General features: G+C 64.4%; 54 protein-coding genes and 3 tRNA genes (1 of these 57 only partly in view). 21 read left to right on the top strand and 36 right to left on the bottom strand.

Annotated features, from left to right (window positions below; all coding sequences use genetic code 11):
- Both ABQU90_RS05340 and ABQU90_RS05335 read right to left on the bottom strand, forming a co-directional pair.
- Window positions 1-434, bottom strand: the start of a protein-coding gene (locus tag ABQU90_RS05340; protein WP_323523396.1) for a TonB-dependent receptor. It extends 2500 nt beyond the left edge of the window; 434 of the gene's 2934 nt are visible here — the first part of the coding sequence; it begins with the start codon at window positions 432-434; its stop codon lies off the left edge, out of view.
- 259 nt (window positions 435-693) lie between these two features.
- The gene (locus ABQU90_RS05335) at window positions 694-1665 is read right to left on the bottom strand and encodes a LysR family transcriptional regulator (RefSeq protein ID WP_055844203.1); all 972 of its coding nucleotides are present in this window, start codon (window positions 1663-1665) and stop codon (window positions 694-696) included.
- A gap of 414 nt (window positions 1666-2079) precedes the next feature.
- Here ABQU90_RS05335 and ABQU90_RS05330 point away from each other — a divergent pair, with 414 nt between their 5' ends.
- From ABQU90_RS05330 to fdxA, 5 genes are all read left to right on the top strand, one after another.
- Window positions 2080-2712 (top strand): 2-dehydro-3-deoxy-6-phosphogalactonate aldolase, encoded by a 633-nt coding sequence (locus ABQU90_RS05330; RefSeq protein ID WP_055844207.1) that lies wholly within the window; start codon window positions 2080-2082, stop codon window positions 2710-2712.
- Window positions 2709-3857: a galactonate dehydratase gene (gene dgoD, locus ABQU90_RS05325; RefSeq protein WP_055844210.1), complete on the top strand. Its 1149-nt coding sequence runs from the start codon at window positions 2709-2711 to the stop codon at window positions 3855-3857. Before ABQU90_RS05330 ends, dgoD begins: the two co-directional genes overlap by 4 nt.
- On the top strand, window positions 3851-4762 hold the full coding sequence (locus ABQU90_RS05320; RefSeq protein ID WP_323523395.1) for an SMP-30/gluconolactonase/LRE family protein: 912 nt from the start codon (window positions 3851-3853) through the stop codon (window positions 4760-4762). Before dgoD ends, ABQU90_RS05320 begins: the two co-directional genes overlap by 7 nt.
- Entirely contained in the window at window positions 4759-5637 is an 879-nt protein-coding gene (locus tag ABQU90_RS05315) for a 2-dehydro-3-deoxygalactonokinase (RefSeq protein ID WP_323523394.1), read from the top strand. The genes ABQU90_RS05320 and ABQU90_RS05315 overlap by 4 nt, the downstream gene beginning before the upstream one ends.
- A gap of 269 nt (window positions 5638-5906) precedes the next feature.
- On the top strand, window positions 5907-6230 hold the full coding sequence (fdxA, locus tag ABQU90_RS05310; protein ID WP_005994928.1) for a ferredoxin FdxA: 324 nt from the start codon (window positions 5907-5909) through the stop codon (window positions 6228-6230).
- 107 nt (window positions 6231-6337) lie between these two features.
- Here fdxA and ABQU90_RS05305 read toward each other — a convergent pair whose 3' ends face one another.
- Together ABQU90_RS05305 and dapA are read right to left on the bottom strand one after the other, a co-directional pair.
- Window positions 6338-6853, bottom strand: a complete 516-nt coding sequence (locus ABQU90_RS05305; RefSeq protein ID WP_055844218.1) for a hypothetical protein — start codon at window positions 6851-6853, stop codon at window positions 6338-6340.
- Window positions 6854-6869: 16 nt separating this feature from the next.
- Window positions 6870-7778, bottom strand: coding sequence for a 4-hydroxy-tetrahydrodipicolinate synthase (gene dapA / locus ABQU90_RS05300; RefSeq protein WP_115553586.1), 909 nt, complete (start codon window positions 7776-7778; stop codon window positions 6870-6872).
- A gap of 93 nt (window positions 7779-7871) precedes the next feature.
- On the opposite strand from dapA, the gene ABQU90_RS05295 reads away from it, so the two are divergent.
- The 10 genes from ABQU90_RS05295 to ABQU90_RS05250 all read left to right on the top strand — a co-directional run bounded on the left by ABQU90_RS05295 (window position 7872) and on the right by ABQU90_RS05250 (window position 14074).
- Window positions 7872-8498 (top strand): glycine cleavage system transcriptional repressor, encoded by a 627-nt coding sequence (locus tag ABQU90_RS05295; protein WP_115511939.1) that lies wholly within the window; start codon window positions 7872-7874, stop codon window positions 8496-8498.
- Between the two features lie 13 nt (window positions 8499-8511).
- Entirely contained in the window at window positions 8512-8862 is a 351-nt protein-coding gene (locus ABQU90_RS05290) for a ribonuclease E inhibitor RraB (RefSeq protein ID WP_055844224.1), read from the top strand.
- A 39-nt stretch (window positions 8863-8901) separates the two neighbouring features.
- Window positions 8902-9384 (top strand): peroxiredoxin, encoded by a 483-nt coding sequence (locus ABQU90_RS05285; protein ID WP_115511940.1) that lies wholly within the window; start codon window positions 8902-8904, stop codon window positions 9382-9384.
- Between the two features lie 82 nt (window positions 9385-9466).
- Window positions 9467-10864, top strand: coding sequence for a PhoH family protein (locus ABQU90_RS05280; protein WP_055844239.1), 1398 nt, complete (start codon window positions 9467-9469; stop codon window positions 10862-10864).
- The gene (locus ABQU90_RS05275) at window positions 10864-11346 is read left to right on the top strand and encodes a hypothetical protein (protein WP_323523393.1); all 483 of its coding nucleotides are present in this window, start codon (window positions 10864-10866) and stop codon (window positions 11344-11346) included. Before ABQU90_RS05280 ends, ABQU90_RS05275 begins: the two co-directional genes overlap by 1 nt.
- A gap of 6 nt (window positions 11347-11352) precedes the next feature.
- On the top strand, window positions 11353-12021 hold the full coding sequence (locus tag ABQU90_RS05270) for a YoaK family protein (protein WP_104616879.1): 669 nt from the start codon (window positions 11353-11355) through the stop codon (window positions 12019-12021).
- Window positions 12022-12061: 40 nt separating this feature from the next.
- On the top strand, window positions 12062-12871 hold the full coding sequence (thiD, locus tag ABQU90_RS05265) for a bifunctional hydroxymethylpyrimidine kinase/phosphomethylpyrimidine kinase (protein WP_323523392.1): 810 nt from the start codon (window positions 12062-12064) through the stop codon (window positions 12869-12871).
- A gap of 29 nt (window positions 12872-12900) precedes the next feature.
- Window positions 12901-13788: an alpha/beta hydrolase family protein gene (locus ABQU90_RS05260; RefSeq protein WP_349783477.1), complete on the top strand. Its 888-nt coding sequence runs from the start codon at window positions 12901-12903 to the stop codon at window positions 13786-13788.
- A 40-nt stretch (window positions 13789-13828) separates the two neighbouring features.
- Window positions 13829-13905, top strand: a tRNA-Arg gene (locus ABQU90_RS05255).
- A gap of 92 nt (window positions 13906-13997) precedes the next feature.
- Window positions 13998-14074: transfer RNA gene (locus ABQU90_RS05250), tRNA-Arg, on the top strand.
- Window positions 14075-14372: 298 nt separating this feature from the next.
- Here the strand turns inward: ABQU90_RS05250 and ABQU90_RS05245 are convergent.
- Window positions 14373-15365: a DedA family protein/thiosulfate sulfurtransferase GlpE gene (locus tag ABQU90_RS05245; protein WP_115561861.1), complete on the bottom strand. Its 993-nt coding sequence runs from the start codon at window positions 15363-15365 to the stop codon at window positions 14373-14375.
- 44 nt (window positions 15366-15409) lie between these two features.
- A complete protein-coding gene (locus ABQU90_RS05240; RefSeq protein WP_323522172.1) occupies window positions 15410-16354 on the bottom strand; it encodes a LysR substrate-binding domain-containing protein in 945 nt (314 codons plus the stop codon).
- 135 nt (window positions 16355-16489) lie between these two features.
- Between ABQU90_RS05240 and ABQU90_RS05235 the strand changes: the two genes are divergently transcribed.
- Window positions 16490-17191 (top strand): pirin family protein, encoded by a 702-nt coding sequence (locus ABQU90_RS05235; protein WP_323522171.1) that lies wholly within the window; start codon window positions 16490-16492, stop codon window positions 17189-17191.
- A 270-nt stretch (window positions 17192-17461) separates the two neighbouring features.
- Here the strand turns inward: ABQU90_RS05235 and ABQU90_RS05230 are convergent, their stop codons facing one another.
- Window positions 17462-19393, bottom strand: coding sequence for a methyl-accepting chemotaxis protein (locus ABQU90_RS05230; RefSeq protein WP_323522187.1), 1932 nt, complete (start codon window positions 19391-19393; stop codon window positions 17462-17464).
- Window positions 19394-21172: 1779 nt separating this feature from the next.
- Here ABQU90_RS05230 and ABQU90_RS05225 point away from each other — a divergent pair.
- Window positions 21173-21340, top strand: a complete 168-nt coding sequence (locus ABQU90_RS05225) for a hypothetical protein (protein WP_323522170.1) — start codon at window positions 21173-21175, stop codon at window positions 21338-21340.
- A gap of 87 nt (window positions 21341-21427) precedes the next feature.
- Here ABQU90_RS05225 and ABQU90_RS05220 read toward each other — a convergent pair.
- The 15 genes from ABQU90_RS05220 to rlmE all read right to left on the bottom strand — a co-directional run bounded on the left by ABQU90_RS05220 (window position 21428) and on the right by rlmE (window position 39759).
- Window positions 21428-21520, bottom strand: a tRNA-Ser gene (locus ABQU90_RS05220).
- A gap of 77 nt (window positions 21521-21597) precedes the next feature.
- Window positions 21598-21816, bottom strand: a complete 219-nt coding sequence (csrA, locus tag ABQU90_RS05215; RefSeq protein WP_115527611.1) for a carbon storage regulator CsrA — start codon at window positions 21814-21816, stop codon at window positions 21598-21600.
- Window positions 21817-21955: 139 nt separating this feature from the next.
- Entirely contained in the window at window positions 21956-24604 is a 2649-nt protein-coding gene (gene alaS, locus ABQU90_RS05210; RefSeq protein ID WP_115584424.1) for an alanine--tRNA ligase, read from the bottom strand.
- Between the two features lie 101 nt (window positions 24605-24705).
- On the bottom strand, window positions 24706-25194 hold the full coding sequence (gene recX, locus ABQU90_RS05205; RefSeq protein ID WP_323522169.1) for a recombination regulator RecX: 489 nt from the start codon (window positions 25192-25194) through the stop codon (window positions 24706-24708).
- Window positions 25195-25442: 248 nt separating this feature from the next.
- On the bottom strand, window positions 25443-26477 hold the full coding sequence (gene recA, locus ABQU90_RS05200) for a recombinase RecA (RefSeq protein WP_055844262.1): 1035 nt from the start codon (window positions 26475-26477) through the stop codon (window positions 25443-25445).
- A 172-nt stretch (window positions 26478-26649) separates the two neighbouring features.
- Window positions 26650-27291, bottom strand: coding sequence for a transcriptional repressor LexA (gene lexA / locus ABQU90_RS05195; protein ID WP_055844265.1), 642 nt, complete (start codon window positions 27289-27291; stop codon window positions 26650-26652).
- An 80-nt stretch (window positions 27292-27371) separates the two neighbouring features.
- Window positions 27372-29048 carry a 2-polyprenylphenol 6-hydroxylase gene (gene ubiB / locus ABQU90_RS05190; protein WP_055844268.1) on the bottom strand — a complete coding sequence of 559 codons (1677 nt, stop codon included), beginning with the start codon at window positions 29046-29048 and terminating at the stop codon, window positions 27372-27374.
- A gap of 437 nt (window positions 29049-29485) precedes the next feature.
- Entirely contained in the window at window positions 29486-32020 is a 2535-nt protein-coding gene (locus ABQU90_RS05185) for a TonB-dependent receptor (RefSeq protein ID WP_323522168.1), read from the bottom strand.
- A gap of 254 nt (window positions 32021-32274) precedes the next feature.
- Window positions 32275-32769: a CinA family protein gene (locus ABQU90_RS05180; protein ID WP_005992383.1), complete on the bottom strand. Its 495-nt coding sequence runs from the start codon at window positions 32767-32769 to the stop codon at window positions 32275-32277.
- 374 nt (window positions 32770-33143) lie between these two features.
- Window positions 33144-34463, bottom strand: a complete 1320-nt coding sequence (hflX, locus tag ABQU90_RS05175) for a ribosome rescue GTPase HflX (protein WP_115511951.1) — start codon at window positions 34461-34463, stop codon at window positions 33144-33146.
- 11 nt (window positions 34464-34474) lie between these two features.
- Window positions 34475-34753 carry an RNA chaperone Hfq gene (gene hfq / locus ABQU90_RS05170; RefSeq protein ID WP_005915027.1) on the bottom strand — a complete coding sequence of 93 codons (279 nt, stop codon included), beginning with the start codon at window positions 34751-34753 and terminating at the stop codon, window positions 34475-34477.
- Between the two features lie 77 nt (window positions 34754-34830).
- Window positions 34831-35814 (bottom strand): tRNA (adenosine(37)-N6)-dimethylallyltransferase MiaA, encoded by a 984-nt coding sequence (miaA, locus tag ABQU90_RS05165; protein WP_323522167.1) that lies wholly within the window; start codon window positions 35812-35814, stop codon window positions 34831-34833.
- Window positions 35814-36716 (bottom strand): dihydropteroate synthase, encoded by a 903-nt coding sequence (gene folP, locus ABQU90_RS05160; protein WP_323522166.1) that lies wholly within the window; start codon window positions 36714-36716, stop codon window positions 35814-35816. Before folP ends, miaA begins: the two co-directional genes overlap by 1 nt.
- Window positions 36717-37125: 409 nt before the next feature.
- Entirely contained in the window at window positions 37126-39066 is a 1941-nt protein-coding gene (ftsH, locus tag ABQU90_RS05155) for an ATP-dependent zinc metalloprotease FtsH (protein WP_055844285.1), read from the bottom strand.
- Window positions 39067-39126: 60 nt separating this feature from the next.
- On the bottom strand, window positions 39127-39759 hold the full coding sequence (gene rlmE / locus ABQU90_RS05150) for a 23S rRNA (uridine(2552)-2'-O)-methyltransferase RlmE (RefSeq protein WP_055844288.1): 633 nt from the start codon (window positions 39757-39759) through the stop codon (window positions 39127-39129).
- 66 nt (window positions 39760-39825) lie between these two features.
- Here rlmE and yhbY point away from each other — a divergent pair, with 66 nt between their 5' ends.
- Entirely contained in the window at window positions 39826-40131 is a 306-nt protein-coding gene (gene yhbY, locus ABQU90_RS05145; RefSeq protein WP_055844291.1) for a ribosome assembly RNA-binding protein YhbY, read from the top strand.
- A gap of 15 nt (window positions 40132-40146) precedes the next feature.
- Window positions 40147-40521 carry an Mth938-like domain-containing protein gene (locus tag ABQU90_RS05140; RefSeq protein ID WP_115527603.1) on the top strand — a complete coding sequence of 125 codons (375 nt, stop codon included), beginning with the start codon at window positions 40147-40149 and terminating at the stop codon, window positions 40519-40521.
- Window positions 40522-40731: 210 nt separating this feature from the next.
- Here the strand turns inward: ABQU90_RS05140 and ABQU90_RS05135 are convergent, their stop codons facing one another.
- The 4 genes from ABQU90_RS05135 to surE are packed head-to-tail and all read right to left on the bottom strand — an operon-like array spanning window position 40732 to window position 43594.
- Window positions 40732-41508: a peptidoglycan DD-metalloendopeptidase family protein gene (locus tag ABQU90_RS05135; protein WP_323522165.1), complete on the bottom strand. Its 777-nt coding sequence runs from the start codon at window positions 41506-41508 to the stop codon at window positions 40732-40734.
- Complete coding sequence (locus ABQU90_RS05130; RefSeq protein ID WP_323522164.1) at window positions 41505-42119, bottom strand: YqaA family protein; 615 nt, start codon at window positions 42117-42119, stop codon at window positions 41505-41507. The genes ABQU90_RS05135 and ABQU90_RS05130 overlap by 4 nt, the downstream gene beginning before the upstream one ends.
- An 18-nt stretch (window positions 42120-42137) precedes the next feature.
- Window positions 42138-42818, bottom strand: a complete 681-nt coding sequence (locus ABQU90_RS05125; protein WP_055844310.1) for a protein-L-isoaspartate(D-aspartate) O-methyltransferase — start codon at window positions 42816-42818, stop codon at window positions 42138-42140.
- Window positions 42815-43594, bottom strand: coding sequence for a 5'/3'-nucleotidase SurE (gene surE, locus ABQU90_RS05120; protein ID WP_055844314.1), 780 nt, complete (start codon window positions 43592-43594; stop codon window positions 42815-42817). Before surE ends, ABQU90_RS05125 begins: the two co-directional genes overlap by 4 nt.
- A 99-nt stretch (window positions 43595-43693) precedes the next feature.
- Here surE and ABQU90_RS05115 point away from each other — a divergent pair, with 99 nt between their 5' ends.
- A complete protein-coding gene (locus ABQU90_RS05115) occupies window positions 43694-44233 on the top strand; it encodes a Smr/MutS family protein (protein ID WP_323516971.1) in 540 nt (179 codons plus the stop codon).
- Window positions 44234-45047: 814 nt separating this feature from the next.
- On the opposite strand, the gene truD is transcribed toward ABQU90_RS05115, so the two are convergent.
- From truD to ABQU90_RS05070, 9 genes are all read right to left on the bottom strand, one after another.
- Entirely contained in the window at window positions 45048-46151 is a 1104-nt protein-coding gene (gene truD, locus ABQU90_RS05110; protein ID WP_115527599.1) for a tRNA pseudouridine(13) synthase TruD, read from the bottom strand.
- A 236-nt stretch (window positions 46152-46387) separates the two neighbouring features.
- Entirely contained in the window at window positions 46388-46879 is a 492-nt protein-coding gene (ispF, locus tag ABQU90_RS05105; protein ID WP_055844320.1) for a 2-C-methyl-D-erythritol 2,4-cyclodiphosphate synthase, read from the bottom strand.
- Window positions 46880-46895: 16 nt separating this feature from the next.
- On the bottom strand, window positions 46896-47696 hold the full coding sequence (gene ispD / locus ABQU90_RS05100) for a 2-C-methyl-D-erythritol 4-phosphate cytidylyltransferase (protein WP_115584422.1): 801 nt from the start codon (window positions 47694-47696) through the stop codon (window positions 46896-46898).
- Window positions 47693-48058 (bottom strand): cell division protein FtsB, encoded by a 366-nt coding sequence (ftsB, locus tag ABQU90_RS05095; protein WP_115511963.1) that lies wholly within the window; start codon window positions 48056-48058, stop codon window positions 47693-47695. The genes ispD and ftsB overlap by 4 nt, the downstream gene beginning before the upstream one ends.
- A 3-nt stretch (window positions 48059-48061) precedes the next feature.
- Complete coding sequence (eno, locus tag ABQU90_RS05090) at window positions 48062-49354, bottom strand: phosphopyruvate hydratase (protein WP_115511964.1); 1293 nt, start codon at window positions 49352-49354, stop codon at window positions 48062-48064.
- 132 nt (window positions 49355-49486) lie between these two features.
- On the bottom strand, window positions 49487-49846 hold the full coding sequence (locus ABQU90_RS05085) for a hypothetical protein (protein ID WP_323522163.1): 360 nt from the start codon (window positions 49844-49846) through the stop codon (window positions 49487-49489).
- 13 nt (window positions 49847-49859) lie between these two features.
- Window positions 49860-50690, bottom strand: coding sequence for a 3-deoxy-8-phosphooctulonate synthase (gene kdsA, locus ABQU90_RS05080; RefSeq protein ID WP_005992423.1), 831 nt, complete (start codon window positions 50688-50690; stop codon window positions 49860-49862).
- Between the two features lie 199 nt (window positions 50691-50889).
- Window positions 50890-52554: a CTP synthase gene (gene pyrG / locus ABQU90_RS05075; RefSeq protein ID WP_055844331.1), complete on the bottom strand. Its 1665-nt coding sequence runs from the start codon at window positions 52552-52554 to the stop codon at window positions 50890-50892.
- 171 nt (window positions 52555-52725) lie between these two features.
- The gene (locus tag ABQU90_RS05070) at window positions 52726-52968 is read right to left on the bottom strand and encodes a hypothetical protein (protein WP_055844334.1); all 243 of its coding nucleotides are present in this window, start codon (window positions 52966-52968) and stop codon (window positions 52726-52728) included.
- A 164-nt stretch (window positions 52969-53132) separates the two neighbouring features.
- On the opposite strand from ABQU90_RS05070, the gene parE reads away from it, so the two are divergent.
- Window positions 53133-55022: a DNA topoisomerase IV subunit B gene (gene parE, locus ABQU90_RS05065; protein WP_055844337.1), complete on the top strand. Its 1890-nt coding sequence runs from the start codon at window positions 53133-53135 to the stop codon at window positions 55020-55022.
- A 307-nt stretch (window positions 55023-55329) separates the two neighbouring features.
- Here parE and ABQU90_RS05060 read toward each other — a convergent pair whose 3' ends face one another.
- The gene (locus tag ABQU90_RS05060; RefSeq protein WP_323522162.1) at window positions 55330-56124 is read right to left on the bottom strand and encodes a CDP-diacylglycerol diphosphatase; all 795 of its coding nucleotides are present in this window, start codon (window positions 56122-56124) and stop codon (window positions 55330-55332) included.
- Window positions 56125-56234 lie beyond the last annotated feature (110 nt).

Below are 56234 nucleotides of genomic sequence, written 5' to 3'. Positions count from 1 at the left end.
CCGCGCACCTGGGTCAGGCCACGGATCATCACGCCACTGCCTTCGGCCGAAAAATGGTCCGGGTCGCTGCGCGCGGCAAAGTGGTCGATGGTCACGCCACTGACGCGCTGCAGGGTTTCGGTGACGCTGCGGTCGGGCAGCGCGCCGATGTCTTCGGCACTGACCGAATCCACGATCTGGGTGGAGTCGCGCTTGATCACCTGCGACTTGATCAGGCTGGCGCGCACACCGCGCACCTCCACCGTATCCAGGTCCACCGCGCTGGCGCCGGCCTTGTTCGAGGCAGCGCCCGGCGACGATTGCGCCTGTTGCGCATATACCGGTGCGGCAAGCAACACGCCGATGCTGACGGCCATGGCCGAGTGACGCAGATGTTGCAGACGACGGGCGCGCACGCCCGCACCTGCCGAGGCATGGCTTGAAAACTTGAACATCTGAATCCCTCCCAGGACGCAAGACGACTGAAGACTGGTTGTCGCGGCGCAAGACGCCCCGCGTGATCGGGTGGAAAAAGGCACTGATGCCGATCTCCACCGTTGCTTAACTTGGCGGCTTGGCCGCCGATCACCTGCCCGACTTCACGTGCGCTTCAGCGTGCGATCTGGCGCACAGATATAGGCGCACGGTCTAGCGCCAGCCAATGAAAAATTCACGGACTGGTATTACTTCACGGAATAGAAATGGAAGAGCCCGCTAGGTAAGGGATTCCGGCCCGCGCAGACCGGGGTACAAGCGGCGCGCCGTAGTCCGCAGCGCTTGCAGGATGCGCTCGGCACCCGGCGGCAGGATGTAATCGCGCCGACGGATGATGCCGAACGACTCCATCCGCACCCCCAGCTCGATCGGCAGCACCGTCAGCAACTTGGCCTGGATCAGCGGCGCCACCGATTCCACCGGCAATGCAGTCAGCATGTCGGTGCCGCGCAACAGGGTGGAAGTCACCGGCAACGACGAGGTTTCGATGGCGTTGGTCGGCGTCTGCACGCCGTGCTCCATGAACATCGAGTCCAGACGCGCGCGCAGCACGCTGTCGGCCGGCGGCAGGATCCAGCCATACCGCACCAGGTCCGCGTGCTGCAGGCCGACACGGCTGGCCAGCGGATGGCCGGCACGGGCGATCACCGAATGCGGCTCATCGGCCAGCGGCTCGAATTCCAGTTCGCCCACGCCTTCCGGACCGAGGATGCGGCCGATCACGATGTCCAGCTGACCATCCAGCAACTTGGCAACGAGCGGGCGGCTGTAGTCCATCTCCACCCGCACCAGGATGTCCGGAAACTCGCGTTTGACCTCGGCAATGGCCTGCGGCACCAGATTGGTTCCTGGATTGACCACGGTCCCGATCGAGGCCTGGCCCATACGGCCGGCCCGCAACGCAGCGATTTCTTCCTGCGCGCGGCCAATCTCCGACATCGCCGCACGGGCACGCCGGATCAGCACATGGCCGTACCAGGTGGGCTCCACGCCGCGGGCATGCCGCTCGAACAATTTGACCCCCAGCATGTCTTCCATCTCGGCCAGCAGCTTGGACGCGGCCGGCTGGGTCATGCTGGCGGCCTCGGCCGCACGTAATACCGAGCGCTGTTCGTGCAGATGCAGCAATAGCAGCAGTTGACGCGTCTTGAGGCGGGCTGCGTTGAACCAGGGAGTACCGGAATTTGCCATGGGGTGCGGTTGCGGCTGTGTATTCGTCGGAGGAATAGAATATGCCGAAAATTTCATTTGCAGCACATATCTCCCCAGGCGAGGCTAGCGCTCGCCGCAGCAGGAGCCCCTACCTCCCGGGCGCGGCCAGAACAGACGTGACCGCCTTTGATCAGGTGGCAGCACGCACGCCATGACCGCGGAGGTGGACGACGATGACGGCATCTTGCCGGCCACTTGCAGGCCGTAGCGGTAGACATGTCGCGCATCACGCGCGCATCGACCACCCGGGCGCCAGCCCACCCACGCTTCGTTTTCTTCTCCGGATTGCGCATCGGCAGCACCTGCTTGCCGCGCGCAGTCGCGCAAGCTCCCACGACGTTGCCGGCCATCTGGCCGCCAACGGCCGCTTTCCGCTCTATCGCGAGTAACACCATGACCTCAGACACCACCGCCAGCCTGTTCGCCTTGCCACTGATCGCCATCCTGCGTGGCATCACGCCGGAAGAAACGCTGGACCATGTCGGCGCACTGATCGACGCCGGCTTCGATGCGATCGAGATCCCGCTCAATTCGCCGCGTTGGCAGCAGAGCATCGCCCTCGCCCAGCAGACCTATGGCGAGCGCGCCTGGATCGGTGCCGGCACCGTGCTGCGTAATGAAGACGTCGACACCCTGGCCGACATCGGTGCGCGCTTCATCGTCACCCCCAACACGCGCCCCAGCCTGATCCGCCATGCGGTGTCGCGCGGGCTGACCGTGGTGGCCGGCTTCGCCACCGCCAGCGAGGCGTTCGACGCCATCGACGCCGGCGCAACGATCCTGAAACTGTTCCCGGCCGCGACCTATGGCGCTGCGCATGTGCGCGCGCTGCGCTCGGTGCTGCCCACCCACATCCCGGTCTACGTGGTCGGCGGCGTCAGCCCGCAGACCCTGGCCGGGTTCATCGCCCAGGGCGCCGCCGGCGCCGGCATCGGTGGCGAGCTGTACAAACCCGCGCAATCACTCGAAACGACCCAGACGCATGCACGCAACTTCGTGCAGGCCTACCAGGAACTGCAAGGATGAAGATCACCCGCCTCACCACCTACCACGCCGCACCGCGCTGGTTGTTCCTCAAGGTCGAGACCGACGAGGGCATCACCGGCTGGGGCGAGCCGGTCATCGAAGGCCGCGCGCGTAGCGTGGAAGCGGCCGTGCACGAACTGGCCGGCTATGTCGTCGGCAAGGACCCGGCGCGCATCAACGACTTGTGGCAGACCATGTACCGCGCCGGGTTCTACCGCGGCGGCGCCATCCTGATGAGCGCCATCGCCGGTATCGACCAGGCGCTGTGGGACATCAAGGGCAAGGCGCTGGGCGTGCCGGTGTACGAGCTGCTGGGCGGGCTGGTGCGCGATCGCATGAAGACCTACCGCTGGGTCGGCGGCGACCGCCCCGGCGCCATCATCCAGCAGATTACCGACTACCGCGCGCTGGGCTTTGACACCTTCAAGTTCAACGGCACCGAAGAAATGAAGCTGATCGACAGCGCGCGCGCCGTCGATGCCGCCGTGGTCAAGGTCGCCGAAATCCGCGAAGCCTTCGGCAACACCATCGACTTCGGCATCGACTTCCACGGCCGCGTCGGCGCACCGATGGCCAAGGCGTTGCTGCGCGAACTCGAACCGTTCAAGCCGCTGTTCGTCGAAGAACCGGTGCTGGCCGAACAGGCCGAGTACTACCCGCGCCTAGCCGCCAGCACCTCGATTCCGCTGGCTGCCGGCGAGCGCATGTTTTCGCGCTTCGAATTCAAGAACGTGCTGTGCGCCGGTGGCATCGGCATGGTGCAGCCGGACCTGTCGCATGCCGGCGGCATCACCGAGTGCGTCAAGATCGCCGCGATGGCCGAAGCTTACGACGTCGGCTTCGCCCCGCACTGCCCGCTCGGCCCGATTGCGCTGGCGGCGTGTCTGCATGTGGACTTCGTGTCGCACAACGCGGTGCTGCAGGAACAGAGCATCGGCATCCATTACAACGAAGGCGCCGACCTGCTCGATTACGTCATCAATAAAGACGATTTTCAGTGCGTGGATGGCAGTATCGCCGCACTGCCCAAGCCCGGGCTCGGTGTGGAGATCGACGAAGAGATGCTCAAGCGCGCAAACGAAAATCCGCCTGACTGGCGCAACCCGGTGTGGCGCCACGCCGACGGCAGCATCGCCGAATGGTGAGCATGCCCGAGCACACCGCCGTACTGGCGGTCGACAGCCGCTGCACGCATGGCGAAGGCGTGCTGTGGTGCGAACAGCGCGAGGCGTTGTACTGGGTCGACATCAGCGAAAAACGCCTGTGGCGGCATCATCCTGCCAGCGCGCAGACGCGCTACTGGACGCTGCCCGATCGCCCCGGCTGCCTCGGCCTGATGGACGATGGCCGCCTGCTGATCGCACTGGCCAAGGCCATCGGCATCGCCGACCCGGACAGCACCGAAGATGACGTGTTGCCCTTCGAAAAACTGGCCGATATCGAGGCAGACAACCCGCTGACGCGCAGCAACGATGGCCGCGCCGATCGGCACGGCAATCTGGTGTTCGGCACCATGGACGAACACGACAACAAGGCCGCGCGCGGCGCGATGTATCAGTTCTCGCTGGCACATGGCTTGCGCGCGTTGCCACTGCCGGGCGTGTCGATCCCCAACTCGATCTGCTTCAGCCTCGACGGCCGCACGTTGTATTACTGCGACTCGGTGCGCCCGCAGATCCTGTGCTGCGACTACGACCCGGAGACCGCACAGACCAGCAACACGCGCGTGTTCACCACCCTGGACCGCGACGACGCCGAGCCGGACGGCTCGATCATCGACAGCGAAGGCCATCTGTGGAATGCGCAATGGCGCGCCTCGCGCGTGGTGCGCTATCGCCCCGACGGCAGTGTCGAGCGCATCGTGCACCTGCCGGTCAAACACCCCACCTGCAGCGCCTTCGGTGGCGCGGCGCTGGATCGCCTGCACATGATCTCCTCGCGCCTGGACCATAGCGCCGAAGAACTCGCACGCATGCCCGAAGCCGGCGGCCTGTTCGTCTGCGACGTCGCCATCGCCGGCCTGCCCGAAAGCCGGGTGGCCAGCGCATGATCGCGGTCGATTGGGGTACCAGCAGCCTGCGCGCCTACCTGCTCGACGCCACCGGCGCCGTGCTCGATCAACGCCGCGGCAGCGACGGCATCCTCGCCTGCCAGGGCCGCTTCGGCGAGGTCCTGAACGCATTGATCGATGGCTGGGACGGCCCGGTCGTGCTGTCGGGCATGATCGGCAGCCGCAACGGCTGGGTCGAACAGGCCTACCTGCCCTGCCCGGCCGACACCGCCGCATTGACCGCTGCCATGCGCCGCTACGACGATCTGCTGCCCGGCCGCACGCTGTGGTTCGTCCCCGGAGTCAGCACCGGCGCGCAGCACGGCGTGCCGGATGTCATGCGCGGCGAAGAAACCCAACTGGTCGGCCTGTTCGCCGCACTTGGCGACGGCGACCACATCGCCTGCCTGCCCGGCACGCATAGCAAATGGGCGACGATCGCCAACGGCCAGCTGACCGACTTCGCCACCGTGATGACCGGCGAGCTGTACGCGGTGCTGCGCCAGCACAGCATCCTGGGCAAGCTGATGCCCAACGACCATGCCGATCTCGATGAGGCCGCATTCCTGTCAGGCGTGGATCGCAGCGCCGAACCCGGCGGTCTCAGCCACCACCTGTTCGGCACCCGCACGCTGGGCCTGTTCGACCGCCTCAGTGCACAGGCCCTGCCCTCGTACCTCTCGGGCCTGCTGATCGGCCACGAGCTCCGCGAGCATCGCGGCAGCCACGCCACTGTGCACCTGGTCGGCAGCCCCGCCCTGGCGCAGCGCTACGCCCTGGCGTTGACGCACCTGGGCGTCGCCACCCAACAACACCCGGAAGACCTGGCCGCCACCGGCCTGTTCGCGCTGGCCCGGCAACACGGCCTGACCTGAGTTCCCTGAAGGGGAGACAGGATGCAAAGCCCCTCTCTCCCCGTGGGGCGAGAAGGCACGGCTTGCGCGCAAGCGCGGGCCGGGACGCGGAGCGGAGGTTGGGGTGAGGGTACGGCGGAAGACAGCCAACCCACCCAGCGAGATCCAGGCATCACGACACCCCGCAGACCACGACCAATCCATCATCTGCGCGGCAAACAATCCCCGTCCCACCTCACACCCACCACCCGACTGCTTTAGAATTGCCAGGCTAAACGCCGGATTCCGCCATGCCTTTTGTTGTCACCGAAAACTGCATCAAGTGCAAATACACCGACTGCGTCGAGGTCTGCCCGGTGGATTGCTTCCACGTCGGCCCGAATTTCCTGGTCATCGACCCGGACGAGTGCATCGACTGCACCCTGTGCGAGCCCGAGTGCCCGGCTAACGCAATCTATCCGGAAGATGACGTGCCCGCGGGCCAGGAAGGCTTCGTCGCGCTCAACGCCGAACTGGCCAAGGCCTGGCCAGTGTTGACGGTGCGCCAGGAGCCCCTGCCCGATGCGGCAGACTGGGACGGCAAGCCGAACAAGCTACCGCTGCTGCAGCGCTAAGGCACTGTCCCGGCGCGCGACAGCATCGCTGCCCGCTAGCCACACCGCAACAACGCAAAACGGGCGCCCTGGGCGCCCGTTTTGCTGTCCGGCAATGGCCAAACCACTCAGCCGCCGAGCTTGCCCTTCAGCGCGCTGATCACCGCCACCGGTGCGGCAGCCGTGGCCGGCATGCCGCGCGGATCCACTGCCGACACGTAGCTGCCCGCCTCGACCTTGACCACGCGCACCAGGAAGCTGGAACCCTCGTAGCTCACGTCGTAGGAGCCCAGCATCTGCGCCTTGCTGGCGACGGTCAGGCCGGGAATCTCGGCCAGCGCCGTGCCGACCTTGGCAAACACTTCATCGCGCTCGCCCGGCACGGTGAAACCGCTGTTGGCGCTCGCCGACGGCGGCGTGTTGGTCTGCTGGGTGGTCGATGCCAGGGTCGGCACCTTCATCGCACCGGAGGTGTCGGGCAGGTTCAGATCCGGCGGCACTTCCAGCGGACGGGCTTCCGGGGCCAACGCATAGTCGCCGCGCGCGCCCTTGTGAAACCAGCTGCAACCACTCGTGGCGGCGACGGTGGCGGTCGCCAGCAACGCGAGCGACAGCACGCGGACGGGGGAAACGGAATGACGCATCGATAAATCTCCTGGGTCAGGCCGCGAGCATTTCGCGGCTGGAAAGTGCTTCCAACGCAACGGCGTCGGCGGCAAGGCGGTCGGCGGCAGGCTGATGCGCCGCAGAAAGTGGCAGCAGCGGCAAGCGCAGGCCGTGCCCGATCCCGGCGCGCTGCAGCAGCGCCTTGACCGGGATGGGATTGGATTCGATCCCGCAGAAGCTATGGTATTCGCTCAGGCGCGCATCCCATGCGAGGGCGGCATCGCGCTGGCCATCGCGGGCCAGATCGCACAAGCGACGGTACGCCGACGGCAACGCGTTGGACGCCACCGAGATCAGCCCCTGGGCGCCGGACAGCATCGATTGCGCGGCACTGCCGTCATCGCCACTGAGCACCACGAAGGAGTCGCTGCGCAACGCCACCAGCGCGGCGACGCGCTCGGGCTCGCTACGCGCTTCCTTGATGCCGACGATGTTGGGGTGATCGACCAACTCGGCCACCGTCTCCGGCAGCAGATCGCAGCCGGTGCGGCCGGGCACGTTGTACAACACCACCGGCAACCCGCCGCTGTCGGCCACGGCCACAAAATGCGCTTTCAACCCTGCCTGGGTCGGGCGCACGTACGGCGGCGTCACCACCAGCGCGTACTGCGCGCCCAGCGCGGCGGCGCGGCGCGTCTGCGCAATGGTTTTTGCGGTGCCGGACAGCCCGGTACCGGCCAGCACCGGCACCCGGCCAGCGACCTGGGCCACCGCGGCGCGCAGCAATGTGTCGTATTCGTCGTCGCTCAGCGCGGCGGCTTCGCCGGTGGAGCCGGCAACCACGATTCCCTGGACGCCACCGTGCAGCTGCTGCTCCAGCAGCCGCCGCCAGGCATCCAGGTCGAGTGCGCCGTCCGGCCCGAAGGGGGTCGCCAGCGCGGTGATGATGCCGGAAAGGGACAAGATTCTGCTGCTCTTACGTGACAAGGGGAGGCCCGCGCGCACGCGGGTTGCGACCGCCTGCATGTTACTTGCGGCGCGAAACCACGGGCAAGTATGCTGGTCACCGCCAGGGCGCCTGTCCGGGCGGCCATTCAGCCTGATGCAATGCCGGAAGCCCCTTTGACTGACTCTACACCCCGGCCCTCGCCGACCGAAAATCACCTCCTGATCAACGCCTACACGACGCATCCGGAGTCCCCCCTGTTGCCTGTCACCCGCCGCATCGCCGACAGCGGCTGCAATCTCGTGGACGCTCGCCTGGCCACGGTGGGGCGCGATGTCTCGGTCACCGCACTGGCCACCGGCTCCTGGGATTCGGTCGCCAAGCTCGAAGCGATGCTGACACGGCTCGAACGCGAGGAAGGCCTCAAGCTGGTCTGGTACCGCACCGGCCCCAAGCAGACCCAGTCCAACCTGTTGCCGTACATCGTCGAAGTGATCGCCGCCGACAAGCCGGGCATCCTGTTCCAGCTGGCCGATTTCTTCGACCGCCAGGGCATCACCATCGAAAACCTGCAGAGCACCCGCTACCGCGCCATGCAGACCGGTGCGGAGATGTTCTCGGCGCAGGTGACCATCGGGGTACCGGCCAACATGCACATCGCCGCGTTGCGCGATGATTTCCTGGAATTCTGTGATCACCTCAATCTCGACGCGATCATGGACCCGATGAAGTTCTAAGGCAGACGCACCGATGGCCATCGCCAAATCCGCGCTGAAACAGATGTTCGATCACATCCGCTCCGAGACCGACTGGAATCTCGACGGCCCGTTGCGCTGGGAATACTTTTTCGCCGACCCGGCGCAGCAGCCGCTGCAACAACTTTCCGAGCAGCTGACCCAGGACGGCTATCGCGTCATCGACATCTTTCTCGGCGAACGCGACGAAGACGACGGCGACGATGAGGAGTCATATTTCCTGCATGTGGACAAGCGCGAACACCACACCATTGAATCGCTGAATCAGCGCAATGCAGAGTTCGATGCACTCGCCAAACGTTTCCATGTAGCTGCTTATGATGGGATGGACGTCGGGCCGGCCTGATCGGCCGCCGACCGCCTCTCCCCTTCAGGCTGAGCAACGATGACCGACGCTGTACTGGAACTGCCCGCTACCACCCTCGACCTGCCGCTGGCGCTGTCCGGCGGCACCCAGACCACCCTGCGCGGCTATGCCGGCACGTGGGTGGTGCTGTACTTCTACCCGAAGGACAGCACGCCCGGCTGCACCACCGAAGGCCTGGACTTCAATGCCTTGCTGCCGGACTTCAAGAAAGCCGGCGCTGCCATCCTGGGCGTCTCGCGCGACTCGGTGAAGTCGCACGACAACTTCTGCGCCAAGCAAGGCTTCAACTTTCCCTTGATCAGCGATGGCGACGAAGCCTTGTGCCGCGCTTTCGACGTGATCAAGGAAAAGAACATGTACGGCAAGCAGGTGCTCGGCATCGAGCGCAGCACCTTCCTGCTGTCGCCCGAGGGGCGCATCGTGCAGGCCTGGCGCAAGGTCAAGGTCGCCGGCCATGCCGAGGCCGTGCTGGCTGCCGTGAAGGCGCACGCCAAACAGTGACGCCCCTCGTTTCCCCTGTCCTCCATCACCCTGCACACGCAGGCGTGATGGCTCGCCCCTGCTCCATCACTTGGAAGACCCAATGACCCGAGGCAAGCGCATCTACGTGCTGGACACCAACGTGCTGATGCACGATCCCACCTCGCTGTTCAAGTTCGAAGAACACGATGTGTTCCTTCCGATGCAGGTGATCGAAGAACTCGACAACGCCAAGAAGGGCACCTCCGAAGTCAGCCGCAACGCGCGCCAGGTCAGCCGCTTCCTGGACGAACTGCTGGAAAACACCAACGCCGAGCAGATTCAGGCCGGCATCCTGCTCAGTCACCCGCAGGGCATCCAGCTCAAGGGCCAGGCCGCGATCGGCCGGCTGTATTTCCAGATTCACCCGATCGACCCGGGCCGCACCTTCGGCGCGATGCTGCCGGACAACAAGATCCTGGCCTCGGTGCTGGCGCTGCGCGAAGAAAACCCGGATGTGCCGGTCATCCTGGTGTCCAAGGACATCAACCTGCGCATCAAGGCCTACATCAGCGGCCTGGTGGCAGAGGACTACCAGAACGACCGCGCGCTGGACGATTTCAGCCTGCTGTTCACCGGCGCCATCGAGTTGCCGGAAGACTTCTGGCAAAAGCACAACGAGGACCTGCGCAGCTGGAACGAGCGCGGCCGCACCCATTACGAGATCGTGCTGGCCGACGACGAAGATTGGTACCCCAACCAGTACCTGTATCTGCCGGGCGAAGACGACGTCGAACTGCGTGTGGCCAAGGTCGGTGGCGGCAAAGCCACGCTGTGCCTGGTGGATGATTTCCGCCACACCCAGCATGCGGTCTGGGGCATCGCCGCGCGCAACCGCGAGCAGAACTTCGCGCTCAACGCACTGATGGACCCGGAGATCGATTTCGTCACGTTGCTCGGCACCGCCGGTACCGGCAAGACCTTGCTCGCGCTGGCCGCGGGCCTGGCGCAGACGATGGATCAGCAGCGCTACCGCGAGATCATCATGACCCGCGCCACCGTCAGCGTGGGCGAAGACATCGGCTTTCTGCCCGGCACCGAAGAAGAAAAGATGACGCCGTGGATGGGCGCGCTCACCGACAACCTGGAAGTGCTCACCCACAACCAGGACGGCGGCTCATGGGGCCGCGCGGCCACCAACGACTTGCTCGCCAGCCGCATCAAGATCCGCTCGATGAACTTCATGCGCGGCCGCACCTTCCTGTCGCGGTATCTGATTCTGGACGAAGCGCAGAACCTCACGCCGAAGCAGATGAAGACGCTGATCACCCGCGCCGGCCCCGGCACCAAGATCGTCTGTCTGGGCAACGTCGAGCAGATCGATACGCCCTACCTCACCGAGACCACGTCCGGCCTGACCTACGCGGTGGATCGCTTCAAGGCCTGGCCGCACAGCGCGCATATCACGCTGCGCCGTGGCGAACGTTCGCGTCTGGCCGACTTCGCCTCGGAGGTGCTGTGATGCGAATGCTTCGCAGCGCTACTGCCCTTGCAGTGCTCGCGCTGGCCGGCTGTGCGACCACGCAGGCGCCCTCTACCGTACCGACCAACCTCAAAAGCGGGCAGTCGTGGATCATCACCCGCCAGAGCGTCGCCGAGCAGGTGCTGGACACCTGCTCGCGCGACAGTCCGGCGCGTCATCCAGGCCAGATCACCGGCTATTGGGAACCGAGCCATCAACAGATCGAGCAGCTCGAATCCCGGCAGGATGCGTTGACGCCAAGCATCGCCGAGCCGCGCGAGTTCGACCGGCAATATGTGGGCGTGGTGATCGAGGGCCAGCAACTGATCTACATCAACGCCTTCAAGCTGCCCAACGACCCGCCAGTGAAACCGGCCAGGGAAGCGATCAAGGTCTGCGACGGCGGTAGCGCCTTCTGGGGGGCGCTGTACGACCCGCAGACCGGCGGGTTTTCGCAGATCGCGGTCAACGGCACGCCCTGACGCGAGATGGGAATCCTGCTGCCGCGCTGGGTCTGGGTTGGCGCGGTGGCATTGTCGAGCGTGGCCGGCATGGTCAACGTGGTCGGCTACCTGGGCTCGGAGCACCAGGTGGTCAGCCACCTCACCGGCACGACCAGCCTGCTCGGCGTTGCTCTGGTGCAAAACACCGCGCCGGAAATCGGCTTTCTCTGGGGCATCCTCATTGCCTTCTGCGCAGGCGCCATGCTCAGCGGACTGATCATCCAGGACGATGTCTTGCGGCTTGGACAGCGCTACGGCGCGGCGCTGCTGATCGAGGCACTGCTGTTGCTGGCTGCGATTCCGCTGTTCAAACTGCATCATGTCGGCGGCGTGCTGTTCGCCGCTGGCGCCTGCGGCCTGCAGAATGCGATGGCGACCACCCTCAGTGGCGCAGCGGTCCGCACCACGCATTTGAGCGGCATGTTCACCGACCTGGGCATCGGCCTGGGGCACCTGCTGCGCGGGCGCCCGCTGCAAGTGCGTCGACTCACGTTGAGCGGGCTGATCATCAGTGGCTTTCTTGGCGGCAGCGTCCTGGGCACGTTGTTGTTCCAGCGCTGGCAGTACGACGCGCTCTACCTGCCAGCCAGCCTCACCGGATTGACCGGTGTCGGCTACGTCGCCTACCTGCAATGGCGTCGCTGGCGCACCTGATGATCCGCACATCCTCCAGGTAGCAGTGCAGAATCGGCGTATGACCACGCCCAGCACCCTGTCCGCATTGACCATCGCCGGCTCCGACTCCGGCGGTGGTGCCGGCATCCAGGCCGATCTCAAAACCTTCGCCGCGCATCGCGTGCACGGCTTGTCGGCGATTGCCGCATTGACCGCGCAGCACACGCGCGCCGTCACCGCTGTGCACATCCCGCCGGTTGAATTTCTGCGCGCACAAGTGGATGCCTGCTTCGCCGATTTCCAGATCCAGGCCGTCAAACTCGGCATGTTGGCCAATGCCGACGTCATCCACTGCGTGGCGGACCTGCTCGAAGCCCATCGCCCACCCTTCATCGTGCTGGACCCGGTCATGGTCGCCACCAGCGGCGCGCGCCTGCTCGAGGACGCGGCATTGGATGCGCTGCGCACCCGCCTGCTGCCGCTGGCAACCTTGATCACACCCAATACGCCGGAAGCCGAGCTGCTGACCGGCCGCCGCATCGACACGGCCGACGCCGCCGAACATGCGACCGCCGCGCTGCTGGAGCTGGGCGCGAACGCGGTGTTGCTCAAGGGCGGCCATCTGCATGAGGGCGCGCGCGTGATCGATCGCTTCGATGACGGCGTCACCCAGGACGTGTTCATGCATCCGCGTATCGATGTCGATGCGCACGGCACCGGCTGCAGTCTGTCGGCAGCGATTACCGCGCAATTGTGCCAGGGCCTGTCGCTGCTCAATGCCTGCGAAGCAGCGATTGATTACGTGGCGCGCGCCATCCGCCTGGGGCAGCGCCCAGGGCACAGCGAGGTACTGGTGCTCGACCACTTCGGCGCCGCCCCAGCGGTATGAGCGTGCATAGCGAATGCGTGCACAGCGACATGCTGCCCGCCAGCGCAGCCGATGGACATCGCTGGCAGGTGATTCGCAGTGCACCAGCGCAACCGATCGCCAGCTTGCTGTGGCTGCCGGCGTTGGGCGTGGCAGCGCGGCATTACCAGGCGTTTGCCGATGCATTGGCCGCTACCGGGATCGCGGTCTACCTGCACGAATGGCGCGGCAATGGCAGCAGCACGCTGCGCCCATCGCGCCAACACGACTGGGGCTATCGCGCATTGCTTGCCGACGACCTCCCTGCGAGCCAGGCGCTGATGGATCGGCACGACCCGCATCATCCGCGCATTGTCGGCGGGCACAGCCTGGGCGGGCAGCTGGCCTGCTGTCATGCCGCGTTGCAGGCGTCGCGAGTTCCTTCGCAACGCGACTCACCGCTGGCGCAGCTGTGGCTGGTTGCCGCCGGCTCGCCATACTGGCGCAACTTTCCGCGCCCGATGCGCTACGGACTGCCGCTGGCGTATCGCGCCCTGCCCTGGCTTGCACGCGTACAAGGCGTGCTGCACGGGCGATCGCTTGGCTTCGGCGGCACCGAGGCACGCAGCCTGATCGCCGACTGGGCGCAGGTCGGCCGCAGCAATCGCTATCGCGCTGCAGGCAGCACCTGGGATCTGGAGCGCGCACTGGGTGCGTTGACGGTACCGATCAAGGCGCTGACCTTCGACCACGATCACTTCGGCCCGGCTGCGGCGTTGCATGCACTGCTGCAGAAGATGCCGCAGGCGCATGCCGAGGTGCAGCAGTTGGACGATGCGCAACTGGGCGTGCGCAGCGATCACTTTGCATGGATGAAGGCACCCGCCGCCGTCGCGGCTGCGCTGCAACGCACGCGTGCCGATGCGGCCGGCGACAATCGAATTTCACAAAGGGATTGACGAGTACGTCGGGCATCCGCATAATTCCGCTCCTGACGAGGCGCCCGTAGCTCAGTTGGATAGAGTACCTGGCTACGAACCAGGCGGTCGGGAGTTCGAATCTCTCCGGGCGCACCATCTTCAGGAACAAAAAAGACAGCACTGAACCGCTGTTTTTTTAGTTAAAACGTCCGACTGCACTGCATCGGATGGCAAGTCAAACAAGATATGCGCCCGTAGCTCAGTTGGATAGAGTACCTGGCTACGAACCAGGCGGTCGGGAGTTCGAATCTCTCCGGGCGCACCAATCTTGAAGAAAACGACCAGCTTGCTGGTCTTTTTTTTGCCTGTCGTTTTTGTCCTGCATCGCCCGCGAATGCGGCTTGTGCAGCATATCGATACGAATGCGCTGCGATGCGCGTTAAAGCGCCCATCAAGACGTAGCGCGCGTTGCCGGATGGGTATGGAAGGCGCGCTCAGAACCACACTGCAAGCGACGCGGCAGCGAGCACCGGCCGCGCCCGCGCGCCAGGCAGGCAGGAAGGCAGGCAGGCAACTGCACAGTCGTTTGGTGAGCTGTTCTTATCGAACAGGACGCAGAACGCTCACGCGGTAGCGCCCACAGCATCCGACTGGCCGACCACCACCACCGGCAATAACGAGGTCACCGGATGCCCGGCATCGCGCCACGCATCCAGCCCGCCCAGCAACGGACGCACATCGCGATAGCCACGCTCGCGCATCCGACCTGCCAGCCACGCCGCAGACACTTCATCGGGACACGCGCAATAAATCACCACGCTGCGATCGCGCGGCACGCTGGCCAGAATCTGTGCAAGCTGGCGTTCGTCGGCAAACACCGCACCAGGAATCGTGTACGGCTGCAGGTCACGATATCCCGGCGCACGGATATCCAGCACCGTCGGCCGCAGGCTCTCGTCACCGTCCAGCAGCGGCACCAACTCGTCCACTGCAATACGCGCCTGTTCCAGCGAGCGCAGCAGCGTGTGGCGCCGCCACCAGCGCCACCCGACGTAGCAGGCCAGCAGCGCGGCCAACACCACCACCGCACCGGAACCGAGCTCGGACAAGAACACGAGCACGTCCTGCACCTGATGGGCGAACACCGCCCCAAGCCCCAATCCGACCAGCGCCCACAGCGAGGCGCCGAACGCGTCGTAACGCAGGAACGCGCCCGGCCGCACCCGCATCGCACCAGCCATCGGAACCGACACCATCGACAGGCCCGGCACGAACTTGGCCACTGCCAGCACGCGCACGCCCCAGCGCGAGAAAAAGCGCTCGGTCTGCTTCATGCAGGTATCGCGCGACAGCGACAGCCGGCACAGCGACTGCAAGGTGCGATTGCCAAAACGACGGCCTGCCAGATACCACACCAGGTCGCCAAGCAGACTCGCCAGCACCGACACGCCCCACGCGGCAAGACCCGCCAGCCACGCCTCGCTACCACCGCGCAGCGCGTAACCGGCGCCGACCAGCACCAGCGTCGGTAGCGCTGGCACCGGCAGCCCGAGCGACAACGCCAGCACGTTGGCAAACACCAGCGCCAATCCGTACTGTTCGATCAAGCCTTGCATGCGACGACCCTGCGCGACGGCGAACGGTCATTATCCGCTCTTGATCACGTTTGCGACTGCCCGGCGGCAGCGAAACGATACGTTTCGGCAAGCGCTTGCAACCATCGCTCGAACAGACCGTCGGCCCGCAACGCGCGCCGCCACCAGCCAAGCGCCTCGCCCTCTTCGCCCGGCCGCCACGCCAGGAAGAAGGTCTCGTCTGCCTTGTGCGTTTCCACCGGCACCTGGCGCAAACGGCCCTCCAGCAGCACGCCCTGCGCATACGGCTCAGGCAGAAACCCGTAGCCTGCCCCGGCCAATTGCAGCAGCAACTTGGTGTGCATGTCCGGCACGGTCAGCACATCGCGGCCGGACAACAGACCGACCGTGCGCGGCAGCAGACGCCGCGCCGAATCCGCCACGGCAATCGCGCGATGGTCGGCCAGCTCGGTCGCACCGAGCAGCTGAGCGCCGGCCAACGGATGCGTCGCGGCCACTGCGAACACAAAGCGCACGGTGCCGATCTGTTCGGCGACATAACCACCGCCACTTGGCCCCTCGCCCGCCGCCACAATCAAATCCACGCGCCGGTCCAGTAGCGCCTCCCAGCTGCCGGACAGCGACTCGCTGAGCACCCGCAGCCGGGTGCTGTCGGCCACGGCGTAGAAGTCCAGGATCTGCGCCTGCAGCAGCGCAGCCGGCAACATCGCATCCAGCCCGATCGCAAAGTCCGACTCCCAGCCCGAGGCGACGCGCCGCACGCGCACCTCCAACTCCTGCGCGGCACGCAGCAGGTTGCGTCCTTCGCGCAGCAGTTCGCGTCCGGCCTGGGTCGGCGTTGCCTTCGGCCCCACCCGCTCGAACAGCTGCACGCCTAGATCGTCTTCCAACTTGGAAACCGTGTACGAGATCGTCGAGGGCACCTTGAACAACACCTTGGCCGCTGCGGTGAACGAGCCACGACGGTCGATCGCATCCAGGATCTGTAGCGCTTCCAGGCTGATTTTCATTGTTCGAATTTTTCGATGGTAGCAGCCAAATCTACTCGCTTTTTCTCTGGCCGACAGAGGCGGAGACTACGCATCAAGCCGCAGGGACACCGATTCACCCCCGGCGCCAATTCGAATCTTTCAAGGAGAAGCAACATGTTGAATGTCCGCAAGAGCGAAACCCGTGGCCGTGCCGAGCATGGCTGGCTGTCTTCGCGCCACACCTTCTCCTTCGCCAGCTACCACGACCCGCGCCACATGGGCATCGGCCCGCTGCGGGTGATCAACGAAGACAAGGTGACCCCGGGCGAAGGCTTCGGCACCCACGCCCACCGCGACATGGAAATCATTTCCTACGTCCTGGACGGCGCGCTGGAGCACAAGGACAGCATGGGCACCGGTTCGGTGCTGCACTACGGCGATGTGCAGCGCATGAGCGCCGGCAGCGGCGTGACCCATAGCGAGTTCAATCATTCGTCCAGCGAGCCGGTGCACTTCCTGCAGATCTGGGTGATGCCCGAGCGCAACGGTATCGAGCCCAGCTACGAAGAAAAGCATTTCGATGCCGACAGCAAGCGCAACCAGCTGCGTCTGATCGCCTCGCCGGCTGGTGATGACGGCTCGCTGCGCCTGCACCAGGACGCACGGCTGTATGCATCGATCCTCGATGGCGACGTACGCCTGCAGCAGCCGCTGGCTGAAGGCCGCATCGGCTATGTGCAAGTGGCCCGCGGCAGCCTGAGCGTCAATGGACAGGCGTTGTCGGCTGGCGATGCGGTGCAGGTCATCGGCGAGCCGGAGATCGTGCTGGCCGATGCACGCGACGCCGAAGTACTGGTGTTTGATATGCCGAAGTAAGCCGGTTGGGAACCTTGCAGTGCATGCGACCTGCATATGCTGCAAGCGGCGCTACCCCCAACGCACAAGGCCCGCGCTAGCGGGCCTTGTGCTGCGCGCGAAAACCTGGGCGCGACGCTGTGCGTGTCATTCGTGCGCTTGCCTTACCTTGCCGCGACAACGCTTGGCTTACACGCACCGTGACACGACATGACATGACGTCCGTCTTCAGCGCCAAAGACGAAGGCTCCGACATCCGGCCACCGCGGTCGCAGTCTCAGCGATTGGCCGTTATGCGGCCTGCGATTTGAACGGCGTGTCGGACTGCGCAGCTCCGTCGGCATCGCCGTTGACCAGTGCGAACAATGCGTCCGCATCGGCTTCCAGCACGCGTGCCGACCGCGCCAGGTCATCGACCATTTGCGCCTGGTCGCGCGCCTGCACGCCGATGGAGTGCAGCGCCGTGTTCGCAGTCGAAATATCCAGCGCCTGCTCGTGACTGGCGGCGGCGATCTGCTCCACCGTCGCGGTGACACGCAGTACCGAGGCCACTACGTCCTGCATCACGACGCCGGCCTGTTCGGCCAGGCGCGAGCCATCGCCGACCTGGTTGGTCGCATTGTCGATCAGCGAACGAATCTCCCTGGCCGACACGCCGCAGCGCTGCGCCAGGCTGCGCACCTCGGTGGCGACCACCGCAAACCCGCGTCCCTGCTCGCCGGCGCGCGCCGCTTCCACCGCCGCGTTGAGCGCCAGAATATTGGTCTGAAATGCGATGCCGTCGATCACTTCGATGATTTGACCGATGCGGTCGGTTGCCGATCGAATGCCGGCGGTGGTCTTGACCACGTCGGCGATGACGCCCGCACCGCGCCGCGCCACCGTAGCCGAGTCCTCGGCCATGCGCCGGGCCGAGCCGGCGTTTTCGGAATTGGTGCGCACGGTGGCGGCCAGTTGATCGATCGTGCTCGAGGTCTGCGCCACGGCGCTGGACTGCGTGGACACCCGGCTGACCAGCTCCTGGTTGCTAGCAGAAATATGATGCGACTCGCGCTGCACGTTCTGCGCGATGCTCATGGTCTGCCGCATCAGGTCGCGCATGCGCTCGGCAGAGCGCACTTGGTCGGTCACGTCGGTGGCGTACTTGACCACCTTGTACGGGCGCCCGGAGACATCCAGGATCGGGTTGTAGGATGCCTGGATCCACACCGCGCTGCCATCCTTGCGCAACCGCCGATACCGCCCCGCGTCGAACTGGCCGCGTGCCAGCTTTGCCCAGAAATGCCGGTATTCGTCGGAGGCGCGGTAGGCCACATCGACGAACACCCCGTGATGCTGGCCAATGGCCTCGTTCGACGAGTAACCAAGAATCGCCAGGAAATTATCGTTGGCACTCAGCACTCGGCCGTGCAGATCGAACTCGATCACGCCCATCACCTTGTCGATGGCCTGTATGCGCCCATCCGCATCGGCCGAATCGATGACCTGACGGGTGACGTCGGTGGCGTACTTGACCACCTTGTAAGGGCGACCAAGTTCGTCGAGAACCGGGTTGTAGGACGCCTGGATCCACACCTCTCTGCCATCCTTGCCGATGCGCTTGTAGCGACCGGCATCGAATGCACCGCGCCCAAGCGAATCCCAGAACGCGCGATAGGACGCCGATTGACGCGTCTGCGCCTCCACGAACATGCCGTGGTGCTTGCCGCGGATCTCATCGAGCCGATAGCCCATGACCTGCAGGAAGTTCTGGTTGGCATCGAGCACCGTGCCATCCAGCGCAAATTCGATCACCGCCATCACCTTGTCGATCGCATCGATGCGCCCTTCGAAATCGGCGGTCTGACGGACCTGCTCGGTGATGTCGGTGGCGTACTTCACCACGCGGTAGGCCTTGCCCGCACGATCCAGCAGCGGGTTGTAGGAGGCATTGATCCAGACCTCGCGGCCCTGCTTGTCCAGCCGGCAAAAGCGCCCGGCATTGAAGTCGCCACGCCGTAACGCATCCCAGAACTGGCGATAGCTCTCGCTGTCGCGATCACTCGTCGTCACGAACATGCGGTGATGCTGGCCAACCACCTCGTCACGCCGGTATCCCATGAGCGTGAGGAAGTTCTGATTGGCATCCAGAATGCGGCCGTCCAGATCGAATTCGATCACCGCCATCACCCGATCCACTGCATTGGCCTTGTGCTGCAGCCCACGGCTCCAGGAAGAGAACAGGCGTCCAAGCAACGGTAGGCGCATCACGTCGAAATCCGAGATATGGGTCACGTCTTTAGCGACACGCACGCGCCGTACTTGACCCCCTTCGCTTGCCACAGAGTCGAGTGGTTCAGATGTCAGACGGTCTCTCTCTGATCGTCCTCTTCATGCCCCGGCATTCCCGAAGTCGAGGCCTCGTTTCCGGGCGTGCAAGGAAGACCAGACCCTTCTTCTCCGATTTGCAAAACTAAGTGCGCTGGCCGCCAAGGCGCGCGCAGCGCCAGCGTAGTGTCGAGGCCTTGTTTCCTGGCGTGCAAGGAAGACCAGACTTTCTTCTCCGATCTGCAACACAGTGGCTGATGCAGTACGTTGGCCGCCAAGGCGCGCGCAGCGCCAGCGTATCGGCGATCGCTCGCGATGGACCCTCCTCCGTCTTGCATCGTTGGAAAAAAGCACCCGTAAACGCCACTCACACCGACGGATGCGACCGGCTCTCCGGACCGCTGGCTTCTGTATTTTCGAGCGACCGACGACTTACCCGTTGCATAGCGACTCCGTCGACAGCGCCACACGCCCCACTGCATCTCTCGCCTCGCGGGGATCACTGCCGACATCACTGGCGGCGTCACCGACGCGGCAGCATGCGCTGGATCATCGGCAGAACGAGGCTCAGATAAAGATCGGCCACGTCCTCTCGCAGCATCGTCGTGCATCGGCGAGGAACGCGAACTGGAACACGTGTGCGGCAAAAAAGTTGCCGCTTTGATCAAGGAACCGGCAGCTAGCAGGAACAAGGGGGCGCCGGGCAAAACACGCCAGCAAGAAGGCAAACCCCGCAGCTTAAGAAAGGCCTGAACTACGCGCGGCAGGACAAGTGATCCGGGATATCGCTCAAACGCGGTGGTCTTCCATGCTGAATATCAGGCAGTTGCGCGTAGTGAAGATGCCCGGAGCGTTGATCGAAAACATACGGACGAATTGTTCAGAGTTTCCTTAGGCCTTAGGCCTTAGGTCTGCAGTTAGCGCAGTAGGTGGTCTGCGAAGTTGAACGCAGGAGATTGACCCTACAGTTTGCTGTTTGCTGTTTGCATGGCGGGAAATAGCGGCAAGCGGCAAGCGGCAAGCGGCAAGCGGCAAGCGAAGATGGTTTCGCAGTCCGCTAACTGCCCCCTCCAAGCGCGCCTATTTTTCGAACATCAAAAAGCATGAGGGCACGCAACAGGAGAAAAAGCCAAGAACAATGCGCCTACCGGGCCAGGTGGCAGGAGACCCGTTACATATCGCTTCAACAGCGACACTCGGTGACGAAATGGTCGACGACGCGACCGATACGGATGGCGGTTGGCGGTTGGCGGTTGGCGGTTGGCGGTTGGCGGATGGCGGATGGCGGACGACGGACGACGGACGGCGCCGATCAGACCCGGCAACTGCATGACGGTTGCGATTTATGGTGGTTGCGGCCTCACGCAGGGCGTAATGCCAGCACACCAGACCGATCATCCCGCGGCAATCCAACATCGCTTGAGCCACCAACCCGCGACGCACACTCACGAACGCGCGTCTGGCGCGGTAGCTGTCAGTTATCGGAAGCGATGGCGACAAGCCTTGACCAAGAAGCCAGCGCTGCCACGTGCAGTAGCAACGCCACCGCGCATGCTTCGCAAAATGTCTGAGCCTCCCGCAACACAGCTGCCGATCGCCTGTCCCACGCATCATCGACTCACACTCTCGCCTGTTGCAGGCATCGCGGATTCACGCCCTCGATGCGACACAGCTCGCACCACAGCGCCCTCAACAATGAGCGACGCAAAGATCCCCGGCGGCGGCCACGAAGAACGCAGCGATCGAAGAACAACAGCACAGGAAAGCATGAGCGCCGAGCAGTCACCCGAGCAAGAGCGAGCGCACGGCTCGCAATCCATCAAAGGCAGCGGAAGTGGCGATGGCGATGGCGATGGAATTTGACGTTACAGCTGGCGACCACCGCTGACCACACCCATCAACCCAAATAAAAACGCCCGCAAATCAAGGATTTGCGGGCGTCTAGAACACTGGCGGAGCGAGAGGGATTCGAACCCTCGATAGAGCTTTTGACCCTATACTCCCTTAGCAGGGGAGCCCCTTCAGCCGCTCGGGCATCGCTCCAGTTTTTGCGTCCTGCCGCGATGTCCGTGGCAGGCCGCGAAGAATACCGGGTAACAGGGGTTAACGTAAACCCTTTATTACGGGCAATTCGAAGAATCGTCGCCGTGATGTGCGCCAGAGGCCACCGGCTCGTCCCCACGTTGGATGCGCTGATAAATCTCTTCGCGATGCACAGCCACATCTTTCGGTGCGGTAATGCCAATACGCACCTGATTACCCTTGACGCCGAGCACGGTAACAGTGACCGAGTCGCCGATCATCAAGGTTTCGCCTACCCGGCGAGTGAGGATCAACATTTTGCAAATCTCCTGGAACCGGTGGATTTCCCACCAGCATCGACGGCCTCGTGAGTGAGACGCGCCCTAGGTAAAGGGAATAGACCAGAAATGGTAGCGGGACATCCTGCTAGCCAGCAAGGCATAGCAGGACAAGTGTTCAGCCCAAGTGTTGCTTGACCCAGGAGGGCACACCGTCGAGTGCGGTCGCAAGGGCGGGCCCGTCCTCGCCACCACCCTGGGCGAGATCCGGACGGCCACCGCCCTTGCCTCCGATCTGACTGGCGATATGGCCGAGGAGTTCCCCCGCCTTCACCTTGCCAGTTGGGCTGCCATTCACGCCGGCGACAAGCGCAACCTTGCCCGCCGATGCACCGGCCAGCACGATCACCGAATCGCCGAGTTGCTGCTTCAAGCGGTCCATCGCCTCGCGTAGCGCCTTTGCATCGAATCCTTCCAGACGTACGGCAACCACTTTGACCCCGTCCACGTCGACAGCACTGGCGCCAAGATCTGCGGTCGCGCCGGAGGCCAGCTTGGCCTTCAGCGATTCCAGCTCGCGCTCCAGGCGCTTCTGACGCTCGGTCAGTGCGCGCACCTTGTCGACCACCTCGGTGGTGTTGCCGCCGAGCAGGCTTGCCGCCTCGAACAGCCGGCGTTCTTCATCGGCAACGTAATCCAGCGCGCCCTGCCCGGTCACCGCCTCGATACGACGCACGCCCGACGACACGCCGCCTTCGGAGGTGATCTTGAACAGACCGATGTCGCCGGTGCGGCTGACATGGGTACCGCCACACAGCTCGGTGGAATAACCGCCCATCTTCAGCACGCGCACGTGCTCGCCATACTTCTCGCCGAACAAGGCCATCGCGCCGAAATCCAGCGCTTCCTGCATGGCCATGTTGTGCACTTCGACACTGTGGTTGGTGCGTACCTCGGCATTGACCTTGCGCTCGACCACTGCCAGTTCTTCCGCAGTGATGGGCTGGAAATGCGAGAAGTCGAAACGCAAGCGGTCGGGCGCCACAAGCGAGCCCTTCTGCTGCACATGCGTGCCCAGCACTTCGCGCAATGCGGCATGCAGCAAGTGCGTGGCCGAGTGGTTGAGGATGGTCTTGCCGCGGCGCTGCACGTCGATGCCGCCTGCCAGCACGTCACCCAGCGCCAGCGCGCCTTCGGTGATGCGTCCGACATGCCCATGAAACTGGCCGGCGAACTTCTGCGTGTCTGCGACCTCGATGGAAACATCGGTCGTGCTCAACTGCCCACTATCGCCGACCTGGCCGCCGGATTCGGCGTAGAACGGCGTGCGATCGGTGAACACGATGACCTCATCGCCGGCTTCGGCACGCTCCACGGGGCGGCCCTGCTTGAGCAGCGCGACAACCTTCAGCGCGTCGGCGTCATACGCCTCGTAGCCCAGAAATACGGTCGGCGACATGGTCGCAACCAGATCGGCCGGCAATGCGACGCCGCCGCCGAACTTGCCTGCCGCACGCGCGGTCTCGCGCTGACGCTCCATGGCGAAATCAAAGCCCTCCATGTCCACGCGCATACCGCGCTCGCGTGCAATGTCGGCGGTCAGATCGACTGGGAAGCCATAGGTGTCGTACAGACGGAATGCATCCGCGCCGGGAATCACGTCCTGCGAGCGCGATGCAACGTCGTCGAAGATCTTCATGCCGGCGTCCAGCGTCTCGGCGAAACGCTCCTCTTCCGCCAGCAGGGCGCGCGCCACTGTTTCCTGCGCCACCACCAGTTCCGGATAGGCCTCGCCCATCAGCTCGACCAGGGTGGGCACCATCTTGCTGAAGAACGGCTGGCGCACGCCCAGCATCCAGCCATGCCGCAGCGCACGCCGAATGATTCGGCGCAGCACATAGCCACGGCCTTCATTGGAAGGCAGCACGCCATCGACGATCAGGAACGAACAGGCGCGGATGTGATCGGCGATCACCCGCAGCGACTTGTTTTCCAGATCGGCGATGCCGGTCAGCGCACTGGCCTTGCCGATCAAGGCCTGGAACAGATCGATCTCGTAGTTGGTGTGGACGTGCTGCAGGATCGCCGCCAGACGCTCCAACCCCATGCCGGTATCCACGCACGGCGCCGGCAGCGGCACCAGGGTGCCGTCGGGCTGACGGTCGAACTGCATGAAGACCAGATTCCAGATCTCGATGAAGCGATCGCCATCTTCGTCCGGCGAACCGGGCGGACCGCCAGCGATGTGATCGCCATGGTCGAAGAAGATTTCGGTACACGGGCCGCACGGGCCGGTGTCGGCCATCTGCCAGAAATTATCGGACGCGTATGGCGCACCCTTGTTGTCGCCGATACGCACGATGCGGCTTTCGGGAATACCGATCATGTCGCGCCACAAGGCGACGGCTTCTTCGTCAGTGTGGTAAACGGTCACCAGCAGACGGTCGGCCGGCAGCTTCCAGACCTGGGTCAGCAGCTCCCATGCCCAGGCGATGGCGTCTTTCTTGAAGTAGTCGCCGAACGACCAGTTGCCCAGCATTTCGAAGAAAGTGTGGTGGCGTGCGGTGTAGCCCACCGAGTCCAGGTCGTTATGCTTGCCGCCGGCACGCAGGCAGCGCTGCACGTCCGCAGCACGCACGTAACTACGCTTTTCCGCGCCAAGGAAGACGTCCTTGAACTGGACCATGCCGGAATTGGTGAACAGCAAGGTTGGGTCGTTGCCCGGCACCAGCGGCGCGGACGGCACGATGGTGTGACCCTTCCCCTCGAAAAACGCGAGGAAGTCACTACGAATCTGGGAGGTGCTGAATTTGGCAGGTGCGTTCATGAGCTGGCATTGGGCGGGCGGCAGTCCCGATCACCCGATGAGATGTGGGCGCAGATGAGGGGAACAACCTGAAACCACGAAGGGTAGCAGGCCTGACGCCCTCAGTCCTCAAGGTCGAAGCGCGTGGCGCTACGAATACTGTTGCCGTCGAAACCGCGCCGGGCCAGCAGATCGGCGGCCTTGCGTCGCTGCGGCAGGTCCACCGGGCCTTGCTCGCCGAACCGGCGCCGGATCAGATCGCGTGCGTTCTCGGTCCAGTCACCTTCAAACGTCGCCATGGCGGCACTGATTGCCTCGCTATCCAGGCCATGGGTTCCGAGTTCGGCACGAATATGCAGGGGGCCGTAGCCGGAGCCGGCACGATTGCGCACCACCGCGGTAGCAAATCGAGTGTCGTCCTGCCAGCCCTCGCCAGCCAGCCGCTCCACCGCCGCCTGTGCGGCATCTGGCTCGATACCGCGCGCCAGCAGCTTGCGGTTTAATTCTTTGCGCGAGTGCTCGCGCCGCACCAGCAGACCAAGTGCGCGCTGGACCGGCGTCTGCTCTTTGAACCGCCGCCCCCGCTTTGGTGCGGGCTCTTGCTCGTCCATCGTGACGTGTCCCCGATCGCTGAATCAATGCGCCTTCCATGGCGCCTGCCCTCCTGGCCTTCGATAGATCTACCGCGAGAAGCAACGGCACTGACTCCGCCGTCCTCGCGATAGAAAAACTCCGCCTTACCGGTCGCTCAGCAGTGAGCTGTTGCCAGGCGCTTGAGTCCGTCATGTCCTGCGGGAACATGACGGGCTGTGCGCCATGCCGTCCCACTCGGACCGCAATCGCTTGCTGCCGGTAGCGCTTATTCCTTCTCGGCGTCGTCGCCCGCTTCGCGCGGCGCTTCTGCGGGCTGGAACTTCTCACGCAGCTCGGCTTCGAGCTTGGCCGCCACCTGTGGGTTGTCGCGCAGGTAGCCGCGTGCATTGTCCTTACCCTGACCGATGCGCTCGTCGCCATAGCTGTACCAGGCGCCTGCCTTGTCCACCAGTTTGGCTTCCACGCCCATGTCGATCAGTTCGCCCTCGCGGCTGATGCCTTCGCCGTAAAGGATTTCGGTCACGACCTGCTTGAACGGAGGCGCCAACTTGTTCTTGACCACCTTGATCTTGGTCTGGTTGCCGATGATCTCGTCACCTTTCTTGATCGCGCCGATACGACGGATGTCCAGACGCACCGAGGCGTAGAACTTCAACGCGTTACCGCCGGTGGTCACTTCCGGGCTCTGACCCGGCATCATGACGCCGATCTTGTGGCGCAACTGGTTGATGAAGACCACCAGGGTGTTGGAACGCTTGATGTTGCCCGTCAGCTTGCGCAGCGCTTGGCTCATCAGACGTGCCTGCAGACCTGGCAGCTGGTCGCCCATCTCGCCTTCGATTTCCGCCTTCGGCGTCAGTGCAGCCACCGAGTCGATCACCACGATGTCGACCGAGCTCGAGCGCACCAGCATGTCGGCGATTTCCAACGCCTGTTCGCCGGTGTCCGGCTGCGACAGCAGCAGATCGTCGACATTGACGCCCAGCTTGCCCGCGTAGATCGGGTCGAGCGCATGCTCGGCGTCGATGAACGCAGCGGTGCCACCCAATTTCTGGCACTGCGCAATGGCCTGCAGGGTCAAGGTGGTCTTGCCCGAGGATTCCGGTCCGTAGATTTCCACGACGCGGCCCTTCGGCAGGCCGCCGATCCCCAGTGCGATGTCCAACATCAGCGAACCGGTCGGAATGATTTCGACCGCCTCGATCACGCGATCGCCCATGCGCATCACGGAGCCTTTGCCGAATTGCTTTTCGATCTGGCTCAGTGCGGCGGAAAGGGCGCGCTTCTTGTTCTCATCCATCTGGGTGATCCTTGTCAGTGATTTCGGTGTGGAGCAAATGTAACGACGGTGTATCGCATAGGCTGAGACTGGCTGCGACACACTCAGATTAAGGTTGCGAACATTGCGCTGGCAGCGGCGAATCCTGCAATGCCGGCTGGGGAAAACGCCAGCACAGACATCAGTGCGGCCCTCAGCGATTGGGTCTCAGCAGCCCGCAGTACAGGCCTTCGATGGCGAAATCCTGATCTGGCAACACTTCGATCGGGGCGTAGTCCGGGTTGCGCGGCAGCAGCCGGATCCGGTCCTTGCCGATCTTGAGCAACTTGACGGTGATTTCTTCATCGATCCGGGCCACGACGATCTGCCCCGAGCGCGCGTCGCGGGTGCGGTGGACACCGATCAGGTCGCCGTTGAAGATCCCTTCGTCGCGCATCGAATCGCCCTGCACCTTGAGCAGATAGTCCGGCGACGGCGAGAAGAACACCCGATCGAGCACGACGAAGTCGTCGGACCCGATATCGGCGCCGATCGGCAGGCCCGCTGCGACGCGCCCTAGCACCGGCAGGCGCAGCACGTCGTCGCGCAGTGGCTCGGCGACCGGCGGCGTCCGCGAGTGCGCGCCCTGCCCGGCCAGCCGGATGCCGCGTGCCTGACCAGGCACGCGACGGATCGCGCCAGCCTGCTCCAATGCCTCCAGGTGGTACTGCGCGGCGCGCACGCCCTTGAAGCCGAAGGCACGGGCGATCTCGGTCTGCGAAGGCGGGACGCCGTCGGCGTCGATGCGCTCGGCGATCAAGGCCAGGATTGCTTGCTGGGTATCGGTCAGGTCCATGGTTAGTAGTATTACTACTAACAAGACCATGCGCAAGAGCTAGTTTCCCCTGTCGAGAAGGCCGGCAGCCCTGCCGATCGCTAGCGCCGGCTGCGCCAGATCGAAAACAGGATCCAGATGCCGCACAAGCCGGCACCGATAAATCCGCCAACGCCCAGCGCCAGCAGCCAGCGACTGGCGCTCCCGCCGACGCTGTTCATGACGATCGACGAACCGATCACCAGGGCAGCGGTCACGATGCCCATGGTGAGCCGATTGGCGGCGCGGTCGACCTGCTCGCCAAACTCGCGCAGGGCGCGCGTTTCCACGTGCAGCTGCAACTTGCCGCGCCGTGCGGCCTGGATCAGACGCTTGAGATCGCGTGGCAGATCGCCGATCAGATCGATCGCGCCGGTCACGGTGCGTCGACTGCGGCGCAACATGGCGCTGGGTGCGTACCGCTGCAACACCACGCGCTCCAGATACGGCCGCGCTTCGGTGGCCATGTCGAAATCCGGATCCAGCTGGCGCCCCATCCCTTCGAGAGTGAGAAAGGCCTTGATCATCAGCGCCAGATCCGACGGCAGCGTCAGTCCGTGATCGCGCAGGATGGCGGTGACGTCGCCGAGCATCGCGCCGATGCGTAGCTCTTTCAACGGCACGCCACGGTATTCGTCGACGAATGCACCGATGTCCTGTTGCAGCCGCGCCTCGTCGATATCCAGGCTGGTGCCGGCCCACTCCAGCAGCACATCGATGACCGCCTCGGCGTCGTAGCTGACCATGCCGTGCAGCAGCTGCGCGACCTGGAAACGGCGCTGTTCGGACACACGCCCCACCATGCCGAAATCGATGACGGCGATACGACCGTCGCGCAGATAGAAAATATTTCCCGGATGCGGGTCGGCGTGGAAGCAGCCGTCCTGCAGCACCATCTTGAGCACGATGCCGGCACCCGTGCGCGCAAGCGCCTTGCGATCCAGCCCCGCCGCATCGACCGACACCATGTCGCGCCCGGGGATGCCATCGATGAACTCCTGCACATTGAGCGACTCGCAGGTCCACTGCCAATACACCGCGGGCACCACCACCTGCGGGTCGTGCGCGAAGTTGGCGGCGATGCGCTCGGCATTGCGACACTCGGCGGCGAAGTCCAGCTCGCGCCGCAGCGAGACAGTGAATTGCTGCACCACTTCAGCCGGGCGATAGCGCTTGAGATCGGGTGCGCGCGTTTCGACGATGTCGGCCAGCCGCGCAAGCAGACGTAGATCCGCATCGATGGTGTCGCCGATGCCGGGACGACGGATCTTCAAGACCACCGGCGTGCCGTCGGCCAGCCAGGCGCGATGCGTTTGCGCCAGCGATGCAGCGGCCAGCGGTTGTTCGTCCAATCGCGCGAACACGCTTTCCGGCTCTGCGCCCAATGCGGCGACCAATTGCGGCCGGATCTGTTCGAACGGCAATGCAGGAACCGCATTTTGCAGTTCGCTCAGTTCTTCGATCCATTCCGGCGACAGCAAGTCGACACGCGTCGCCAGCACTTGCCCCAGCTTGACGAAGGTTGGCCCGAGTTCCTCCAGCGCACGACGCACACGCATGGCGGCGGACATCCGCAAGCGGCCCTCGGCGTTGTTCCAGTGCAGCAACCTGCCGGCACGTTCGAGCACATCAGCCAGCCCGATGCGGCGCACCACATCGCCAAAGCCGTATCGAATCAGGACCGAGGCGATTTCCTGCAGACGCCCCAGGTCACGCACGGTGCCAAGCGCTTCCCACATCAGTGCACCGCCTGCGCAGGTTCGAAACGGGTGGCTGGCTCGCTACACGCCTGCGCGCAGGCCCCAACGTGAGCGATCTCTCGGTGCGATAGCGATGCCTCGCGAAGCGACCGATCCACGACCACAGGCCTACCAGCATCACGTGCCGGCAAGACAGCCGCGTGACTTCCCGCCTCACGTCGCGCAAGCCGGCGCACCTGCGCAGCAATAACCGGCGACGCACCAGGCGGACTGCGCCGGATGAAGATGGATGGCAACGTATCGAACACAGCAGCGGAAAACCCGAACATCGGCACAGAGGTTGGCGAAGAGACTCTAGTTTGTAGCCGATCTCTCCGCCGCTGTCGCGCTTCTGTCCGCTGCGGGCTTAGCGCACAGTGTGCCGCGCGTGCTAGTTGACGCGTCGATCGCGCAACACGCAGTGCGGCCCAGCGGCTTCAATACCGAAGGCGCAAGGTCAACCCATAGGTCCGCGGCGCGCCGAGAAATGCATTCCAGGAACCGGCCTGCAGCGGCGCGTCGATGACAACCTGACGATAGGTTTCGTTGCCCAGATTCTCCGCCCAGGCTTCCACCATCCAGCGCTTGTCGTCTGCGCCGATACCGGCCCTGGCATTGACGATGGTGTAGGCCGGCTGCACCTTTTGCGGATCCAGGTCGGTGCCGGCGTTGAAGTCGGATGAGTATTTGGCGCCCAGATTGAAACGCGCCGTCAGCTGATTGCCCAGCGGGCGTTCGTAGGTAGCCGACAGATTGCCCGACCAACGCGGTGCGAAACTCATGCGGCTACCCGGCAACAGCGCAAGATCGGCGTCGGGCAAACGGTCATCACCATACGTGGTATCCGTGTAGCTGAGCCCACCTTGCAGCATCAAGCCACGCACGCCGGTTTGCCAGAGCAATTCGGTGTCGATTCCCTGCGAAATCACGGTAGGCACGGAGCGAACCACGAAACTGGTGCCGAGAAAATTGTTGAGCTGGAAATCGCTGACGTTCTGGTAGAACAGCGCCGCATTCAACAGCAGATTGCCGTCCATCCAGGTGGTCTTGGCACCCAATTCAAAACTGTTGACGAACTCGCCGGGAAACGCAGTGTCGTCTACCGGCACGATTCCTTGCGCGCCGCTGGACAGGCCATCGGCCGACTGCACCCGGTCCAGATTGAAGCCGCCCGCCTTGTAGCCACGGGCGGCCGAGGCATATGTCATCACCTCGTCGCTCCAGCGATAAGCCAATTTGACGGTCCCGGACCATTCGCGCTCGGTCAGTTCCTGGTGGGTCCTGCGGCCGTTGTGTGCCACGTTACTCCACGGCAGGCAGGTGAATCCGATCACCTGCGGCGCGATCAGCGGTACCGCCGTGGCAGGCACGCCACGCGCACCCAGGGCGGCGCCGATACGGCGCAATGCCGCAGGATTCAACTGCCCGTTGGCAGCGAAATAACTGGCGCACGCCGGGCTGCCGTCCGGATTGTCGTAGGTCGAGGCCAGCACCTTGTTTTCGTGCGTGTAGCGCAAACCCATCACCACATCCAATGCATCGGTCGCATGCCAGGTGTTGTTGGTGAACAGCGCCACGCTCTTGCCATCCTGACGATAACGATCCTGGCTACCAAGTCCGCGGAACAGCGAACCGGCCGGCACGCCGGTGGCATCGGCGAGAAAACGCGGTGCATCTGCACGCGTGGCCAAGGCCGGGTTGATCCGTGACAGAAGCGCTGTCGAAAGATAGGGTTCGTACGCGCTTCCGAAGCGATACGACTCGTTGCGTCGCAGCCTTTCGTCGGCATAGAAGAAGCCAATCATCCAGTCCACGCGTTCGGTGGAGCCGGCCAGGCGCAACTCCTGACTGAAGGTTCTGAAGCCGGTAAACGTCTCGTCCTTGCGCGGCTCGCGGTACAGCACATCGGCGGCGCTGTAGTCGAAGTCCATGCCGTTGACCGCCGTCCAGTCGCGCAGTGCGGTGATGGATGTCAGCGTCGCCTCGTTTAGCCAGGGCGTAGTCCAGTCGACCTGCGCGGATACGCCGCGATCGCGAATGTTCTGAACGGTGCCGCGATTGCTGTAGGCCAGCCGGCGCGACGGGTCGGCAATGGGAATACCCGCCTGACCTCCCGGAGCGACTGCATCCATGACCGCCGCCAGCGGCCCCCGTTCGGTGGTGACGGTGGCGCAGCAATTCTCCGCGCGGTTGGTGGCATCGGCAGAGAAGTTGATCGCCAGATCGTGAGACGGCTCCCAGAGCAGCTGGACGCGTCCGGTCTCAAGATTCTGATCGCCGTCGCGTGTATCGGTACGCGGGCCGTTACCGGTGACCACGTCTTCAAACCCATCGCGGCGACGCTTTGCCGCGTAGACGCGTAGCGCGGCGGTTTCACCCACCGCGTCATTGAACGCAGCAGCCAGCCCGAATGCGCCAAAATTACCGGCGGTGATTTCTGCGTCGGCACTGCGCGTGAAGCTGGGCCGCCGGGTCACCACGTTGACGACGCCAGCGGAGGTGTTCTTGCCAAATACCGTGCCCTGCGGGCCCTTGAGCACTTCGATGCGCTCCAGTTCGCCCAGATCGGAGAACGCCACACCATTGCGCGCACGCGCCACACCGTCGATGACCACGCCGACCGAGGCTTCCAGGCCCGCGTTGTCGCCCACGGTGCCGATGCCGCGAATGCGGATGCTGGTCTGTGCCGCACTCTGCGTACTGGTGACGATCAAGCCGGGCACCAGCACCTGCAAATCCTTGATGTCGTTCACGCCCGTGTCCAGCAGGAGTTGCTCGGGCAGCACCGACACGATCACAGGCACATCCTGCAGTTCTTCTTCGCGTTTTTGCGCGGTGACTTTCATCGCGGCCAGCGTTGCCGGCTCGGTGTGCTCGGCAGTTGCCTGCGTTTGCGCATGCAACAGCGGGGTCTGAATTGCGGCGATAACGGCAAGCGCAAGTGCAGTGCAATAGCAGCGTTCGATGCTCATCAACTTCCCCGGATGAAGAGACGCGTACATGCGCAAGCGCAGCAGATGGTACGAGCCGTGTGAGAAAGACGTTAACGCCAACGTGCAGTGAGCACGGACATCAATCCGAACACGGCGCTCCCTTAGCGAACTCTAGCGCTACACCGTGGAACTTGAGCGATCCCGGCGTGGGCACGCACATTGACCGCTGCCGGATGGATGTCATGGATGTCAGAGGTGAAACATCGGTGAGTGCAGCAGCTGCCGCACGTCCGCTATAGCAGCGCGCTCAAGCCACGCAGTGCCGCGACTACGGTTTGCCGACGGACTGCATCGCGGTCGCCGTCGAACTGGAACAACTGCGCCGTGGCGTAGCCGCCGCGTCGTTTCCATCCGATCCACACCGTGCCCACCGGTTTGTCTTCGCTGCCACCGCCCGGGCCGGCGATGCCGGTCACGGCGACGGCAATGCTGCCACCGGAGGTCACCAATGCACCGGATACCATTTCGATCACGGTTTCTCGGCTGACCGCGCCATGCACCTCCAGCGTCTGCGGCCTGACCCGCAGCAGCGCCTGTTTGGCCTCGTAGCTGTAAGCGACCATGCCGCAATCGAACCAGTCCGAAGAACCGGCAATGTCGGTCATTGCCTTGGCAATCCAGCCGCCGGTACAGCTCTCGGCGGTCACCAGCCGCTCGCGCGCCGCGCGTAATTGGGCGCTCAGCGACTCGGCGAGCTGCAGAAGATCGTGATCAGTGGGAGACGTCATTGCGGGGGTCAGGATTGAACAACGGTCACTTTTATCCGAATTTGCCCGCGCTGTCTTGCGCCAGCTGCCTGGTCAGCGATCGGTGTTTGGACCGCCCGCCTGTTTCGGCAAGTGCCCACGCAGTGCGGGACGCCGCTGATGGAGCTGCAGCCTGACATCGCACGTAGGTGACTGTTTCCCGCTGATCTGCGCAGCAACAGATGGTCAATCCAGGGAGCGCACACGACACTGAAGTCACGGCGGACCTGACGGTCCGCACCGACATGCATCGGGACGCGGCAGCCCGTGCGTGGTGACGCCTGCGATGGGTGAACGGGGCCTGCAATCTGCAGCTGGCGCGCAGCTGACTGCGGCCAGCCCCGTCGAATGCCGCGTCAGGTTTCCCAGTCTTCCCGACGGTCCGGCAGCATTGCGCGCAACGGCGCGCCGTCATCTCCGGCGGCAAGCCGTTCGGCTTCGACCATCGGCAGATCGACTTCCAGCAACCAACCGTCCTCGTCGGACTGCTCGTTGCGCACCACTTCCAGCTGATGCAGCTTGGAGCGCAGGCGGCCGGCCGACGACGGCAAGCGCAGCTGTCCGGTCAGATGACGCAGATCCAGGCGTTGACCGAGTGCGTGCTGCAGTTCCTGCAAGCCACGCCCGTCGCGCGCCGACACCCACACGCGTTCGCGCCGCGCCTGATCCGGAATGCCGTCCTGCGCATCGTGACGAACTTCGGCACCGTCAATCTTGTCGATCTTGTTGAACACCAGCAGCTGCGGCAGATCGCCAGCGCCCACCGCCTGCAACACTTCATCGACTTGCAGGATGCGTTCTTCGCGCAGCGGGTCGGCGGCATCGACGATGTGCAACAACAAATCGGCGTCGCGCGCTTCGGACAACGTCGAACGGAAGGCAGCAACCAATTGGTGCGGCAAATCGCGGACGAAGCCCACCGTATCGGCAAGAATCGCACTGCCGCCTGGCAATGCGATGCGGCGCACGGTGGGGTCCAGCGTGGCGAACAATTGATCCGCCACATAGGCTTGCGCACCGGTCAATGCATTGAACAGCGTCGACTTGCCCGCGTTGGTGTAGCCGACCAATGCAATGCGCGGCAATTCGCTGCGCATCCGCGCACGGCGCATCTGAGTGCGCTGCACCTCGACTTTTTCCAAGCGCTGCTGCAACTGCTCCACACGCTTCTGCAGCAGGCGGCGGTCGGTTTCCAGCTGGGTTTCGCCGGGGCCGCGCAGACCAATCGCACCGCCGCGCTGACGCTCCAGGTGGGTCCAGCCGCGTACCAGCCGTGTGGCCATATGCCGCAGCTGGGCAAGTTCCACCTGCAGCTTGCCTTCGTGGCTACGCGCGCGTTGCGCAAAGATGTCCAGGATCAGGCCGGTACGGTCGATCACGCGCCGCTCCAGGTAGCGCTCCAGATTGCGCTCCTGACCCGGCGACAAAGTGTGGTTGACCAAGACCAGATCTGCGCCAGTCGCCTCAGCGGCGGCCTTGATCTCTTCCAGCTTACCGCTGCCGATCAAGGTCGACGGGCTGGGTTTGTCGATGCGCGCGGTGAGCGTTGCCGCCACCGTGGCGCCCGCCGACCTTGCAAGGTCGGCGAACTCCTCCAGCACATCGTCTTCGGCAGGCCCACCTGCATGGGTCTGAATCAACAGCGCGTGCTCACCCTTGCGGGAACGATCAAACACGCGTTACTCCATTACTGCTCGACGTCGTCATCTTCCGCTTGATTACCTTCATTGGATTGCACATACCCACCACCCGGCCCCACGCGCACGTTGCGCGCCGGCACGACCGTGGAGATGGCGTGCTTGTAAACCATCTGACTCACGGTGTTGCGCAGCAGGACCACAAATTGGTCGAACGACTCGATGGTGCCCTGCAGCTTGATGCCGTTGACCAGATACACAGAGACCGGCACCCGCTCGCGCCGTAGCGCATTCAGGAATGGGTCCTGCAACGATTGCCCCTTAGCCATCGAAAAATCCTCTTCATTATTGTTCTTATTGTCCCGGTCGACACCTGCTATCCCCAGCCGGCCCCGGAAACGGGATGTTACACGCCTGAAGCCTGCTGCACAGTGGAACGATGAGCGAGGAAGCCGACAAGTGCGTCGTCCAATTGATGCCGATCACGCTCTGGGTCAAACCAACGTGTGTCGAGCTCGCCACGCAGCCAGGTGAGCTGCCGTTTGGCCAGTTGCCGGGTCGCCTGGATCGCCTTGTCGCGGAACTCGGCCAAGCTGCCGGCGCCGTCCAGATAGTCCCAGGCCTGGCGATACCCGACCGCGCGCACTGCCGGCAAATCCAGCGGCGCAGCCACGGCGCGCATCTGCGGCAACTCCCGCAATCGCTCCACTTCGGCCAGGAAATCCTGCGCCAGCATCGCGTCCAGGCGCTGCGCGATGCGTGTGTGCAGCACCGCTCTATCTTGCGGCGCCAGCACGATTTTCAAGACCCGCAGCGGCAGGCGCGGCCCTGACGGGAGCGCCTGCCAATAGCTGATCGGCCGCCCGCTGAGGCGGTACACCTCCAGCGCACGCTGGATGCGCTGCGGGTCGGTGGCATGGATGCGCGCCGCAGCGATCGGGTCGACCTGCGCCAGTTGCGCATGCAATGCGGCCCAGCCTATCTGTTCGGCCTCGGCGGCGATTGCGGCGCGCACGGTCGGATCGGCTTCGGGCAATTGCGACAGCCCTTCGAGCACGGCACGGAAATACAGCCCGGTGCCGCCGGCAAGGATCGGCAACTTGCCGCGCGCAACGATGTTGTCGATCGCCTTGCGTGCATCGGCGGCGAACTCAGCGGCCGAATAAATCTGCCAGGGGTCGCGCAGGTCGAGCAGATGGTGCGGTACTGCGGCGCGCATCGCGGCATCGGGCTTGGCCGCACCGATCTCCAGGCCGCGGTAGACCAGAGCCGAATCGACGCTGACGATCTCCCCGTTCCAGCGTTCCGCCGCCTCCAGGGCCAGCGCAGTCTTGCCGCTGGCGGTGGGGCCCATCAAGGCGATCGCCAGCGGGCGTCGGTCGGCCGGCATCAGTCCTCGTCCGGCCAGCGAATGGTCGGCGCCGCCGGCGCACTGACCCGCGGGGTAGGAATCGCCGCCACCGCGTTCCAGACCTTCAAGGCATCCACGGTCGCCGCCACATCGTGCACGCGCAGCAACAAGGCACCGTGTTGCGCGGCGATCAGATGCGCCGCGACCGAGCCATACACCCGCTCGGCGGCAACTTCGCGCCCGGTCAATTCGCCGATGCTGCGTTTACGCGACAGCCCCGCCAGCACCGGTAAGCCGAACTCCTGCAGGCGCTGCAACTGCGCAAGCACGGTCAGGTTATGCGCCGTAGTCTTGTCGAAGCCGAAGCCCGGGTCGAGGATCAACCGGCGCTTGTCGATGCCGGCCATCTCGGCGGCAAAAATGCGCTCGGCCAGGAAACGATGCACCTCCGCCACCACGTCGTCGTACTGCGGCGCGTCCTGCATCGCATGCGGTGAGCTGCGTGCGTGCATCAGCACCACCGGCACGCCCAGTTCCGATGCTGCGTCCAGCGCGCCCGGCGAACGCAACGCGTAGACATCGTTGATCATGCCGGCACCGGCAGCGACCGCTGCGCGCATCACCTCCGGTTTGAAGGTGTCCACGCTGATCGGCACGCTGGTCTGCTGCACCAATGCCTCGATCACCGGGATCACACGCTGCAATTCGTCTTCCAGCGATACCGCCGTGGCACCGGGACGGGTGGATTCGCCGCCGATGTCTAGCACTGCAGCGCCCTGCTCCACCAGCCGCAGCCCGTGCGCGATCGCTGCCTCGCAGGTCGCGTGCTGGCCGCCATCGGAAAACGAGTCCGGCGTGACGTTGACGATCCCCATCACCTGCGGCGCATCCAGTCGCAAGCTGCGACCAGCGCAATCCAGCTTGAGGGCGGTATCGAACATCAGTGGTTTCTCCTGAAGCGAGTGAGAGAGGGTGATCTGAGCCGGTGCGGCGTGAGCGGACAGCGCCTGCCGATTTGGCTATCGGCAGACAATCGCTACCGACTGCAGCGAGGACGCGCACCCGGGGAACGGCTGAGGCTAACGGATTCGGCTTGATGCAGGGTCGTCTGCTTGTTGCAGGGAGCGTTTGCCATTGTCGCGCAGCCCGCCCCGCGTCGCACCCTGTGCGTGGAGAACTCAGGGCTGCGCCCACACTGGAATGCAGCTTCGGTTGCATCGGAGACTGGAACGCAATGCGCTTCATCGCTCGCCGTCTGCCGATCGCTCACCGTCTCCAAACAGCACAACGCAGCGGGGCCAGGAATCGCTTCCTGGCCCCGCTGGATATCTGCAACTGCAAGCGCCTGACTTAGATCTGCTCGGCCGGTCCTGCAATTGGCGGCAACGGACGCGGGCTGCCCTTATCGTTGTTGTTGCCACCGTCCTTGTCGGACTTGGCCCAACCGGCCGGCGGCGGCGGCTCGCGGCCTTCCATGATGGCGTCGATCTGCGGCACGTCGATGGTTTCGTACTGCAGCAGCAATTGCGACATCGCGTGCAGCTTGTCCAGGTTCTCGGTGAGGATGGCTTTGGTCTTGCCGTAGGCCTTGTCCAGGATCGAACGCACGACTTCGTCGATCTTGCGCGCGGTTTCGTCCGAGACATTCTTGTGCTGAGTCACGGAGCGACCCAGGAACACCTCATCCTCTTCCTCGCCATAAGCGACCGGGCCAAGCTCGTCGGACAAGCCCCACTTGGTGACCATGTTGCGCGCCATCTTGGTCGCACGCTCGATATCGTTGGACGCACCGGTGGTGACCTTGTCGCCACCGAAGATCAGCTCTTCGGCAACACGGCCGCCATACAGCGAACACAGCTGCGATTCGATCGCGACACGGTTCATCGAATAACGGTCGCCTTCCGGCAGATACATGGTCACACCAAGTGCGCGGCCGCGCGGAATGATGGTGACCTTGTAGACCGGGTCGTGCTCCGGCACCAGCCGCCCGACGATGGCATGGCCCGCTTCGTGGTACGCGGTCAGCGTCTTCTCGTCTTCGCTCATGGCCATCGAACGGCGTTCGGCGCCCATCAGGATCTTGTCGCGGGCACGGTCGAAGTGGTCCATGCGGACCTCCTTCTCGCTGCCGCGCGCCGCAAACAATGCGGCCTCATTACAGAGATTGGCCAAGTCGGCACCGGAGAAGCCCGGGGTACCGCGTGCGATGACCATCGGCACCACGTCATCGGCCAGCGGCAGCTTGCGCATATGCACGCGCAGGATTTGCTCGCGACCCTTGACGTCCGGCAGCCCCACCACGACCTGGCGGTCGAAACGGCCCGGACGCAGCAGTGCCGGATCCAGCACGTCGGGACGGTTGGTAGCCGCGATCACGATCACGCCTTCGCCGCCTTCAAAGCCGTCCATTTCGACCAGCAACTGGTTCAAGGTCTGCTCGCGCTCGTCATGCCCGCCGCCGAGACCGGCGCCGCGATGACGACCCACTGCATCGATTTCGTCGATGAAGATGATGCACGGCGCGTGCTTCTTGGCCTGCTCGAACATGTCGCGCACGCGGCTCGCACCGACGCCAACGAACATTTCGACGAAATCCGAACCGGAAATACTGAAGAACGGCACCTTGGCTTCGCCTGCAATCGCCTTGGCGAGCAGGGTCTTACCGGTACCCGGCGGGCCGACCATCAACACGCCGCGCGGAATCTTGCCGCCCAGCTTGGTGAACTTGGTCGGGTCGCGCAGGAAGTCGACCAGCTCGCCGACTTCTTCCTTGGCCTCGTCGCAACCGGCAACGTCGGCAAAGGTGATCTTGACCTGGTCCTCGCCCTGCAGCTTGGCCCGCGACTTACCGAAGCTCATCGCACCCTTGGCACCGCCACCACCGCCCTGCATCTGGCGCATGATGAACAGCCAGAAGCCGATGATCAGGATGACCGGCAGGAAGTTGAGCACCAGCGACCAGAAACCCGGTCCGGTGGACGGCTTCTGGCGGGTCATTTCGATGTTCTTGCTATACAGCACGTCGACCAGCTTGTCGTCGCGCGGACCGTAGACGGTGGCTTCGCTGCCGTCGGTACGCTTGAAGCGGATCGCGTTGACCGCGAGGTTGGTCTCATCGGTGTAGTCCACCGATTTGACGCGCCCGGAGTCCACTTCTTTCAGAAACTGGGTATAGGTGATCGAGTCGGGGCCGACGCCGCCCGCCATCCGCGGCGAGAAGCTCTGGAAGACGACCATCAGCACAACCGCGACGACCACCCACAGCAGCAGATTCTTGGTCAAGTCGTTCATCCTCATTGGCTCCGGTGCCCTCTACTCTTCTATTCTTGAAATTCAGCGATCATTGGCAGCTTACTTGATCTGGGCACGCTTGCCCTGACCGAGCGCATAAACTTCCGGGGATCGCTTGCGCGAGGCCGCCGGTTTGCGAATCGTCACCTTGTCATAGCGGCGGCGAAGCTCGCGAATGTAGTCGTCGGACCCAACACCCTGGAACAGCTTGATCAAAAACGCCCCACCCGGCTTGAGGTGGGTGTCGGCAAATTCCATCGCCAGTTCCGCCAGGTGCATCATCCGCGGTTGGTCGACCGCATCCATGCCACTCTTATTGGGGGCCATATCGGACAGAACAAGGTCCACCGGCACATCGCCCAACATCGCTTCAAATTCCGATAGGACGGCTTGTTCCCTGAAGTCGCCATGAAGGAACTCCACCCCGGCCAGCGGGGGCATCTCCAGGATATCCAGCGCCAGCACCCGGCCGGTGTCGCCGAGCGACCTGCGCACCTGCTGGCACCAGCCACCGGGCGCGGCGCCCAGATCGACCACCACCATGTCCGGCTTGAGCAGGCGATCGCGCTGGAGCAATTCCTCCAGCTTGTAGGCGGCACGCGAGCGCATGCCTTCGGCCTGAGCCTTCTTCACGTAAGGGTCGGCGAAGTGTTCCTTGAGCCAGCGCTGGCTGCTTTTACTACGGGAAGGCATTGGCAACGGGGGTCCGAACGGGCCGCCATGATACCCTGAACACCCTTTGCTGCCTTTCGATCCTGCATGTCCATTGTTCTCACCTCCGCCCAGAACCGTTTCCTGCGCGGCCAGGCCCACGATCTCAAGGCGCTGCTGCAAACCGGCGGCAAAGGGGTCACGCCAGCATTTCTGGCCGAACTCGAGGAAGTGCTCGAGCGCCACGAACTGATCAAGGTGAAGGTGGCCTCCGAGGATCGTGAGACCCGTGACGCGCTGATCGCCGAACTGGTGGGGCAAACCGGTAGCGCCCTGGTGCAGCGGATCGGCCACGTCGCCATCCTGTACCGCCCCAGCAAGGAAAAGCGTCAGATCGTGCTGCCGCGCGGCTGATCAACCGAGTCTGTTATGCCTTTAAGCCAAGAACACCCCGATTACGCCTACGCGCTGCGCGCGGCCGACGGCCGCCATGCCAAGGTCAACGAGCAGATCCTGCAGCAGAGTTTCATCCTGATGCCGGATGAGTTGGTGGAACGCTGGCCAGTGCAGGATCTGGAACACCTGCAGGCAAGCCACATGGATGCGGTGCTGGCGCTGACGCCGGCGGTCATCCTGCTGGGCACCGGCGAGCGCCAGCGCTTTCCGAACGCACAGGTGCTTGCCGCCTGCCTGACCCGCGGCATCGGGCTGGAAGCGATGACCAATGCCGCTGCGGCGCGCACCTACAACGTGCTGGCCAGCGAAGGCCGCCGGGTGGCGCTGGCGATGGTCTTGCCTGGCTGATTGGTTGGGTCGGGAATCGGGAATCGGGAATCGGGAATCGGGAATCGGGAATCGGGAATCGGGAATCGGGAAAGCGTGTTTTCGCAGGCTTCACTGTCAAGCGAAAATTCCCCCAACTCCACAATCAGCCGGCCTTAGCGCGGCGATCCAGCCCATCCCGCAGCGCCAACAGCCCCAGGCTGTTACGAATCCCCAATCCCAACTCCCCAATCACTTCCGGGGCAAATACAGCAACGGATCGACCGGCTTGCCGTTGTAGCGAATCTCGAAGTGCAGCATGTCGCGGGCGGCGCCGCTGCGGCCCATCTCGGCGATCTGCTGTCCGGCCTTGACGCTCTGGCCTTCGTTGAGCAGACGCTTGCGGTTGTGGCCGTATGCCGACAACCACTGGTCGTTGTGCTTGATGATGATCAGCTCGCCATAGCCGACCAAGCCGGCGCCCGAATACACCACCACGCCATCGGCGGCTGCGCGCACGGCCTGGCCGCTGGCGCCGGCGATGTCCACGCCCTGCTTGGTGGTTTCGCCGGTCACGAAGGTACCGACCACCACGCCGTCGGCGGGCCAACGCCAGGAAAAGCCGCTACTGACAGGCGCGGCGACCGGCGTGGCCGGACGCGGCGGCACCACCGTGCCAGCCACCGGCGCGCTTGCTCCCGGCTTGCTGGTACCGGGCGGATACAGCTTCAAGGTCTGGCCGGGATAGATGGTGTTGGGCGAGGACAGGCCGTTCCACGCGGCCAGATCCGGCGCGGTGATATTGGTGCGGCGAGAAATCGCATACAGGGTGTCGCCGCGCTGCACGGTCACCGTCGCACCGGGGCGCGGCACCGACGGCCGTGGCGCTGCAGACGGTCGCGAGGATGACGAACCGCCACCGGCGCTAGGGGAACGCACCACTGTCGCGCTGCTGCAGGCGGTCAGCCCGATTGCCACTACGAGCACGACTGCTGTCTTGCGTACCGAATTCATCTGCGTCTTGCTCATCCGTTCGTTGTCTTCCACACCAGCCAAGCTGCGCCTGCTGCAAGCACCGCCATCGCGATCCAGCCCAGCGGCTCGATCCAGCGATGCAGCGCCGCTTCGGCCCGTGCGCCGCCGAGGCGGATCGCGCCGGCGACCAGATAGACGCGTTTGCCGCGCCCGACCAGCATGCTGGCGATAAAGGGCAGGATCGGCACGCCGACCACGCCCGAGGCCCAGGTAAAGATCTTCAGCGGGATCGGCGTGAAACCGACCAGCACCAGTGCCCAGAACGCCTTCCACGGCGACTCCGCCACCAGCGCGCGCAAGGTTTCGATCTGGGCCTGGATCTTCACGCTCCAGCCCAGCCATTCGATCAGCGGCTGCAGCGCGGCGAAGGCGAAATGCCCCAGCAGATAGCCGACCATTGCGCCGCACACCGAGCCCACCAGGCTCAAGGTGGCGAACCATAACGAGCGCTTGGGCTCGGCAAGCGACATCGGCGCCAGCATCACTTCCGGCGGCACCGGAAAGATGAAGCCCTCCACGAAGCTGAGGCCGGTCAGCAGCGCTGGCGCGCGGCGGTGGCGCGACCAACGGATGGCCACGTCGTACAACGGCCCGAAAATCTTCATCGAGTCACTCTCATCAGATCAATCCAGCATGCCCGACAACAGCGGGACGAACGTGACCGGCGCCAGAACCTGTTGCTCGATCTCGCCGTCGGCAGCGCGGGTGAGCTGCACCAGCGACTGCGAGGACGCGCCGCCAACCGGGGCCACCAGGCGCCCACCGACCGCGAGCTGATCGACCAGCGCATCTACCAAAGCCGGCGCTGCAGCAGTGACCACGATGGCATCGTACGGGCCGTGCTCGGGCCAGCCGATGCGGCCGTCGTCGTGCTTGCTGCGCACGTTCATGCCGAGATGGCGAAAGCGTTTGCGCGCCTGCCGCAGCAGGTCGCCGATGCGCTCGACGGTATAGACCTCCAGACCCAGCGCGGCGAGGATCGCGCCCTGATAGCCGGAGCCGGTGCCGACTTCCAGCACCTTGGTCGGCGCCACCTGCAGCACGGCCTCGGTCATGCGCGCGACCACCCAGGGCTGCGAGATGGTCTGGCCGTGGCCAATCGGCAGCGCGGTGTCTTCGTAGGCACGCGAGGCCAGCGCTTCGTCGATGAACAGATGCCGCGGGACAGTGCGCATGGCGTTGAGCGTGGCTTCGTCCTGGATGCCGGCCTCGCGCAGGCGCTCGACCAGACGGTCGCGCACCCGCTGCGAGGTCATGCCGATGCCGACCGATTCCGGTTGCAGCATGCGCAGCCTCGGCGTCATGCCGGGCCGTCCAGCGCAGCGGTCAGCCCGCCGACCCAGCCGGCCACCGTCTCCAGCGCCTGGTAGCGGGTGAGATCGACATGGATCGGCGTGATCGAGATATGCCCGGTGCGCACGGCATGGAAATCGGTGCCGGCGCCGGCGTCCTGTTCCGGACCGGCCGGGCCGATCCAATACACGGTGCGGCCGCGCGGGTCTTGCTGCGGCACGCAGGGCTCGGAGCGATGCCGGTTGCCGAGCCGGGTGACTTCGAAACCGAGCACATCCGACCAGGCCAGATCCGGCACATTGACGTTGAGGATGGTATCGGCCGGCAATGGGTCGGCCTTCAGCCGCGCGACGATTTCCACTGCGGCGCGCGCGGCGGTGTCGTAGTGATGGGCTTCGTGGTTATGCGTCACCAGCGACACCGCCACCGCGGGCAGGCCCAGGAAGCGGCCCTCCATCGCAGCAGAGACGGTGCCGGAATAGATCACGTCGTCGCCGAGATTGGCCGAGTTGTTGATGCCGGAGACCACGATGTCCGGGTCGTAATCCAGCATGCCGGTGAGCGCCAGATGCACGCAGTCGGTGGGCGTGCCGGCCACCGCGCAGGTTTGCGCGTCGATGCGGCGGGTGCGGATCGGCACATCCAGCGTCAGCGAATTGCTGGCGCCGGAGCGGTCGCGATCGGGCGCGACTACCATCACTTCATGACCGGCATGCCGCAGCGCCTCGGCCAGGATCTGGATGCCGGGGGCGTCGACACCGTCGTCGTTGCTAACCAGTACGCGCATGAGACTCCTCGGAAAACCCGGCCATGATACCGGATGCGTCCATGCGCTTGCCGCTTGATCTTCGCGTGTGTCTGAGGTTGGACCGGTTACGCTGTACCGATGTCACATCCTGAAGACGAAGACGACAGCGCGCTGTTCCGCGCGGCGATCGGCGCGGTGAAGCCGATCCGCGAAGTGGCGCCGCCGGCCAATGCCAAACCGCGCCCAAAACCCCGCGCGCGCATGGCCGAGCGCGACGAGGCGCAAGCGCACACCGAATTCGCCCGATTGCTACGCGACAGCGCACCGCTGGAAGCCGGCGACACGGCTAGTTATCGTCGCGAGAATCTTCCCACTCGTTTGTTTCAACGCCTCAAGCGCGGGCAATTTTCGGTGCAGGACGAGCTGGATCTGCATGGCGCCACCGCAGCCCAGGCCGAGGTGTTGCTGCGGCAGTTCCTGCTGGATGCGCATGCGCACGAACATGGCTGCGTGCGCATCATCCATGGCAAGGGCCTGCAATCGGACAATGGCGCGCCAGTGCTGAAGAACCTGATGGACCGCCTGCTGCGCCAGCGCAACGATGTGCTGGCATTTCATTCGGCGCCGCCGACGCAAGGCGGCACCGGTGCGTTATTGGTGTTGTTGGCGCGGCGATAGTGGGCTGATGCGTGGGTAGGTGCGGGTGTGTTTGCTGCCTGACAGGCAGACGCCGTGTTGGGATGAGTTGCGGTCTATGCGCATGCAGCCTGACGCTTGCGTTGCGCCACCCATAGTCAGTCCCGAGCATTAGTCTTCACTTCCGAGCATTCGCTGCGCCGGAGAGGCTGCTTCGCTTGCAACCGTGCTTCCGTGCGGCTGACAAGCGATCGGTGGTGCGGGTCGCGGCCGGGGCCGCTCCTACGAGAACGGAGCTCGTTGTTGTGCGTGCGGCAGCAGACGGCTTGCTTGATCCGCTCAGCCGCCTTCATTCCCGAGTATTCGCTGCGCCGGATAACTGCTTCGCTTGCAACCGTGCTTGCGTGCGGCTGACAAGCGATCGGTCGTGCGGGTCGCGGCCGGGGCCGCTCCTACGAGAACGGGACTCGCTGTTGTGCGTGTGTCAGCGGACGGCTTGCTTGATCCGCTCAGTCGCCTTCATTCCCGAGTATTCGCTGGGCCGGATAGCTGCTTCGCCTGTAGCCGCGCTTGCGTGCGGCTGACAAGCGATCGGTCGTGCGGGTCGCGGCCGGGGCCGCTCCTACGAGAACGGGACTCGTTTTTGTGCGTGTGTCAGCAGACGGCGTGCTTGATCCGCTCAGTCGCCTTCATTCCCGAGTATTCGCTGCGCCGGATAGCTGCTTCGCTTGCAACCGCGCTTGCGTGCGGCTGACAAGCGATCGGTGGTGCAGGTCGCGGCCGGGGCCGCTCCTACGAGACGGATGGCTGCGTGGGGCCTGGCATCTGCGGCATAGGGTGCTTTGATTGAGCACGCTCAGTCGTCGGAACGACTGGTTGCCGCTGCACGACCCGCATCGCTGACTTCCCCCAACTCCCACAGCACTGCAGTGGCGTAGCAGCCCGGTGGCAGCGCGAATTCCACCTGCAAGGTCTGCTCGTCCAGCCAGCGATACTGCAGCTCTTGCGGACGCAGGCGCAGCGCGCGGCGCTCCTGTTTCAATTCGGCAGCTTCCAGTCCCTGGCGCAATGCCTCCGATTGCGAATCCGCTAACGCGCCCTGCTCCACCGCAGCGGCCTGAGCGGTGGGACGCAGTTCGCCCACGCCCCACAGCGGACCGCTCGGATGGATGTCGAAGCGTGCCAGCCGCTCGGCCAACACCTCGCTCCACGGCTCGGGGCCGAATACGCTACGCGAGCCATCCAGCATCCACGCTTCGCCATCCAGCGCCGCATCCCAGCTGCCCTGCTCCACACGTGCGCTCAGCACGCGATTGAACAGCGACGAGCGCGCCGCAGATAGCAGGATCGAGCGTTGATCGTTACGCAGACGGCGCTTGGGGGCCGGCACCAGCGTGCCGTCGGCCTCTTGCAGGTAACCGAACATCGCCAGCGCAGACGCCACATTGCCGCCATCGCGACCGAAGCGCTGTTCGCCAAACCAGTTGGGGATGCCGCGCGCGGCGATTGCCTGCAAGCGTTGCTCGATGGCGTCGCGCTCGCCCTGCACCTGACGCAACGTCAGCACGAAGCGATTGCCCAGCAGCGCGCCGCGCTGCAGCTTGCGGTTATGCCAGGCGCTGTGGACCACCTGCATCTGCGCATCGTCGAGCGTTGCAAGGTCCGGCGCGATGCGCTTGGGCAGGTGCACACTGAAACGTTGCGTGGTCACTGCATGGCGATCCTTCAGCCCTGCATAGCTGACGCCCATCTCCGCGATGCCCGCCCATTTCGCAAGGTGTTTAGCGATGTAAGCCGTGTTCTGCCCACGCTTGCGAATGGTGAGCAACAGATGCTCGCCTTCGCCCGAGGGCTCGAACGACGGCAGCTCATCGACCTGGAAATCTTCCGGCGTGCTGCGCATTGCCGCGCTGAGGACCGCTGCGCCATGCGCGCGCGGAAGGGAGGAGGTCTCGCTCATGCTGTGGTTCGCCTTCGCGCCGACGGATCGTGCGCTGTTTGCCGAGCTCTCGGCGCGGAATGTCGTGGTGCATGCCAAAAACCCGGCATGCAGGAGTGCGTTGTAGAGCAGCTAACAAAACCACGGCGCTCATCGCCAGCCGGATGCGGCCGGTACTCGGTGCGGCATGTACGACTCATACACTGCAGTTCCGAGCGCGGCCGTCCACACCCGCTCGCTATGTGTGTTAGCCGCGCTTAGAGCGCGATCTTGCCCAGCAGCACCGCAGCCTGCGCGGCGATACCTTCGCCACGACCGGTGAAGCCGAGCTTCTCGCTGGTTGTCGCCTTGACGCTGACCGCATCGAGCTCGATGCCCAGCAGCCCGGCAATGCGTTCGCGCATGGCCAGCGCATGCGGGCCAACCTTGGGCCGCTCGCAGATGACGGTGATATCGGCATTGCCGACGCGCCAGCCACGCTCGCGCAGCAATTGATCGCAGTGCTGCAGAAACTGCGCGCTGTCGGCATCCTTCCAGCGCTCATCCGAGGGCGGGAAATGCTGGCCGATATCGCCCAGCGCCAACGCGCCCAGCATCGCATCGCAGAGTGCGTGCAACACCACATCGCCATCGCTGTGCGCGAGCACGCCGTGGCTATGCGCGACACGCACGCCGCCAAGCATCACATGGTCGCCATCGCCAAACGCATGTACGTCGTAGCCCTGGCCGATTCGGAAATTGAAGGACATGGAAAACCCGTGGTGATTAAGAGGCGTCGCTGCCGTCGCTGGCAACGATGCCCAGCCCGGCATCGCTGCGCGCGGGTAGCGCAACCTCGTAGGACGCAGCGGCCGGATCGGCGTCTACCGCAACGCCGCGGCGTACAAGTTCGAACTCGAAGCGTGCCAGATCCGCCGGCGTGGTGACCTTGAAATTGTCCTCGGCGCCTTCCACCAGCAACGGACGCAACCCAAGTCGCTCCATCGCCATGGCCTCGTCGGTGACGTCGACACCGGCAGCCGACGCGTCGGTGAGGCCCCGAATCAGTTGATGCCGCCGAAACAGCTGCGGTGTCAGCGCGCGCCACAGGCGCTCGCGTGGTTCGGTGCCATCGATACCGCCGTCGTCGCCGGCACGTTTAAGCGTGTCGCGCACCGGTGCGGCCAGGATCGCGCCGACCGGGTCGCCACGGCCGATTTCCAACAGCCGGTCCAGATCTGCCAATGCCAGATTCGGACGCGCGGCGTCGTGCACCAGCACGAAGTCGTCCGCACGCACGCTCTCGGGCAGGGCCAGCAAGCCGGCCAGTACCGAAGCTGCGCGTGTGGCACCGCCAACGCAGGTCAACACCGGCTTGGACTGCACCGCCGTCCAGCCCGGCCAGTCGGCATCGCCCGGCGCAATCGCCACCAGAATGCCGGCGACCGCCGGATGCGCGGCCAGCGCTGCCAAGGTGTAGGCCATCAGCGGTTGGCCCGCTGCTGGCAGGTATTGCTTGGGAAGCGCGCCGCCAAACCGCGTGCCGCGCCCTGCGGCCGGCACGATGGCCCAGATCGAGCCGGTCATGGATGCTGTTCCGTCGCAGATGCGGGCTCGGACGTGGCCGGCGCGGGCGCAGGTTCAGTGGTTGCGGCAGGCAGCAGTGGCGCATCTTCGACCACGCGATAGAACGTCTCGCCCGGTTTGATCATGCCCAGCTCGCTGCGTGCGCGCTCTTCGATTGCCGCCTCGCCGTCCTTCAAATCCTTCACCTCTGCTGCCAACGCCTGGTTGCGTTGGCGCAGACCTTCGTTGTCCTGTGTCTGATGCGCGACCTGGGCTTCCAGCATCATGACTTCACCGGAATTCCCAGGCCCGAACCAGAAGCGGTACTGCAGCCAAGCCAGCAGCACCGCCAGCACCAGCAGTAGCCAGCGCCAGTTGCGCACGGCTTATCGCTTGATCGAAACGAACGCGTCGCGGCCGGCGTAACGCGCGCCGGAGCCCAACGCCTGCTCGATGCGCAGCAGTTGGTTGTACTTGGCCACACGGTCGCTGCGGCACAGCGAGCCGGTCTTGATCTGGGTGGCGGTGGTGGCCACGGCGATGTCGGCGATGGTGGTGTCTTCGGTTTCGCCGGAACGGTGCGAGACGATGGACGCATAGTTGGCTGCGTGCGCCATGGCGATCGCTTCCAGCGTTTCGGTCAGCGTGCCGATCTGGTTGACCTTGATCAGTATCGCGTTGGCGGTGCCCGAGTCGATGCCCTGCTTGAAGATCTTCGGGTTGGTGACGAACAGATCGTCGCCCACCAGCTGCACCTTCTTGCCGACGCGGTCGGTCAGCAACTTCCAGCCGGCCCAATCGTCTTCGGCCAGGCCGTCTTCGATGCTGATGATCGGGTACTGCGCAACCCAGTCGGCCAGGAAGTCGACGAACTGCTCGCTGGTCAGGCGCTTGTTCTCGCCGACCAGATTGTACTTGCCGTTGTCGTAGAACTCGCTGGAGGCCACGTCCAGGCCCAGCAGCACGTCTTCGCCGGCGGTGTAACCAGCCTTGCCGATCGCTTCGAGAATGGTGTCCAGCGCTTCGACGTTGCTGCGGAAGTCCGGCGCAAAGCCGCCTTCATCGCCCACCGCCGTGCTCAGACCGTGGCCCTTGAGCACCGACTTGAGCGAATGGAAGATTTCGGTGCCGGCGCGCAGCGCTTCGGAGAACGAGCTGCAACCGACCGGCAGCACCATGAATTCCTGGAAGTCGACGTTGTTGTCGGCATGCGCGCCGCCGTTGATGATGTTCATCATCGGCACCGGCAATTGCACATCGGATTCGGTGATGGTGGACAGGTACTGCCACAGCGGCTGCTTGCGCGAGGCGGCAACCGCATGCGCGGCGGCCAGCGAAACACCCAGCAGCGCGTTGGCGCCCAGGCGGCCCTTGTTCTCGGTGCCATCCAGGTCGATCAGGCGACGGTCCAGACCCTGCTGGTCGGCCGCGTCGAAATCCTTGAGCGTCTCGGCAATGGTGCCGTTGACGTTGTCCACCGCGTGGCGCACGCCCTTGCCCATGTAACGGGTCTTGTCGCCGTCGCGCAGCTCCACCGCTTCCTTGGTGCCGGTCGAGGCGCCCGAGGGCACGGCCGCGCGGCCGAACGAGCCGTCTGCCAGCGTGACTTCGGCCTCCAGCGTGGGATTGCCGCGGGAATCGAGGATTTCGCGGGCGAGGATCTTGGCGATAGTGGTCATAGGTCGATCGGTTACCAGTAAGGGGGAAGTACACCGGAAACAAGCTGCCGGATTATCGCTGCACACCGGTCCATTGCCAAATCGCATGGGGCTGGATGCGTGCCAGACCGGCAAGCCGGCAAGACTGCGCGACTAGGCTCTCAGGGACAGCAGCGACAAACAAAACAGCAGTAGCAAGAGCAGCAGCGCCAGGCCCATGGCTGCAGCGCCCGGCTGGCGACGCTGCGAGAACGCGACCGGGCTGGCGACAAGACCGCCCAGCGTGACCAGCGCGCCTACCAGCAGCGTGACAAACATTGGAATGCGCGTGGCCTGCATCGCATGGCTGCCGTCGCCCGGCATGCCGATGCTGGCGGTCACCAGGAAGGCCATCACGGCCAGACAGGCCCATGCCGCGAGCGACATCCCCAACGCCATCCAGCCCCAGGGCCATTGCCGCCAGTGCCGGCGTTGGCGACGCGCTGCCGCCAACGCCCATGGGTCGGAACTCATACGACGTCAGAACTCATGCGAAGCGCGCGAACCCGTGCTTCTTGGTCACTGCATCCAGTTCCATCAGCGTTTCGAGAAGTTCTTCCATGCGGTCCAGCGGCCAGGCATTGGGGCCATCGGAGAGCGCTTTGGACGGGTCCGGATGGGTTTCGGCGAACAGGCCTGAAATGCCCACGGCCACCGCAGCACGCGCCAGCACCGGTACGAACTCGCGCTGGCCACCGGAGCTGCTGCCCTGCCCGCCCGGCAACTGCACCGAATGCGTGGCATCGAACACCACCGGGCAGCCGGTGTCGCGCATCACGCTGAGCGAGCGCATGTCGCTGACCAGATTGTTGTAGCCGAACGAGGCGCCACGCTCGCAGACCATGATCTGCTCGTTGCCGGTCGACTTGGCTTTTTCGACCACCGGCTTCATGTCCCACGGCGCCAGGAACTGACCCTTCTTGATGTTGACCGGCTTGCCGGCGGCGCAGACGTTCTTGATGAAGTCAGTCTGGCGCACCAGAAACGCCGGGGTCTGCAACACGTCGACGACGGCGGCGACTTCGTTCATCGGGGTGTATTCGTGCACGTCGGTGAGCACCGGCACGCCGATCTGCTTTTTCACCGCGTCCAGCACCTTCAATCCTTCTTCCAGGCCGGGGCCGCGGAAGCTGGTGCCCGAGGTGCGGTTGGCCTTGTCGAAGCTCGACTTGAAGATGAAGTTGACCCCGAGCTTGCCGGTGATCTCCTTGAGCTTGCCGGCGACGTCGAGCTGCAACTGCATCGACTCGATCACGCACGGGCCTGCAATCAGAAACAACGGCTGGTCGAGGCCGACTTCAAAGTCACACAGTTTCATCAGGTCACCTTATTTCGATTGAAGCCCCTCTCCCGTCGGGAGAGAGGCTGGGGTGCGGGTACGGTTGCGAAGCGCTTGCGAAGCCCGATGGTTTGCCCTGGCTGCGCGTGGCGACGCGTCCATCAGGACCGCCATCTTCCGGTGTATTGCGGCGCTCCGGCGCTTGGAGCCACCTTCTCCCGAGGGGAGAAGGCACTGCTCACGCACGCGCTTCCTTGAGCAGCTTGCCGCCGGCCTTCTTCTCGCGCGCGGCGCGCACGAAGCCGATGAACAACGGGTGCCCGTCGCGCGGGGTGGACAGGAACTCCGGATGCGCCTGGCAGGCCAGGAACCACGGGTGTGCATCGCGCGACAGCTCGACCACTTCCACCAGCGTGTCGTCCATCGACTTGCCGGAGATCACCAGGCCGGCATCTTCCAGCTGGGTACGGTAGCGGTTGTTGAACTCGTAGCGATGGCGATGACGCTCGGCCACCACGTCCTTGCCATACACCTCGCGCGCCAGCGTGCCCGGCTTGAGTCGCTGCTCCTGCAAGCCCAGCCGCATGGTGCCGCCCAGATCGGATTTTTCGTCGCGCTTTTCGACTTCGCCGGTGGCGGTGCGCCATTCGGTGATCAGGCCGATCACCGGATGCGGCGACTGGCGATCGTTTTCGGTACTGTTGGCCGCGTCCAGATCGGCGACATGGCGCGCATAGTCCACCACCGCGGCCTGCATGCCGTAGCAGATGCCGAAATACGGCACCTTGTGCTCGCGCGCGAACTTGGAGGTCTGCACCTTGCCTTCGAACCCGCGATCGCCGAAGCCGCCCGGCACCAGAATGCCGTCGATGTCCTGCAAGGCCGCCATGTCGCTGCCTTCCAGATCCTGCGCTTCCAGCCACTTCAAGTTGACCTTGGTGCGCTGGCGCAGACCGCCGTGACGCAGCGCCTCGGCCACCGACTTGTAGGCGTCCTGGTGATCGACGTACTTGCCGACCACCGCGATGGTGACTTCGTCGAGCGGATGCTTGACCGCATCCACCACCGCCGCCCATTCGGACAGATCGGCTGCGGCGACCTTGTCGCGCAGCTTGAACTGATCGATGACCAGCTCGTCCAGGCCCTGGCGCAGCAATTCCAGCGGCATGCCGTAGAGCACGTCGATATCCGGGCAGCTGATCACCGCGCGCTCGGAGACGTTGGTGAACAAGGCGATCTTGCGACGCTCCGAATCCGGCACCGCCTGCTCGGAGCGGCACAGCAGCACGTCCGGCTGGATGCCGATCGAGCGCAGTTCCTTGACCGAGTGCTGGGTCGGCTTGGTCTTCAACTCACCGGCCGCGGCGATGTACGGCACCAGGGTGAGGTGCATGAACATGGCTTTTTCCGCGCCGCGCTCGGTGCGGACCTGGCGAATGGCTTCCAGGAACGGCAGCGACTCGATATCGCCGACGGTGCCGCCGATCTCGATCAGCGCCACATCGAAGCCGGCCGTAGCCTCGTCGATGCAACGGCGGATTTCGTCGGTGATGTGCGGGATCACCTGCACGGTGGCGCCCAGGTAATCGCCGCGGCGCTCCTTGCGGATCACGTTCTCGTAGATCCGGCCGGTGGTGACCGAATTCTTGCGCGACAGCCGCGTGCGCACGTAGCGCTCGTAGTGGCCCAGGTCCAGGTCGGTTTCGGCACCGTCGTCGGTGACGTAGACCTCGCCATGCTGGAACGGGCTCATCGTGCCCGGGTCCACATTGATGTACGGGTCCAGCTTCATCATCGTGACCTTGAGGCCACGCGCTTCCAGAATGGAGGCAAGCGAAGCGGCGGCAATGCCCTTGCCTAGCGAGGACACTACGCCGCCGGTAACAAAAATCAGGGGGGTCATGGGGCTTGAAGCCTCCCGGAAAGCCATAGTTTAGCGGGTGACGGGCGAATGCCCAAGGGTTGTGTGACGCCCGGGGCGTCGCACGCGGCAAATGCGCGCCACGGCGCGCAAATGCAGACGCCCCGGCCGAAGCCGGGGCGTCCGTGGAACACGTCGCGCTGCGCAGATGCGTCAGCGTGCGGGCTTCTCTTCTTCCTCTTCCTCACGCGGCGCGTTGTCGGCCTTGGGCTTCTGCGCGGCAGCGGCGGCGCGGCGCTCGGCCTTGCGCTCAGCGTCGGTCTTGGCCTTGGCATCGTCGGCCTTTTGCGCGGTGGCGCCCTGCCCGGTCTGCTGCGGAGCCGCCTGGGCCAGGGCAGGAAGTGCTGCGACCGCGGCCGCACCGAGGGTGAGCATCAGGATGTGCTTGAACTTCATGGCGTCCTCTTTGGCGTCGGTGACATCCTCAGGTGGGGACGTTTGGTTCCGAAACCAACGCCAGGGTAGCCAGTGGTACCCGGCCGCGCACTGAATGCCGGTCGCGTGCAAAAAAACGCCCCAGCCGCCACACTTGCGCGTCGTTTCACGTGCCAGCGAGATGCATGAACACCCGTTATAACGCCGCCGATATTGAAGTGCTGTCGGGCCTGGACCCGGTCAAACGCCGCCCGGGCATGTATACCGACACCGCGCGCCCGAACCATTTGGCGCAGGAGGTGATCGACAACTCCGTCGATGAAGCGCTGGCCGGCCACGCCCGGCAGGTCGAAGTCACCTTGTATAAGGACGGCAGCTGCGAAGTGTCCGATGACGGGCGCGGCATGCCGGTGGACATGCATCCGGAAGAGAAGATTCCCGGTGTCGAACTGATCCTGACCCGCCTGCACGCCGGCGGCAAGTTCAATAACCGCAACTACACCTTCTCTGGCGGCCTGCACGGCGTGGGCGTGAGCGTGGTCAATGCGCTCTCGACCAAGGTCGAGCTGTTCATCAAGCGCGAAGGCAGCGAGCACCGCATGGAGTTCCACGACGGCATCGCCGCCTCCAAGCTGGAGGTCGTCGGCACGGTCGGCAAGAAGAACACTGGTACGCGGCTGCGCTTCTGGGCCGACCCGAAGTACTTCGACACACCCAAATTCAATGTGCGTGCGCTGCGCCATCTGCTGCGCGCCAAGGCGGTGCTGTGCCCTGGCCTGACCGTCAAGCTGCATGACGAGGCCACCGGCGAGCAGGACAGCTGGTACTTCGAAAACGGCCTGCGCGATTATTTGAAGGGCGAGATGGCCGAGCACGAGATGCTGCCGGCCGACCTGTTCGCAGGCAGCCTGAAGAAAGACACCGAGATCGTCGACTGGGCCGCAGCCTGGGTACCCGAAGGCGAGCTGGTACAGGAAAGCTACGTCAACCTGATCCCGACCGCGCAGCACGGCACCCACGTCAACGGCCTGCGTTCGGGCCTGACCGATGCGCTGCGCGAGTTCTGCGACTTCCGCAATCTGCTGCCGCGCGGCGTCAAGCTGGCGCCGGAAGACGTGTGGGACCGGGTCACCTTCGTGCTCAGCCTGAAGATGACCGACCCGCAGTTCTCCGGGCAGACCAAGGAACGGCTGTCCTCGCGCCAGGCGGCCGGCTTCATCGAAGGCGCCGCGCACGATGCCTTCAGCCTGTATCTCAATCAGAACGTGGACATCGGCGAGAAGATCGCGCAGATCGCCATCGACCGCGCCAGTGCGCGGCTGAAGACCGAAAAGCAGATCGTCCGCAAGAAGGTCACCCAGGGCCCCGCCCTGCCCGGCAAGCTGGCCGACTGCATCAGCCAGGATCTGTCGCGCACCGAACTGTTCCTGGTCGAAGGCGACTCGGCCGGCGGCTCGGCCAAGCAGGCGCGCGACAAGGATTTCCAGGCGATCCTGCCGCTGCGCGGCAAGATCCTCAACACCTGGGAAGTGGCATCGGGTAGCGTGCTGGCGTCTGAAGAAGTGCACAACCTGGCCATTGCGATTGGCTGCGACCCGGGCAAGGACGACATCACCGGGCTGCGCTACGGCAAGGTGGTGATCCTGGCCGATGCGGACTCCGACGGCCTGCATATCGCCACGTTGTTGACGGCCCTGTTCCTGCAGCATTTCCCCGCGCTGGTGGCCGCCGGACATGTGTTCGTGGCGATGCCGCCGCTGTTCCGCGTGGACGTGGGCAAGCAGGTGTTCTACGCGCTGGATGAAGAAGAAAAGACCACGCTGCTGGACAAGATCGCGCGCGAGAAAATGAAGGGCCAGATCAGCGTCACCCGCTTCAAGGGCCTGGGCGAGATGAACCCGCAGCAGCTACGCGAATCCACCATCCATCCGGACACGCGCCGGCTGGTGCAGTTGACCATCGACGACGGCGAGCAGACCCGCTCGTTGATGGACATGCTGCTGGCAAAAAAACGCGCGGGCGACCGCAAGCAGTGGCTGGAAACCAAGGGCGACCTGGCGTCGCTGGAAGTCTAAAGCCCTGCAAAAACGCCCTCTCTCAACACAGAGAGGGCAACGCACACGCGTACGCTTCTTGCACGCGTGTGCGTGGTTAAGCGCTCACTCTGCGTAGAGAGGACGCAGCACACGCGCTTACTGCTGGTGCGCGTGCGCGTGCCGCCAAGCACCTTGCCAAAGGCATAGTTGCGCAGGCAAAGCAGATACAGCGATGACCGTGTGCGGTACTGACTTTCGCCACCTACCGGCAGCGATCCGTCTACTTGAACTGCAACGCATCGCGCTTAATAACCAGGGCGCGCTGACGAGCCGGTCTAACACCACCTCAACGTACGCCCGGCAACACCTGCGTTGCACCGGTCACCAGACCGCAGGCGTGGTCCTGCACTTCTTCGCCACTGGCACGGTTACCGCTGGGTGCATCCTGCCGTGTCGCCAGTAGAACGAACCCCGGTCGCCCGTCCTGCAGTTGCGCGCCGGCGACCACCAGCGAGTAATCGCGCAAGCTGGCATCGGCAGGAAGCGCGTCTGCGAGCAGGCGAATCGGATCTTGCTCCAGCGCAGTGCCTTCCAGCGTCCTGGCCAGATACACATGCCCCAGCAGCGGCTCGGCCAGGGCACGCCATTCCGGGCCGATCTCAGTGCGCTGACGCTGTAGCGCTGCGTATACGTCCGGACGCAGGCAATCGATGTGGATATGCAGCTGCTCCTGCGAGCGCCCGTGCGGCGAGTTCAACGCAAGGCTCACGTATTGCCTTGGCAGCGGACGTTGCAGCGCCTGCGCCACGAAGCTGCGCGCGTCCCAGGCAGTGGCGAAATAATTCGGCGCGTCGGCGCGCAGCAACGCGGGGTCTTCGATTCCACTGACCCGCACGCTGGGCACCAACAAATACTGGAAGCTGCCGTGACGGTCTTTCAACAGCACCGCCCGGCGCGCCGGATCCGACCACACGGCGGCGCAGTCGGGCGGCCGCGGCGCCTCTGCCAGGCATCGGGTCGAGACGATGCGCCACAACGCATCCGGGTCGCTGGGATGGCGTACCGGTGCAGGTGGCGCTGCCGCACAGCCAGCCAACAGCAGCAACACGGCACACGCATGTCGAACGGCGCCAGGTCTCATCTGCAGCTCGATTACCAGGGCGCGCGATGATAGCGACCCGCTCGGAATCGGTCAGCGCGACAGGCATGCCTTTTTGCACATCCACCGCGTGGTGCCGCAGCCTAGCATCA

Origin of the sequence: Xanthomonas sp. WHRI 10207 (genome assembly GCF_040202975.1) — a bacterium.
GTDB lineage: Bacteria > Pseudomonadota > Gammaproteobacteria > Xanthomonadales > Xanthomonadaceae > Xanthomonas.
The sequence above is the reverse complement of the archived record's forward strand: the minus strand, read 5'-3'. Positions and strand labels throughout refer to the sequence as shown.

What these genes read in the sequence shown, in the direction of transcription:
- ABQU90_RS05335 (WP_055844203.1), bottom strand. Translation starts at nt 1,665, where the DNA reads ATGGCAAATTCCGGTACTCCCTGGTTCAACGCAGCCCGCCTCAAGACG.
- ABQU90_RS05330 (WP_055844207.1), top strand. Translation starts at nt 2,080, where the DNA reads ATGACCTCAGACACCACCGCCAGCCTGTTCGCCTTGCCACTGATCGCC.
- dgoD (WP_055844210.1), top strand. Translation starts at nt 2,709, where the DNA reads ATGAAGATCACCCGCCTCACCACCTACCACGCCGCACCGCGCTGGTTG.
- ABQU90_RS05320 (WP_323523395.1), top strand. Translation starts at nt 3,851, where the DNA reads ATGGTGAGCATGCCCGAGCACACCGCCGTACTGGCGGTCGACAGCCGC.
- ABQU90_RS05315 (WP_323523394.1), top strand. Translation starts at nt 4,759, where the DNA reads ATGATCGCGGTCGATTGGGGTACCAGCAGCCTGCGCGCCTACCTGCTC.
- fdxA (WP_005994928.1), top strand. Translation starts at nt 5,907, where the DNA reads ATGCCTTTTGTTGTCACCGAAAACTGCATCAAGTGCAAATACACCGAC.
- ABQU90_RS05305 (WP_055844218.1), bottom strand. Translation starts at nt 6,853, where the DNA reads ATGCGTCATTCCGTTTCCCCCGTCCGCGTGCTGTCGCTCGCGTTGCTG.
- ABQU90_RS05295 (WP_115511939.1), top strand. Translation starts at nt 7,872, where the DNA reads ATGCTGGTCACCGCCAGGGCGCCTGTCCGGGCGGCCATTCAGCCTGAT.
- ABQU90_RS05290 (WP_055844224.1), top strand. Translation starts at nt 8,512, where the DNA reads ATGGCCATCGCCAAATCCGCGCTGAAACAGATGTTCGATCACATCCGC.
- ABQU90_RS05285 (WP_115511940.1), top strand. Translation starts at nt 8,902, where the DNA reads ATGACCGACGCTGTACTGGAACTGCCCGCTACCACCCTCGACCTGCCG.
- ABQU90_RS05280 (WP_055844239.1), top strand. Translation starts at nt 9,467, where the DNA reads ATGACCCGAGGCAAGCGCATCTACGTGCTGGACACCAACGTGCTGATG.
- ABQU90_RS05275 (WP_323523393.1), top strand. Translation starts at nt 10,864, where the DNA reads ATGCGAATGCTTCGCAGCGCTACTGCCCTTGCAGTGCTCGCGCTGGCC.
- ABQU90_RS05270 (WP_104616879.1), top strand. Translation starts at nt 11,353, where the DNA reads ATGGGAATCCTGCTGCCGCGCTGGGTCTGGGTTGGCGCGGTGGCATTG.
- thiD (WP_323523392.1), top strand. Translation starts at nt 12,062, where the DNA reads ATGACCACGCCCAGCACCCTGTCCGCATTGACCATCGCCGGCTCCGAC.
- ABQU90_RS05260 (WP_349783477.1), top strand. Translation starts at nt 12,901, where the DNA reads ATGCTGCCCGCCAGCGCAGCCGATGGACATCGCTGGCAGGTGATTCGC.
- ABQU90_RS05245 (WP_115561861.1), bottom strand. Translation starts at nt 15,365, where the DNA reads ATGCAAGGCTTGATCGAACAGTACGGATTGGCGCTGGTGTTTGCCAAC.
- ABQU90_RS05240 (WP_323522172.1), bottom strand. Translation starts at nt 16,354, where the DNA reads ATGAAAATCAGCCTGGAAGCGCTACAGATCCTGGATGCGATCGACCGT.
- ABQU90_RS05235 (WP_323522171.1), top strand. Translation starts at nt 16,490, where the DNA reads ATGTTGAATGTCCGCAAGAGCGAAACCCGTGGCCGTGCCGAGCATGGC.
- ABQU90_RS05225 (WP_323522170.1), top strand. Translation starts at nt 21,173, where the DNA reads ATGAGCGACGCAAAGATCCCCGGCGGCGGCCACGAAGAACGCAGCGAT.
- csrA (WP_115527611.1), bottom strand. Translation starts at nt 21,816, where the DNA reads ATGTTGATCCTCACTCGCCGGGTAGGCGAAACCTTGATGATCGGCGAC.
- alaS (WP_115584424.1), bottom strand. Translation starts at nt 24,604, where the DNA reads ATGAACGCACCTGCCAAATTCAGCACCTCCCAGATTCGTAGTGACTTC.
- recX (WP_323522169.1), bottom strand. Translation starts at nt 25,194, where the DNA reads ATGGACGAGCAAGAGCCCGCACCAAAGCGGGGGCGGCGGTTCAAAGAG.
- recA (WP_055844262.1), bottom strand. Translation starts at nt 26,477, where the DNA reads ATGGATGAGAACAAGAAGCGCGCCCTTTCCGCCGCACTGAGCCAGATC.
- lexA (WP_055844265.1), bottom strand. Translation starts at nt 27,291, where the DNA reads ATGGACCTGACCGATACCCAGCAAGCAATCCTGGCCTTGATCGCCGAG.
- ubiB (WP_055844268.1), bottom strand. Translation starts at nt 29,048, where the DNA reads ATGTGGGAAGCGCTTGGCACCGTGCGTGACCTGGGGCGTCTGCAGGAA.
- ABQU90_RS05185 (WP_323522168.1), bottom strand. Translation starts at nt 32,020, where the DNA reads ATGAGCATCGAACGCTGCTATTGCACTGCACTTGCGCTTGCCGTTATC.
- ABQU90_RS05180 (WP_005992383.1), bottom strand. Translation starts at nt 32,769, where the DNA reads ATGACGTCTCCCACTGATCACGATCTTCTGCAGCTCGCCGAGTCGCTG.
- hfq (WP_005915027.1), bottom strand. Translation starts at nt 34,753, where the DNA reads ATGGCTAAGGGGCAATCGTTGCAGGACCCATTCCTGAATGCGCTACGG.
- miaA (WP_323522167.1), bottom strand. Translation starts at nt 35,814, where the DNA reads ATGCCGGCCGACCGACGCCCGCTGGCGATCGCCTTGATGGGCCCCACC.
- folP (WP_323522166.1), bottom strand. Translation starts at nt 36,716, where the DNA reads ATGTTCGATACCGCCCTCAAGCTGGATTGCGCTGGTCGCAGCTTGCGA.
- ftsH (WP_055844285.1), bottom strand. Translation starts at nt 39,066, where the DNA reads ATGAACGACTTGACCAAGAATCTGCTGCTGTGGGTGGTCGTCGCGGTT.
- rlmE (WP_055844288.1), bottom strand. Translation starts at nt 39,759, where the DNA reads ATGCCTTCCCGTAGTAAAAGCAGCCAGCGCTGGCTCAAGGAACACTTC.
- yhbY (WP_055844291.1), top strand. Translation starts at nt 39,826, where the DNA reads ATGTCCATTGTTCTCACCTCCGCCCAGAACCGTTTCCTGCGCGGCCAG.
- ABQU90_RS05140 (WP_115527603.1), top strand. Translation starts at nt 40,147, where the DNA reads ATGCCTTTAAGCCAAGAACACCCCGATTACGCCTACGCGCTGCGCGCG.
- ABQU90_RS05135 (WP_323522165.1), bottom strand. Translation starts at nt 41,508, where the DNA reads ATGAGCAAGACGCAGATGAATTCGGTACGCAAGACAGCAGTCGTGCTC.
- ABQU90_RS05130 (WP_323522164.1), bottom strand. Translation starts at nt 42,119, where the DNA reads ATGAAGATTTTCGGGCCGTTGTACGACGTGGCCATCCGTTGGTCGCGC.
- ABQU90_RS05125 (WP_055844310.1), bottom strand. Translation starts at nt 42,818, where the DNA reads ATGACGCCGAGGCTGCGCATGCTGCAACCGGAATCGGTCGGCATCGGC.
- surE (WP_055844314.1), bottom strand. Translation starts at nt 43,594, where the DNA reads ATGCGCGTACTGGTTAGCAACGACGACGGTGTCGACGCCCCCGGCATC.
- ABQU90_RS05115 (WP_323516971.1), top strand. Translation starts at nt 43,694, where the DNA reads ATGTCACATCCTGAAGACGAAGACGACAGCGCGCTGTTCCGCGCGGCG.
- truD (WP_115527599.1), bottom strand. Translation starts at nt 46,151, where the DNA reads ATGAGCGAGACCTCCTCCCTTCCGCGCGCGCATGGCGCAGCGGTCCTC.
- ispF (WP_055844320.1), bottom strand. Translation starts at nt 46,879, where the DNA reads ATGTCCTTCAATTTCCGAATCGGCCAGGGCTACGACGTACATGCGTTT.
- ispD (WP_115584422.1), bottom strand. Translation starts at nt 47,696, where the DNA reads ATGACCGGCTCGATCTGGGCCATCGTGCCGGCCGCAGGGCGCGGCACG.
- eno (WP_115511964.1), bottom strand. Translation starts at nt 49,354, where the DNA reads ATGACCACTATCGCCAAGATCCTCGCCCGCGAAATCCTCGATTCCCGC.
- ABQU90_RS05085 (WP_323522163.1), bottom strand. Translation starts at nt 49,846, where the DNA reads ATGAGTTCCGACCCATGGGCGTTGGCGGCAGCGCGTCGCCAACGCCGG.
- kdsA (WP_005992423.1), bottom strand. Translation starts at nt 50,690, where the DNA reads ATGAAACTGTGTGACTTTGAAGTCGGCCTCGACCAGCCGTTGTTTCTG.
- pyrG (WP_055844331.1), bottom strand. Translation starts at nt 52,554, where the DNA reads ATGACCCCCCTGATTTTTGTTACCGGCGGCGTAGTGTCCTCGCTAGGC.
- ABQU90_RS05070 (WP_055844334.1), bottom strand. Translation starts at nt 52,968, where the DNA reads ATGAAGTTCAAGCACATCCTGATGCTCACCCTCGGTGCGGCCGCGGTC.
- parE (WP_055844337.1), top strand. Translation starts at nt 53,133, where the DNA reads ATGAACACCCGTTATAACGCCGCCGATATTGAAGTGCTGTCGGGCCTG.
- ABQU90_RS05060 (WP_323522162.1), bottom strand. Translation starts at nt 56,124, where the DNA reads ATGAGACCTGGCGCCGTTCGACATGCGTGTGCCGTGTTGCTGCTGTTG.